We start from the raw sequence: 56159 nt of genomic DNA, 5'->3' as shown, positions 1-56159 counted from the left end.
GCAAACTATCGCCGCCCCATGAGGTCGAGGCGCCCCCCACATACCCGGAAGTCGAGAAGTTCACGCATGGCCACCGATTACGACGCCCCCCGCAAGACCGAGGATGACAGCGAATCGATCGAGGCTCTGAAGGAGCGCGTTCCCGACAAGCTCTCAGGCTCGGTCGACGTCGAAGACGCCGACAACCCGACCGGATTCGAACTGCCCGGCGCGGACCTGTCCGACCTCGAGCTCGACGTCGTCGTGCTGCCTCCGCAGGAGGACGAGTTCACGTGCATGAGCTGCTTCCTCGTGAAGCACCGCTCTCAGGTCGACCACGAGTCCTCCGACGGACCCATCTGTCTCGAGTGCGCGGCCTGAACCGCATCCGCTGACATCCCGAAGGCGAGCGCTGCTACGAAGCGCTCGCCTTCGCCGTGTCCCGGCGCAGCGCCGCCCGCAGGCGATCGGGCGTACGAGTCGAGATGACCCAGTTCGGAGCCGGGTCGTCGATGTCGAGGATCGGCACGACGACGACGCCGTCGATGCCCCCTCGGATGACGTGCCACGCACGGGGATCCAACCCCGAGCCGCGCGCATGGCGAGCAGCCTCGCCCGCGTAGGCGACCGGTTCGCCCGTGAAGCCGATCTCGATCCGCGCGCGCCCGGCGCGCAGCATCCCGTCACGAACCTCGATGACGGGGGATGCCACCACGAGCAGTGCGACCAGGAGCACCGCCACGGCGATCCCGATCGCCAGTGCGAGCGTCGTGTCGACGGGCGAGAAGATGAGCGCGGCCATCGGCCCGCACAGTGCTGCGGCGACGAGCAGCCACAGCGAGGGACTAAGTCTTTCGCGGTAGACAGGCGCGCTGGCCGCTCCGCCGTGCGTGGATGCCATCTGCATTACCCTCGATGAGTGACCGAAACCGTGGACGTCCCCATTATCGCGCCCGTCCTGCCGGTGTACGCCCACCCCGGCGACGCCGGGGCGGATCTCGTCGCGAACGAGAGCGTGCGACTCGAGCCGGGGCGGCGCGCGCTCGTCGGCACCGGCGTGCGGATCGCGCTGCCCGACGGGTACGCCGCGTTCGTCGTGCCGCGCTCGGGTCTCGCCGCCAAACACGGCATCACGATCGTCAATGCACCGGGTACGGTCGACGCGGGATACCGCGGCGAGATCAAGGTCGCGCTGCTGAACACCGACATCGATAACGCCTACGACATCGCCATCGGCGACCGGATCGCCCAGCTGATCCTGATGCCGGTGCCGCGGGCGCGCTTCCTTCCGGTCGACGACCTGCCCGACAGCCCTCGCGGCGACGCCGGCTTCGGCTCGACCGGCTACCAGAACGGAGTCACGTCATGACTGACGCCACACCCACACCCACCCCCGCGGGCAAAGTCGCCCCCGACAATCGCTCCACGACCGGACCGTTCGACGAGTCCGAGGCCAACCCCGTGCGCCCGTACATCGACCTCGGCGGCATCAAGGTGCTTCCGCGCGAGGGACTCAACCTGCGTCTCGAGGTGGAGGAGCAGACGAAGCGCATCGTCGCCGTGGGCCTCGACTACGCCGGTTCGACCCTGCAGGTGCAGCCGTTCGCCGCACCGAGAACGGCCGGGCTGTGGGAAGAGACACGGGAGCAGATCCGCGAACAGGTGAGGCAGCAGGGCGGCCGCGTCGAAGAGCGCGAGGGTCCGCTCGGCCCCGAGCTGCTCGCTGAGGTCCCCGTGGCGACGGCCGAGGGCGAGCCGGGCAAGCGTTTGGCACGATTCGTCGGCGTCGACGGCCCGCGCTGGTTCCTGCGCGGCGTGATCGGCGGCGCCGCGACCGCCGATGTCGAGGCCGCCGAGAGCATCGAAGACCTCTTCCGCTCCATCGTCGTCGTGCGCGGGGGCACGCCCATGCCGCCGCGTGACCTGATCCCGCTGCGGATGCCGGCGACCCCGGGCACCGCGTGAACGACCGCCCCGACCTGACGCCGCCCGACCCCGGAGCGCCGGCGTCCGCCGATGCGGCACCCTCGGCGTCCGAGATCTTCGGGGCGGCACTCGGCGGCGCGGCGCGCCGGGCGGGCCTGGACCCTTCCGAGGGCAAGAGCACGGGACACGTCGTGTGGGGTGCGATGGGCGGCTGGCGCGGCGTGCTCGAATCCGTGCTTCCGGGCCTCATCTTCGTCGCGGTCTACACGGTCACGATCGACCCCGCGACCGGTGACGGCAACCTGTGGCTGTCGCTCGGACTCTCGGTAGGGATCGCCGCCGTCTTCACGATCGCGCGGCTCATCGCCCGCCAGCCCGTCACCGCAGCCGTCGGCGGGCTCGTCGCCGCCGGCGTCGCGGCCGCCTTCGCCGCGTTCACGGGTGAAGCCAACAACAACTTCATTCCCGGGTTCATCACGAACGTCGTCTACGGCTCGGCGCTGCTGATATCGGCGCTCATCGGATGGTCGATCATCGGCCTCGCGGTGGGGTTCCTGATGGGGGAGGGCACCGCCTGGCGCCGGGACAAGCGCAAGCGCCGCGTCTTCTTCTGGCTCACGATCGCGTGGGCCTCCCTGTTCGCCGCCCGGCTGATCGTTCAGGTTCCCCTCTACCTCGCCGACAACGTCACGGCCCTCGGAACCCTCAAGCTCGTCATGGGTCTGCCGCTGTTCGCACCGCTCGTCGCCGTCACCTGGCTCGTCGTGAGGGCCGTGTATCCCCGCAGCGAGGCAACGCCGGATCCCGCCGCCGAGTGATACATTTATCTTGACATCAAGATAAAACGTTCCTCTCCGCGTTAGGTGAACCTCACTAGCCACAGGGCTCTCGCGGGGGAAAGATGGGGGAGCGCGCTGTGCGTCGCGCTCCGCCGCCGATGAAGGAGACCCACGTGTCCACGGTTGACAGCTTCGGTGCGAAAAGCACCCTGACGGTCGGCAGCACCGACTACGAGATCTTCCGCCTCGACACCGTTCCCGGTTACGAGAAGCTCCCGTTCAGCCTGAAGGTGCTGCTCGAAAACCTTCTGCGCACCGAAGACGGTGCGAACGTGACGAAGGCCCAGATCGAGGCGCTCGGCGCCTGGAACCCGGGCGCTGAGCCTGACACCGAGATCCAGTTCACGCCGGCGCGCGTCGTCATGCAGGACTTCACGGGAGTGCCCTGCATCGTCGACCTCGCCACGATGCGCGAAGCTGTGGCCGGCCTGGGCGGCGACGCCGACAAGATCAACCCGCTCTCGCCGGCCGAACTCGTCATCGACCACTCCGTCATCGCCGACCTGTTCGGCTCGGAGAACGCGCTCGAGCGCAACGTCGAGATCGAGTACGAGCGCAATGGCGAGCGTTACCAGTTCCTGCGCTGGGGCCAGACGGCGTTCGACGACTTCAAGGTCGTCCCCCCGGGCACCGGAATCGTTCATCAGGTCAACATCGAGCACCTCGCCAAGGTCATCTACGACCGTGCTTCGACGAGCTCGGCAACCGGCGAAGCGGTGCTCCGCGCTTACCCCGACACGTGTGTCGGCACCGACTCGCACACCACGATGGTCAACGGCCTCGGCGTGCTCGGCTGGGGCGTCGGTGGCATCGAGGCCGAGGCCGCCATGCTCGGCCAGCCGGTGTCGATGCTCATCCCGCGCGTCGTGGGGTTCAAGCTCACCGGCGACATCCCCGCCGGCGTCACCGCGACCGATGTCGTACTCACGATCACCGAGATGCTGCGCCATCACGGCGTCGTCGGAAAGTTCGTGGAGTTCTACGGCGCCGGTGTCGCGTCCGTTCCGCTGGCCAACCGCGCCACGATCGGCAACATGAGCCCCGAGTTCGGCTCGACCGCCGCGATGTTCCCCATCGACGATGTGACGCTGGACTACCTGCGCCTCACGGGCCGCAGCGAGGATTCCGTCGCGCTCGTCGAGGCGTACTCGAAGCTGCAGGGCCTGTGGCACGACCCCTCGGTCGAGCCGGTCTTCAGCGAGTACATCGAGCTCGACCTCTCGACGGTCGTGCCGTCGATCGCCGGACCGAAGCGACCGCAGGACCGCATCCTGCTCTCCGAGGCCAAGACCCAGTTCGAGAAGGACATCGTCAACTACGCCGACCCGTGCGTGACGGACGACATCGTCGACCTCGAGTCGAAGCACTCCTTCCCCGCGTCGGACCCGGGCGCCGTGCCCGGCGAAGAAGACGTCGACACGCGCGACGTGCACATCTCCAGCGGCGGGCCCGCCGCGGCATCCAATCCTGTCAAGGTCACGACGCCCGAGGGCCTGAAGTACACGCTCGACCACGGCGCGGTCACCCTCGCCGCGATCACCTCGTGCACCAACACGTCGAACCCGTCCGTCATGCTCGCGGCCGGCCTCCTGGCGCGAAACGCGCTGCAGAAGGGCCTCAAGCAGAAGCCGTGGGTCAAGACGACACTCGGCCCCGGCTCGAAGGTCGTCACCGACTACTACGAGAAGTCCGGCCTCGACAAGGCGCTCGAAGGTCTCGGCTTCTTCACGGTCGGCTACGGCTGCACGATCTGCATCGGCAACTCCGGCCCGCTCATCGACGAGGTCTCGCACGCCGTCAACGAGCACGACCTCGCGGTGACGGCCGTGCTGTCGGGTAACCGCAACTTCGAGGGCCGGATCAGCCCCGACGTGAAGATGAACTACCTGGCGTCGCCGCCGCTCGTCGTCGCCTACGCCCTCGCCGGATCGATGCACTTCGACTTCGAGACCGACCCGCTCGGGCAGGACCCCGACGGCAACGACGTCTTCCTGAAGGACATCTGGCCCTCGCCCGAAGAGGTGCAGGCCACGATCAACTCCTCGATCTCGCGCGAGCAGTTCATCAAGCAGTACGCCACGGTGTTCGAGGGCGACGAGCGGTGGAAGAGCCTGCCGACCCCGGATGACTCGGTCTTCCAGTGGGATGAGAACTCGACCTACGTGCGCAAGGCGCCCTACTTCGACGGCATGACGATGGAGCTGACCCCCGTCACCGACATCACGGGCGCCCGCGTCATGGCGACGCTGGGTGACTCCGTCACGACCGACCACATCAGCCCCGCGGGCAACATCAAGATCGGCACGCCCGCCGCGAAGTACCTCGAGGAGCACGGCGTCCGCCAGAAGGACTTCAACTCCTTCGGCTCGCGTCGCGGCAACCACGAGGTCATGATCCGCGGCACGTTCGCCAACATCCGTCTGAAGAACCTGCTCGTGAGCGCCGTCAACGACGGTGCGGTCGTCGAGGGCGGCTACACGCGCGACTTCACGCAGGAGGGCGGCCCGCAGTCGTTCATCTACGACGCGTGCATGAACTACCAGGAGCAGGGCACTCCGCTCGTCGTGTTCGGCGGCAAGGAGTACGGCTCCGGCTCGTCGCGCGACTGGGCGGCCAAGGGCACGAGCCTGCTCGGGATCAAGGCCGTCATCACCGAGAGCTTCGAGCGCATCCACCGCTCCAACCTCATCGGAATGGGCGTCGTCCCGCTGCAGTTCCCCGAGGGTCAGAGCTGGGAGTCGCTGGGTCTGGACGGCACCGAGATCGTCTCGATCACGGGCCTCGAGCAGCTGAACGAGGGTGTCACGCCCAAGACGGTCAAGGTCACGGCCACTCCGAGCGAATTCTCGCCCGAGGGCAAGCAGACCGTCGAGTTCGACGCGGTCGTTCGTATCGACACGCCCGGCGAGGCGGACTACTACCGCAACGGAGGCATCCTGCAGTACGTGCTGCGCTCGCTCGTCTGACATCTCGCACAGAAGGTCCCGTGCCCGCAAGGGTGCGGGGCCTTCTGCTCTTCTTCAGCCGGTCGGCGTAGAATCGAGGGATGCCGCGCGAGCGGCGGCATCCGCTGACGAAGGGCATACGGAATGGGTCTTCTCCAGGCGATCCGCGGGCCTCGCGACCTCGACGCCCTCTCCACGGAACAGCTGGAAGAGCTCGCCGGCGAGGTTCGCGCGTTCCTGATCGAGAACGTCGCCCGCACCGGGGGGCACCTCGGTCCGAACCTCGGCGTCGTCGAGCTCACGATCGCGTTGCACCGCGTCTTCGATTCGCCGAACGACCCCGTCATCTTCGACACAGGCCACCAGTCGTACGTCCACAAGCTGCTCACGGGCCGCCAGGACTTCTCACAGCTGCGCACGCGGGGCGGACTCGCGGGCTATCCGCAGCGCTCGGAGAGCCCGCACGACGTCGTGGAGTCCTCGCACGCGTCGAGCTCTCTCAGCTGGGCCGACGGCCTGTCCCGAGCCTTGACCCGCACGGGCCACGACGATCGCCATGTCATCGCCGTGGTCGGAGACGGCGCTCTCACGGGCGGCATGACGTGGGAAGCGCTCAACAACATCTCCGACGACAACGAGCGCAATCTCGTCATCATCGTCAACGACAACGGCCGGTCGTACGCCCCCACGATCGGCGGCATGGCGAGGTACCTCAACCGCGTGCGCACCGCGGAGCCCTACCGTCAGCTGCACGAGGGATCGGCGACGCTGTTCCGCAAGCTCGGACCCGCTGCCCGCGCACTGTATCGGGGTGTGCGCGGCGGAACGCACGGCTTCCTCTCCCGCTTCACGAACAACACCGAGCTGTACTCGAACCTGGACATCAAGTACCTGGGACCCGTCGACGGACACAACCTCGAGACGCTCATCGAGACCCTCGAGCTCGCCAAGTCGTACGGTGCCCCGGTCATCGTGCACGCCATCACGGAGAAGGGTCGCGGCTATCAGCCCGCGCGCGACGACGAAGCCGATCAGTTCCACGCGGTCGGTCGCATCGATCCCGTCTCGGGCCGGCCGGTCGGCTCGTCATCGACCCTCGGCTGGACGGATGTCTTCGCCGACGAACTCGTCGCGCTCGGCGAAGCCCACGACGACATCATCGGCATCACGGCGGCGATGCTGCGGCCCACGGGCCTGCTGCGCTTCGCGCAGCGCTTCCCCGACCGCGTCTACGACGTCGGCATCGCCGAGCAGCACGCCGTCACCTCGGCGGCGGGTCTCGCCTACGGCGGATTGCATCCCGTCGTCGCCGTCTACGCCACCTTCATGAACCGCGCGTTCGACCAGGTGCTGATGGATGTCGCGCTGCACAAGGCCGGCGTGACCTTCGTGCTCGATCGGGCCGGCGTCACGGGCCCTGACGGACCGAGCCATCACGGCATGTGGGATCTCGCGATGCTGCAGATCGTGCCGAACATCCGCATCGCCGCCCCGCGCGACGAGACGACGCTTCGCGAAGAGCTGCGCGAAGCGGTCGCCGTCGATGACGCGCCCACCGTCATCCGCTACCCCAAGGGCTCGGTGAGCCCCGATCTGCCCGCTCTCGAGCGGCTCTCCGACGGTGTCGACGTGCTCGCCCGCGACGACGCGGAAGACGTGCTGATCGTGGGCATCGGCACCATGGCGCACCTCGCCGTCGACGTGGCCGAGCGCCTGCGGGCGCAGGGGATCGGCGCGACCGTCGTCGACCCGCGATGGGTCGTGCCGGTGCAGCCGTCGCTGGTCGAACTCGCGGCATCCCATCGCCTCGTCATCACGATCGAGGACGGCGTCCGCGTCGGCGGCATCGGCACGCGCGTGCGACAGGTGCTGCGCGAGGCCGGAGTCGACACGGCCGTCGACGAGCTGGGGCTTCCGACCGAGTTCATCGACCACGCATCACGCGAGCAGATCCTCGAGGATGCCGGGCTGACGCCCGCGAAGATCGCGCAGGACGTCGTGGCGCAGGTGCTCGGCACCCGCATCCCCATCGCGCGCGCCGCGACGACGGAGATCCCGACGCTCACCGACTGGGAGCGTTCGCCCCGCGCCTGACCGGGAGCCTGTCCCGGGCGGGGCCGGGAACGGGAGCGGCCCCGAGCCGAAGCCCAGGGCCGCCGTCCGTCTCAGGCGTGGATCCCGCGGATCGGCGGGTGATGGAACGTGTCGCCGAAGACCCGCTCCGACGCCCCCTCGCGATCGAGGTACGGCGACGCGCCGCCATCGATGAAAGGCCAGCCGGCGCCGAGGATGAGGCACAGATCGATGTCTTCGACCTCGGGCACGACGCCCTCGTCGAGCATGATCTTCATCTCCTGCGCAAGACCGTCCTGCACGCGCCGGAGGATGGTGTCGGCCGACGCGGGCGAGGACCCGACGTGGCCCTTGATCGTCTTCTCGGCGGCCTTCGTGAATCCCGTGACGCGGCCGCCCTTGTCCTTCTCGACGACGGCGGACAGCTCAGCCAGCGCGTGGAAGTTGTCGTTGGCGTAGAACCGGTCGGGGAAGGCGCGCACCATCGTGTCCTGCACGTGGGCCGCGACCTTCCAGCCGACGAGGTCGATGAGCTGGAAGGGCCCCATCGGCAGGCCGAGCGGGCCGAACGCCTTCTCGACATCGGCGATGGGCGTTCCCTCGTAGACGGCGCGTGCCGCTTCGCCCATGACCTTCGCGAGGAGCCGGTTGACGACGAAGCCCGGTGCGTCGGCGGTGAGCACGGCGTTCTTACCGAGCCCCTTCGCCACGACGAACGCGGTCGACAGCGCGGCATCCGCGGTCTGGGGGGTCTTCACGATCTCGATGAGCGGCATGACCGCGACGGGGTTGAAGAAGTGGAAGCCGACGAGACGCTCGGGGTGCTTCAGCTTCGCGCCGATCTCCTCGACCGACAGCGACGACGTGTTGGTGGCGAGGATCGCGTCTTCGGCGATGATGCCCTCCAGCTCGGCGAAGACGGCCTGCTTGACGCCGACCTCTTCGAACACGGCCTCGATGACGAAGTCGCAGTCGGCGTACTGGCTCTTGTCGACGGTTCCCGTCACGAGCGCCCGCAGCCGGTTCGCGGTGTCTCCGTCCAGGCGCCCCTTGGCCTCGAGCTTCGCGATCTCGTCGTGGATGTAGGCGATGCCCTTGTCGACGCGCGCCTGGTCGAGGTCGGTGATGAGCACCGGCACCTGCAGTCTGCGCACGAAGAGCAGCGCGAACTGGCTGGCCATGAGACCCGCGCCGACGATGCCGACCTTCGTGACCTTCTTGGCGAGCGCCTTGTCCGGTGCTCCGACGGGACGCTTCGCTCGCTTCTGCACGAGATCGAAGGCATACATGGATGCCGCGAACTGGTCGCCCGTCGCCAGTTCCGCCAGCGCGTCCTCTTCGCGCGCGAAGCCCTCGGCCTTCGTGCCGCTCTTGGCCTTGTCGAGAAGGTCCAGCGCGACGTAGGGGGAGCGGGGGACCGTGCCGATCTTGGACTCGAGCATGCCGCGGGCCATCTTGATCGCGATGGGCCACTTCGTCAGTCGTTCGATCTTGCCGGGTTCGTTCTTGCGGTCGACCTTGATGGTGCCGGCGAGCACACCGTCGGCCCAGCGGAGGGAGTCCTCGAGGTAGTTGCCCGCGGGGAAGATGGCGTCCATGATCCCCAGGTCGAAGGCCTGCTTCGGCTTGAGCATCCGGTTCTGCTTCAGGGGGTTCGAGATGACGACCTCGAGCGCGTTCTCGATGCCGATGAGGTTCGGCAGCAGGTACGCCCCGCCCCAGCCCGGGATGATCCCGAGGAACACTTCGGGCAGGGCGATCGCGGCCGCGGACGCGTCGACCGTGCGATAGGTCGAGTTGAGCGCGATCTCGAGCCCGCCCCCGAGCGCGAGCCCGTTGACGAACGTGAACGACGGCACGCCGAGGTCACCCAGCATCCCGAACACCTTGTGCCCGAGCTGAGCGACCAGACGCGCGTTGTCTTTCGATCCGACCCGCGAGATGTCCGACAGGTCGGCGCCCGCCGCGAGGATGTACTGCTTGCCCGTGATCGCGACAGCGTGGATCTCGCCCGCCGCAGCACGGGCTCTGAGGCCCACGAGGGTCTCACCGAGCTCGGTCAGCGTCGCGGGGCCGAGCGTGTTGGGCCGGGTGTGGTCGCGCCCGTTGTCGAGGGTGACCAGGGCCAGCGTCTTGCCCGAGGGCAGGGTGATGTCGCGGACGAGGGAGTGGGTGACCACCTCGTCGCCGGCGAGGGCCACGAGGGGAGAGAAGTCGATGTCGTCGTAGTTCGTCATTGGTCCGCGTCCCTTACTTGCGCTTCTTGCCGTCGTAGTGGGGGTTCTCCCAGATGACCGAACCGCCCTGGCCGAGACCGACGCACATCGCGGTCAGGCCGTAGCGCACGTCGGGTCGCTCGGCGAACTGCGCCGCGAGCTGGATCATGAGACGGACACCGGATGCCGCGAGCGGATGGCCGAACGCGATCGCGCCGCCCCACTGGTTGACGCGCGGGTCGTCGTCGGCGATGCCGAAGTGGTCGAGCAGCGAGATGACCTGGACGGCGAACGCCTCGTTCAGTTCGAACAGCCCGATGTCGCCGATCGTGAGCCCGGCCTTCTTGAGGGCCTTCTCGGTCGAGGGGATGGGTCCGATGCCCATGATCTCGGGCTGTACGCCGGCGAAGGCGAAGGACACGAGTCGCATCTTGGGAGCGAGGCCGAGCTCCTTGACGGCGCCGCCTCCGGCCAGCAGCGACATCGTCGCGCCGTCCGTGAGCGGCGACGACGTGCCGGCCGTCACGCGCCCGTGCGGGCGGAACGGCGTCTTGAGGGCCGCGAGGTCGTCCATCGTGGTCTGCGGACGGCGTCCCTCGTCTTCGGTCGCGAGCGCCCAGGCTCCGTCGGCGTCCTTGACGGCCACCGACACGAGGTCGGGCTGGATCTTGCCGGCATCGTAAGCCGCCTGCACCTTGTGCTGGCTGAGCATGCCGAACCGATCGGAACGCTCCTTCGTCAGCTGCGGGAACCGATCGAAGATGCGCTCGGCCGTGACACCCATGTTGAGCGCGCCCGGGTCGACCATCTTCTCGGCGACGAATCGCGGGTTGGGGTCGGCGTTCGTGCCGATCGGGTGGTGCCCCATGTGCTCGACACCGCCCGCGAGGGCGATGTCGTACATGCCGACGCCGATCGAGCCGGCCATCGTCGTGACGCTCGTCATGGCGCCCGCGCACATGCGGTCGATCGCGAAGCCGGGGACGGTCTGCGGCAGTCCCGCGAGGATCGCGACCGAACGACCGAGCGTGAGCCCCTGATCGCCCGTCTGCGACGTCGCCGCGATGGCGACGTCATCGACGCGGTCGGCGGGAACGCCCGGGTTGCGTTCCATGAGTCCGATCGTCGCCTTGACGGCGAGGTCATCCGAGCGTGTGTTCCAGTACATGCCCTTCTCGCCGGCGCGCCCGAACGGGGTGCGCATTCCATCGACGAAGAAGACGTCTGAGATTTCGGCCACTGAAGCCTCCAAGAGAGTGTGGGATGAGTTCAGCCTACGAACCGGCCCGCTCCCGCGGGCAAACGGGTGGGGAGAATCTACGAAGCCGCTTCCGAGCCCGACGAGCTCGATTGCACGGAACCGACAAAAGCATCGGTGATCCGCTGTGCGGTTTCCTCAATTTGCCAGCGGCGTGCGCCGAGGGCCTCGAGCGCGGTGGAGATGGATGCCGCATCCCATGACTCCGGCGGCGCCCACGCGATCCGGCGCAGCGTATCCGGCGTCAGCAGATTCTCCATCGGCATGTTCAGCTCTCCGGCGCGCGCTTCGAGAGTCGGGCGCACCGCCTTGAGCCGTGCATCCGCTTCGGGATTGCGGTCGGACCACGCGCGCGGCGGCGGCAGCGAGTCGCCGCCACGAGCGCGTTCGAGGGGCAGCTCGGTCGCCGCGCGGCCCTCTTCGATCGCGGCCCACCAGCGGTCGAGCTGCGACCGGCTCGCGCGACCGGTGAACTCCTTGATGGCGGCCAGGGCCTGCTTGCTGTCGGGCTCGGCGAGAACAGCGGCCACGAGCGCTCGATCCGGCACGAGCCGACCCGGGGAGACGTCCTCGGCGCGGGCGAAGTCCTCACGCGCGGTCCACAGTGCGCGCGCGACGGCGAGGTTGCGGCGCCCGCGCACCGTGTGCAGGCCGCTGAGCCGACGCCACGGCTCTTCGCGCGGCGGCTTCGGCAGGCGTTCGAGCGTCGCCTGGAACTCCTCGGCGGCGATCGCGGTCTTGTCCTGGGCGATGAGCTCTTCAACGAGGACGTCACGCACATCGACGAGGTGCTCGACGTCGAGGGCGGCGTATTCGAGCCAGGACTGGGGGAGCGGCCGTGTCGACCAGTCGGCGGCGGAATGCGCCTTCGCGAGCGCGATTCCGAGCGTGTCTTCGACGAGGGCCCCGAGACCGACCCGTTCGTGACCGAGCAAGCGGGCAGCCAGTTCGGTGTCGAACAGCTGCGCGGGCTCGAGCGCCGCTTCACGCAGGGACGGCAGGTCCTGACTCGCGGCGTGCAGAATCCACTCCTCGCCGCCGATGAGCTCCTGCAGTGGCGTGAGGTCGCCGATCGCCGGCGGGTCGAAGAGGAACACCCCCGCTTCACGACGGAACACCTGCACGAGGTAGGCGCGCTGCGAGTATCGGAACCCGGAGGCGCGTTCGACATCGACCGCGACCGGACCGGACCCCCCGGCGAGTGTGTCAAGGGCACGGGACAAGCCGGCGGCATCCTCGATCACGACGTACTCAGTCACGTGTCGACCTGCGATTTGCGAGCATCGCAATCCCTTCCGATCCAGGTGGCAGCCCGGCGAGCATGCAGACGAGCTCAGCCCACGCTTCGATGTGCGGGCCGAGAGGTCCTTCCGGCGACCACGAGGCACGCAGTTCGATCTGCGCGCCCTCTCCCTCGGCGGCGAGCGAACCGAAACCCTTCGAGATGATCTTGGTCGCCGTGCCCGACTCGGAGTGGAAGCCGGCGCGCCGGGATGCAAGCGCATCGGTGAGCCACGCCCACGTGACATCGGCGAGCAGCGGATCGACGCCGATGTCGCGCTCGAGCGGGGCCTGCGCGAAGCACACGATCCGCCACGGGCCCTTCCACGGATCGGGTTCGTCGGGGTCGTGGAGCAGGATGAACCGCCCCGTCCCGAAGGGCGATTCCTCCGCGCCGGGCTCGGGTCGCACATCGCCCGCAAAGGCGATCGCGTCGGGAGCGAGACCTGTCGGCGCGGGAATCTCACGCACCGCCAGGTCGTCCCGGAATCGGGTCTCGCGCACCTCGTCGGCCGCACGGGCGAACGACGATGTGGACGCGGGAGAACGCTGGTCTGCCACGCGGACAGACTAGAGTGAGGCCTCGATGCACGCTCCCAGGCGCGCCGCGATCCGCGGCGCCTCACCTCGCTACATCCCCGGCATCCGCATCGGTCTGCTGCTGTTGACGGGCGCCGTCGCCGCGGCCGCGGCGATGCTGGGCGCCGTCGCCGCGCGCGTGGCACGCCTGGTCGTGACCCCCGCACCGCGCGTGGCGGACACGCGGATCCTGTCGCTGGACACGGCGGCGCAGACCATCACGCTCGAGCGCACGCCCGACACGGCGCTGCCCGGGCGCTACGGTCTGTTCACCGCCGACCCTGCCGGCTACGTCAAGCTCGGCTCGGTGCTCTCCGAGGATGCGACGAGTGTCACCCGCAAGCTCCTCACCCATGTCGGCGCCGGGGCGACGCCGGCTGCCGAGGCCGCCTTCAGCGGCTGGTACTTCGAGCGACCCGATGAGCTTCATGTGCCGTTCACTCCCGAACTCATCGGCTCGACGATCGGTCCCTGCCCCGCATGGCTGTTCCCCGGCGGCGACGGCGACGTCTGGGTCATCCAGATCCACGGTCGCGGCACGACCCGGTCGGAGTGCCTGCGGGCGGTTCCCGTCTTCCACGCGCTCGGCATCACGAGCCTCGTCGTGTCGTATCGCAACGACGGCGAAGCACCCCGCAGCCGCAGCGGCACGTATGCGCTTGGCGCGACCGAGTGGCGCGACATCGACGTCGCGATCGGCTTCGCGCGGCGCCGCGGCGCGAAACGGGTCATCCTCATGGGCTGGTCGATGGGCGGTGCCGTCGCACTGCAGGCGTCGCTCACCTCGGCGCATCGCGACATCATCGCGGGCCTGGTCCTGGAATCGCCCGTCATCGACTGGCGGGTCGTGCTGGCCTATCAGGCGAAGCTGCAGCGGATCCCCTCAGCGGTGGCGGGGCTCGCCCTGGAAGCCCTGGGACACGAGTGGGCGACGCCGGTGACGCGGACGGGCTCGGCCATCCCGTTCGATCGGCTGGATATCGTCGCCCGCGCGGCCGAGCTGCGGCATCCGATCCTCATCCTGCATTCGGACGATGACGGTTTCGTGCCCTCGGATGCCTCGCACGACCTGCTCGTCGCGCGGCCCGATCTGGTGGAACTCGAGGTCTTCGACGTCGCGCGGCACGCGAAGCTGTGGAACTACGACCAGGAGCGCTGGAGCACGCGTATCCGCGCCTGGCTCGCCGCGCGAGGCCTGTCGTCCGAGAGCGCGGACTGACGAAGGCTCACTGCGCCGCGCGCTTGGCCCGAACCTGGCGCTTCGCGCGCAGCAGCATGCCCGTCATGCCGGCGATGCGCAGCGGCGAGACGGCGCGCGTGAGTCCGATGCTCTGCGGGTAGTCCTCGGGGATCGCGAGCACGTCGTCGGCGCTCAGACCCGTGATGCCCTGCGCCAGGATGCTCGCGAAGCCGCGCGTCGTGGGAGCCTCGGGGGGCGCCGTCGCATGCATCGCGACGATGTCGTCCTCGTCGACGTCGACGACGATGTACACGGGGGACTGGCACTCCGCGACGCGCTCCTGCAGCTCGGGGTGGCCTTCGTACTTCGCAGGCACGGCGGGCAGCTCGTGCGAGAACTCCAGCAGCAGCTGCAGCCGGTCGGCTTCGGGCAGCTCGAGGAACTCGTCGCGGATCTCGGCGAGGGCGGCGGGCAGCATCGCGTCGCTCATCGTCGGACGGGAGCCTCACCCGGCTCGGCGCCGGTCACGATCGGCACGCGCACGGCGCTGCCCCACTCGGTCCACGACCCGTCGTAGTTGCGCACGTCGTCGAAGCCCAGCAGATGCTTGAGCACGAACCACGTGTGGCTCGAGCGTTCGCCGATCCGGCAGTACGCCACGATCGGCTCGTCGTCGGTGAGGCCTGCCTCGCCCCGGTAGATCGCGTCGAGTTCGGCGCGCGAGCGGAAGCCGCCATCCTCGGCGACGGCGCGGCCCCACGGCACGCTCTGCGCCGATGGGATGTGGCCGGCGCGGAGGGCCCCCTCTTCGGGGTAGGCGGGCGCCGTCGTGCGCGTGCCGTCGTATTCCTCGGGGGAGCGCACGTCGATGAGGGGGTAGCCGAAGTGCGCCAGGACGTCGTCCTTGTATGCGCGAAGCGCGGTGTCGTCGCGCATAACGACGGGGTAGTCGGTGACCGCGGGCGCGGGCGCGTCGGTCGTGAGCGGGCGGCCCTCGGCGATCCAGCGGTCGCGCCCGCCGTCGAGCAGTCGCACATCCTCGTGTCCGAAGAGCGAGAAGACCCACAGCGTGTACGCGGCCCACCAGTTGCTCTTGTCGCCGTAGATGACCACGGTGTCATCGCGCGAGATCCCCTTGCGGCTGAGCAGTTCGGCGAAGCCCGCCCCGTCGACGTAGTCGCGCACGACCGGGTCGTTGAGCTCGGTGTGCCAATCGATCTTGACGGCACCCGGGATGTGGCCCGTCTCATAGAGCAGCACGTCTTCGTCGGATTCGACGACGACGAGCCCGGGACGGCCCAGGCGCTCCTCGAGCCAATCGCCGCTCACCAGCCGTCCGGGCTCGGCGTACTCGGCGAACTTGGGGGATGACGTGTCGAATTCGACGGCCACGGAGTCTCCTCGGGTCGGGGATCGCGGAAGGGACGGCGTAGGGTTGAACCGCCCTTCGACCCTATAGATTCCCGGGCGAGGGAGCGCATCCGTCCGTCACACTCCCACGAGGACCCGCATGACCGCGCCCGCCACCGGGATCGTCCGCCTCACCGAACGTTCGCCGCAGCTGACCGGCGCCGAGATGGTCGCGGCGCTCGTGCCGCCACCTCAGTTCGCCGACGCGACCTTCGAGACGTATCGCACGGATGCCGCCTACCCCTCGCAGCAGGAGGCCAAGGAGCGTCTCATGTCGTTCTCGGGCGTCGGCGCCCCCGCGGCGAAGGGCGGCCTGTTCCGCCGCGCGAAGCGGGCGCCCGCGCTCAAGCCGGGCGTCTACCTCGACGGCGGCTTCGGTGTCGGCAAGACCCACCTGCTGGCATCCGTCTTCCACGCTCTCCCGGCCCGCCGCAAGTACTTCGGGTCCTTCATCGAGTACACGGCGCTGGTCGGCGCGATCGGCTACCAGAACACCGTCGAGCTCTTCCGCGGCGCCGATCTGCTGTGCATCGACGAGTTCGAGCTCGACGATCCGGGCGACACGATGGTCATGACGCGTCTGCTCGGCGAGCTCGTGTCCTCGGGCACGCGTCTCGCGGCCACCTCGAACACGCCCCCCAACGCGCTCGGCGAGGGGCGCTTCGCGGCGCAGGACTTCCTGCGCGAGATCCACGCGATGGCATCGAGCTTCGACACGCTGCGGATCGACGGCGTCGACTACCGCCACCGCGCGCTCGACGGGCATGCCGCTGTACTGGATGAGGCGCAGTACACCGCGGCGATCGCGGATGCCGCGACGCAGAGTGTCGCCGCCGACGACGGCTTCGATGAGCTCGTCTCGCACCTGGCTCGCGTGCATCCGTCTCGCTACATCCGCCTCATCGACGGCGTCTCGGTGATCGGGCTGCGCGATGTCGCGCCGTTCACCGACCAGTCCTCGGCGCTGCGCTTCGTCGCCTTCATCGACCGCGTATATGACGCGCAGCTGCCGATCAGGGCGACGGGCGTGTCGCTCGACCTCGTCTTTCCCGACGAGATGCTCGCGGGCGGCTACCGCAAGAAGTACCTGCGGGCGATCTCGCGCCTCGTCGCCTCGACGCTCGCCTGACGCGAAACGTGATGTTCACACCCGCACCGACGGTGTAACCAGCCCGAAACGCGCGACGCACGTCGCCCGAAACGCGCACTGGTCACACTGACGTCAGTGCGAGGCGATCTCGACGTCGCGATCGCCTCGCCTCTTCGTCACCCGATCGATGCGAGGTAACACCATGGATGCACCCGGCAACATCGCGTGGGCGGTCACAGCGACCGCCTTCGTCCTTCTCATGACGCCGGGAGTGGCGTTCTTCTACGGGGGACTCGTCAAAGCCAAGAGCGTCGTCAGCATGATGATGATGAGCTTCGGCGCCATCGGCCTCGTGGGCGTGCTGTGGATCCTGTTCGGGTTCAACATGAGCGCCGTCGACTCGCCCACCGCGTTCGCGGGCAACCCGTTCAGCGATTTCGCGCTGTCGGGGCTCGCGTCGGGGGAGGACGCGAACGTGGGCCTGCTGGGCGTCGCGTACAGCGCGACATTCGCCATCATCACGGTCGCGCTCATCTCGGGTGCGATCGCCGACCGGGCCAAGTTCGGATCGTGGATGATCTTCGCGGGCCTGTTCGCAACGCTCGTGTACTTTCCCGTCGCGGCGTGGGTGTGGGGTGGCGGCTGGGTGTACGAGCTCGGCACGACGCTCTTCGGTGAAGACAGCGGCATCGCCGTGATCGACTACGCCGGCGGCACGGCGGTGCACATCAACGCGGGCGCCGCGGCGCTGGCCTTGGCGCTCGTGCTCGGCAAGCGGATCGGGTTCCAGAAGGGAATCCTCAAGCCCCACAACGTTCCGCTCACGCTGCTGGGCGCCGCGCTGCTGTGGTTCGGCTGGTTCGGCTTCAACGCCGGTGCCGAGTGGATGTCCGAGGACATGGGCGGCGTCGGGCTCATCGCGATCAACACGCTCGGTGCGACGGCGGCATCGGTCATCGGCTGGATCGTCGTCGAGAAGCTCAAGGACGGCAAGCCCACCTCGGTCGGCGCCGCGTCGGGTGCCGTCGCTGGACTCGTCGCGATCACTCCGGCCTGCGCGAACCTGACGCCCGGCTGGGCGCTGCTGCTCGGCGCGATCACCGGTGTCGTGTGCGCCTTCGCGATCGAGCTCAAGTTCCGCCTCGGCTTCGACGACTCGCTCGACGTCGTCGGCATCCACCTCGCCGGCGGACTTCTCGGCACGGTGTTCCTCGGCTTCTTCGCGACGGAGACGGGCCTGCTCGTCGGAGGAGGGTTCGAGCAGCTGATCGTGCAGGTCATCGCCGTCGTCGGCGTGCTGCTGTACTCGCTCGTCGTCGCCTTCGTGCTGGGCTTCGCGATCGAGAAGACGATCGGCTTCCGAGTGAAGGACGAAGACGAGATCGCCGGTGTCGACACGGTCGTGCACGGTGAGGAGGGCTACCTGCTCGAAGAGCGGGTGTGACGCACACGCAGAAGTAGGGTGGGCGGATGGCACCGCGCTCCGGCATCCTCGGCACCCTGTCGCGACTTCTGCGCACGGTCACCTCGACGAAGACCCCGACACGCGTCGCCGCGTCGGGGTCTTCGTCGTCGAGGGGCACGCAGTCGCGGGGCCACGGCGGTTCGACCGCAACGATCGAGATCGTGCCGCCTCCGGCTTCGAAGCTGCGCATCACGTATGCGCCCGAGATGGACGGCGACCCCGACGCCGGCGAGATCGTCTGGACGTGGGTGCCGTACGCCGAGAACGACGGTCGCGGCAAGGACCGCCCCGTGCTGGTCATCGGCCGCCAGAATGCCGAGCGCGTCTATGCCGTGCGTCTGACGAGCAAGGCTCGTGACGGCGACCGCGACTACCTGCCGATCGGCTCGGGCCCGTGGGACTCGAAGGGACGCCCGTCCTGGGTCGACATCGACCAGTTGTACAGCGTGCACACGACGGGCATGCGCCGCGAGGCATCCGCTCTCGATCTGGACCGATTCGCCCGCATCGCGCAGGCACTGCAGCACCGCTACGGCTGGAGCGTCGGGGACTGACGCGAGGCGGTGGACGCGCCGCCGGGGACGTTCAGGTGATCCACTCCGCGGGGTCGCTGCCCCAGGTTCCTCCCACGCGCCCGTAGTCCGACGCCGCACCCGAGAACGCGAGCGTCGGGGGCGCGTAGGTCAGCGAGATCGGCCGCGGTTCGATGAGGTCCCGCTTCACGACGGGCAGCACGGGCATGTCGGCCACGGTGAGAACGGAGTCGGTGGATTCGAGCAGTGCCTGCCCGGTTCCTGCGATCGAGATCCGCACGTCGGGCGACCCGCCCCAGCGACGCTGTTCGATGAGGGCGAGCACGATCGCCGCGGCCAGGAGATGACCGGTGGCGTGGTCCAAGGCCTGCACGGGCAGCACCCCCGGCGTGACGCCGTCTGCGCTCTCGGCGATGGATATGCCGCTCACGGCCTGCACGATGCTGTCGAAGCCTCGTCGCAGCGCCCACGGGCCTCTGGATCCCCAGGCCGACACGGATGCGGTCACAAGTCCCGGATGCCGCTGCGCCAGGGTGTCGGCGTCGATGCCGAACCGGCTCAGCGCCTCGGGGCGGTACCCGGTGAGCACCACGTCAGCGCGGGACAGGAGCGCGTCGAACGTCGCGCGATCTCGGGAATCGCCGAGGTCGAGGAGCGTCGAGCGCTTGTCCTGACCGGTGTCGAGATACGTCCATCCGGCCTCCGCGAGCGCGGGCGGGTCCACTCGCAGCACATCGGCGCCGGCGAATGCCAGATCTCGGCTGGCCACCGGTCCCGCGAGAACCCGCGTGATGTCGAGGATCCGAACCCCTGCCAGCGGCGCATCACCCGGCCCCCACTCGCGGGGCCGTGCACCCTCTGTGCGGCGCCGCTCGATGAGGGGCGAGGTGCGCACCGTCAGTCCTTGCGGATGCTGCGCCCAGGCCTGCGGCGTCCGTGCGGCGCCGACGACGGCGCCGCACTGGGCCGCGCGGTCTTCGAGCTCGATGGCGGTCCAGCTGAGGAGCGCGGCCGAGACCTCTGCCGTGCTCGCGTCTGCGGTCGCGCCCAGCAGGCTGCGCAGCGCCCGCTCGTGGTGAGGGTAGTTCGCGTGGGTCCGCACCCACCCGTCCTCGACCATCCAGAAGCCGGACAACGGTGACCATACCGACGGCGCCTGCCCGTTGATCCGGAGAAGCCGGTCGCTCCCGAAAGAAGCGGCGACGCGGACGCGCTCCACCTGCACGGGCGCCGCGTCCCGACCGGATCGCGCCGCCAGAGCGAGGTTCAGCGCGAGCGACGCCAACGCGACACTGTCGACGGCGAGCGCGGCGATCGGAAGCGACGAGGGCCACGACGGCGCCCCCGTGGGCGGCAGCACCAGGTCGGTGGCCGCGGCGGTGAGCCCGAGCGCGTCAGCTGCCCGTCGCCCGACCGCCCCGAGGCTCATCTCCGGTCCGCGACGAGCGCGCGTCGGCCCACTGCGATCCAGCTGAGCGACCCCAGAACCGGGACGAACAGGATCACCGCTGTCCAGACGACCGCTTGAGTCGTCGAGAGGCGCGAGGCGGCGCGGGCCAGGAGGACCAGCCCGACGATGGTGAAGATGATCACCGCGGCGACGGTCGCCGACCAGGCGATGTCGTACCACGCGGGGATCAACGGGTTGTGCTCGGAGCCCATGAACTGAATCTACTGGGCCGGTGGCCGGCAGCGGGCAAGAGATTTCGGTCGCCCGTGGTGACGGTCACTCGCAGGCGAGCCCGTCGCCGTCGCCATCCCCACGATGTCCGGTGCCGTTCTGGAACCAGTCGTACAGCGCAGCCTCGTCCGGGTTGTCGACGTTGAACGGGCCGACCGGATGACCGTTGGCGTTCTTCTTCAGTTGTGAGCAGGACCGGTACTGCCGCCACCACTCATCGACCACAGGTGTCGCGGCATCCTCTGCGGCGCGCTGCTCAGCAGCGATCCGCTCTTGCTCCGCGGCGTCTGCCGCGGCCTTGCAATCGACCGTCACCACGGATCCGTCCGCGCCCGACGTCGCCGTCTGCGCGGCACGATAGGCGGACTCGCGGGGGTGCGCGGGGTACCCGTCGGTCGAGTCGTAGCGGGCGACGGCGAGACCCGCCTCAACCAACGAGAGCCCCACGTCGACGCTCGCGGCCGTGTCGACGTATCGGATGAGCCGCCCATGCTGGTCGGTGTCGTTCTGACCATCGGGAAGACCAAGATCGACGGGATCACCCGCTGTGAGGAGCGACGAGACGAGCGCGGAGGCTTCCTGGTACCCGCAGGCACCGCTCTCAGGCGCATCGATGCCGATCAGCCGAACCCTGCCCTCGCTCGTCTCGATCGTGTCTCCATCCACGACAGAGGCGAAGGTGACGGCGGCCGTCGGCGTCGGCGTCGGCGTGGCCGACGACTCCGGCGTGCACCCCACGAGAGCCGCCATCACGACGACGCCGAGCGCTGCAGCCAGAAACCTACCCATGCCCCGAGCCTAGGGGCGGCGAACACTGCCGCCGATCGCGCGAACGCCCGATATCGTCGGGCCATGAGCGACGTCCTTCCCCTGAGCCCCGACGAGCTGCTGACCACTACCCGCTCCGTGCGGCGGCGGCTGGATCTCGAACGCTCCGTGCCGCTCGATGTCATCCGAGAAGCGCTCGAGGTCGCGCTCCAGGCGCCGACGGGAAGCAACGCCCAGACATGGCACTGGATCGTCGTCACCGACCCCGAGAAGCGCGCGGCGATCGCCGGGCTGTACGCGCGATCGTTCGCCCGATATCGCGCGTCCGGTGCCCGAACCTACGCCGACCCGACGCGCGAAGCGGTGCAGCAGCGGGTCTCGTCGAGCGCTGACTACCTCGCCGAGCACATGGCCGAGGTCCCGGTCCTCCTGATCGGCGCGATCTTCACGGGCGCCGAGGAGTTCGACCCCGGAAGTCAGGCCGGTCTGTGGGGGTCGCTGCTCCCCGCCGCATGGAGTGTGCAGCTCGCGCTACGGGCGCGCGGTCTCGGCAGCGCCTGGACGACCCTGCACCTCGCGTACGAGCGCGAGATCGCGCAGCTCCTCGGCATCCCCCCGACGGTTCACCAGGGCGTGCTCCTGCCCGTCGCCTACACCGTGGGAACGGACTTCCGACCCGCGCACCGCGCGCCGCTCGACGACGTACTCCACATCGACGGCTGGTGAGAGCCCGGTGCCGTATAGCTCGACAGCTGGGGGACACGGACCTGTCGTTCGCCGAGTGAGGGGAAGAGCCGATGCTGACGTTCGATGACGCGCGAGAGATCGCTGCTGCGCACTACGGCGAGCCTTTCGCGGGCGAGGGCATGCAGGACGACGGCGTGTGTCTCGTGACGCCGCAGCGTGTGCGCGATGAGGAGGCTCGCGGACTCATCGGGGTCGGCGGCGCGTGGATCGTGGTCGACAGGGAGACGGGTCAGGTCGCCGAATGGCCGCATCTCGATCATCTCGATCGCGTGCAGCAGATGGATCGCGCGAGCGCTCGACGGTTGGAGGGTGGGGGCTGAGCTCCACCGTCGTGTTTCCGGTTAGAATCGTCCGGTGCATTTGTACTTCCTGTGACGGCTGAGTAGGCGCGTCGTGCTCGTTGAGTCATCCGAGTTCGCGACGGCCGCTCATTCCTGACCCCGCACGGGGTCGCCGTCATCTGTGTGCCTCCGGCCCTCGCGGGCTCCGTTGAGGTGCGCCGCCTCGAAGGAAGCGAATGCTCACGCCCACGAACCCTCAACCCGCGCGCCATAACGCGCAGCTCATCGCGTCTGACGTCTCGGTCATGCGCGGGACGACACCCGTCCTCAACCACGTCGACCTCACCGTCACGCCCACGTCGCGGATCGCGATCGTGGGCGAGAACGGGCGCGGAAAGTCGACGTTGCTTCATGTCTTGGAAGGGTCGCTCGAGCCCGACGCCGGCACGGTGCAGCGAATCGGAACCCTCAGCATCGCGGAACAGGAACTGCCCGCCGATGACGGTCGAACCGTCGGGCAGGCGGTGGCCGACACGATCGCAGTGCCCCTGGCGACACTTGCCACGCTCGACGCAGCCGCGCTTGCGCTGTCGACCGGCGACGCCGGAGGTGCAGACAGGTATGCCGCGGCGCTGGAACACGCAGAGACCCTCGACGCCTGGAACGCGGAACGGCGCGTGCACATCGCGTTGGAAGCCCTCGATGCCGAGACCGATCCCGACCGTCGCCTCGCCGATCTGTCGGTGGGACAGCGGTATCGCGTCCGGTTGGCCTGCCTGTTGGGGGCCGACGACGACTTCCTGCTGCTCGACGAACCCACCAACCACCTTGACCGCGGCAGCCTCGACTTTCTGACCGCGCAGCTGCGCGACCGCAAGGGCGGCGTCGTCGTCGTCACGCATGATCGGGCGTTGTTGTCCGACGTGGCGGAGACGATCGTCGATCTCGATCCGACGCCCGATGATCGCGTGCGCGTGTACCGCAACGGGTACGCGGGCTACCGGGAGAGCCGGGAAGCCGAACGGGAACGGTGGCAACAGGATTATGACCGTCAGCAGGGGGAGCTCGCGCGGCTGCAGGACAGCCTCAGCGCGGCGCAGAACCGGCTCGTCTCGGGGTGGCGCCCCGAGAAGGGCACGAACAAGCACGGCCGCGCGACCAGGGCGGGCGGCCTCGTGCAGAGCGTGCACCGTCGCCGGGAGCAGCTCGATGCCCACGCGGTCACGGTGCCCGAACCCCCGCAGCGCTTCCGTTTCCCGGATTTGTCGACGCGTACGGGGGCGACGCTCCTTTCCGTCGACGACGTGAGTGTCGTGGGACGGTTGCCGCATCCGGTGTCGTTCTCCCTCTCGCACCGGAGCCGGCTCGTCGTGACCGGACCGAACGGCGTCGGCAAGTCGACGCTGCTGAGCGTCGTCGCGGGAGAGCTGGATCCGGACACGGGTTCAGTACGCCGACCGCAGAACGTCCGTCTCGGGTTCCTCCGTCAGGAATCTGCCCTGCCCATGCAGCGACGCGTGAGCGACGTCTATGCCGCCCGCGTGGAAGCACTCATCGCCACCGGCGCCGTCCAGCCGACGGCGGCGGTCGGCCTGTCCGAGCTCGGGCTCCTGCGCCCTCGAGAATCGAGCAAACGGGTCGGCGAGCTCTCGATGGGGCAGCAGCGCCGCCTCGACCTGGCGCTGGTGCTCGCGGCGAAACCGCACGTGCTGCTTCTGGACGAACCGACCAACCACCTCTCGATCGCGCTCGTCGACGAGCTCACCGATGCCCTCGGCACGACCCGGGCCGCGGTGGTTCTGTCGAGCCACGACCGGCAGCTGCTCCGTGACGTCGATGACTGGCCGTCCTTGCGCCTGTCATGAGGTGAAATCGCGAAACCCCCGGGATTCCGGGGGTTTCGCGAGTACTTCGGTGGGCGATACCAGACTCGAACTGATGACCTCTTCCGTGTGAAGGAAGCGCGCTACCAACTGCGCCAATCGCCCATGGCCCACTCGGGACCGAGACTCGATGTTACCGGATGCCGGGGGCGCGAGCGAACACTCGGGCGCGACACGCTCGGCATGTCACTGGTTTGGCGAGTCCGAATTCTTCGGCTAAAGTTGCTCAAGTGCCCGGGGCAGCCCGGAAACGCGGATGTAGCGCAGTTGGTAGCGCACAACCTTGCCAAGGTTGGGGTCGCGAGTTCGAGTCTCGTCATCCGCTCGAGTGCAGGGGTTCCTTCCGGGGAACCACGGCACGTGGGGTCAAACCACACGGTGGCGTGGCCGAGCGGCTAGGCACCGGCCTGCAAAGCCGTTTACACGGGTTCGAATCCCGTCGCCACCTCGCCTGCATAACTTAATAGCCCAAACGGGCGCGATTGGCGCAGCGGTAGCGCGCTTCCCTGACACGGAAGAGGTCACTGGTTCGATCCCAGTATCGCGCACCACGATAAAACCCCTGATTTATCAGGGGTTTTTCTGGTTCTTGCGACCTTGCCCGCTTTCGGGGCGGGAATAGTTCCACCTCCACCAGTGTATTCACATGCATACGCATTTTCGCTGAGACACATGGAGGTCTACATCATGACCAATCACGTTGACGGTCGCGTCATCATCATCACCGGGGCAGGGAGCGGCTTCGGCAAGCTCGTGGCCGGCATGACTGCAGAGCTCGGTGCACACGTCGTGGCATCCGACATCAATGAGGACAGCCTGAAGGAGGTCGTCGACGAGATTCGCGCCAAAGGCCAGAGCGCAGAGTACAAAGTCGCCGACGTGACCGACAAGGATCAGATGGATGCCGTCGCCGCGTTCGCCGTCGAGAAGTTCGGCCGCATCGATGTCATGCTCAACAACGCCGGCATCATGCCTCTCGCGTTCTGGTCCGACCACAAGGCTGCGTGGAGGGCCTGGGACAAGTCGATCGACATCAACATCAAGGGTGTCGTCAACGGCATCGCCGCCGTCTACGACCAGATGATCGAGCAGGGCCGCGGACAGGTCGTCAACATCTCCTCGATCTACGGCAACGCCGGTATGCCCGGATCAGGTGTGTACAGCGCGACCAAGGCAGCAGTGAAGATCATCTCCGACTCGCTGCGCATCGAAGCACACGGCAAGATCAAGGTCACGACGCTCAAGCCGACCGGCGTTCCCGGCACCAACCTCGCCAGCGCCGTCGTCAACGACACCGCGATCTCCGGGCTTGCGGGACAGAATGCGGCCGACTACTTCGAGAGCACCGAGAAGTTCATGAAGGGCGAGCTTCCTGCGGACAAGACTGACTCCGACAGCATCGAATACTGGGCCATCACTCCGGAAGAACTCGCCGAGAACGTCGTCTACGTCATCAACCAGCCGTGGGGCGTGAACATCAGCGACATCACCGTCCGCGCGAGCGGTGACGTGTTCATCCACTGACCCACCCCGCGTCCCGCGTCCGGCGCCCGACCGGTTAGGCTCTCACAGCGGCTGCGCCAACGGCCGCCGTCACGACACCGAGCCCGCCGGCCCCAAGCGGCGGCACAGGGGGTAGCCATTTTCCGGACCATCACGAAGCGGTCCGCCGCCGCCGCAGCGGTGGCACTCGGACTCGTCGCCGTCGCGGGCTGCTCAGGCGTCCCGGGAGGGCCGGACGACCAGTCGGTCGCGGATGCCTGCTCGCAGGCATCCGCATCCGTCTCGGCCGCGCAATCCGATCTGTCCGATATCACCACCGATGTCACGGAGGGCAACTTCTCGGTCGTCGCCGAGCAGCTCGGCGCGCTGCATACGAACCTCGCCGAGACCGCCGAATCGCTCGGCAATGCCGATGTCAGGCGAACCCTGAATGCGCTCGCGAACAAGGTGGGCGACTTCGCCCGCATCTTCGACGGCGCCCCCGACGGAGACCTCACGGCGATCGCCGACAGGGTCACCGAGCTGCAGAGCGTCTCCCGGGATGTCGCGGCCGCCGGCCAGGCGATGAGCGATCTCTGCAACTGATCACAGCGGCTCATCTGCCGGGCTGCGCGGAATCACTTCGCGCAGCCCGGTAGCCTTTACGCACGCCCTCTTCTGGAGTTTCTGTGACTGACGCTGCCGCACCGTCCGACGTGGTCTATCCCGCCGACGGTTTCGCCCTGTTCCCCGACCGTTCCGTCGTCGCGCTTCGCGTCAACGGCGAGCTGAAAGACCTCGCCACTGTCGTGCACGACAGTGACGAGGTCGAGCCCGTCACGATCGACAGCCCCGACGGCCTCGCGATCCTGCGCCACTCGACGGCCCACGTGCTCGCACAAGCGGTGCAGCGCCTTCACCCGCAGGCCAACCTGGGCATCGGTCCGCCCATCACCGACGGGTTCTACTACGACTTCGGCGTCGACGAGCCGTTCACGCCCGAAGACGTCAAGGCGATCAGCAAAGAGATGCAGCGCATCGTGCGCGAGGGCCAGCGGTTCGTCCGCCGCGTCGTCACCGATGACGAAGCGCGCGCCGAACTCGCCGACGAACCGTTCAAACTCGAACTGATCGGCCTCAAGGGCAGTCCTTCGACCGGCTCCGGAGCCGGTGCGGTCGAGGGCGCCTCGGTCGAGGTCGGCGCGGGCGAAATGACGATCTACGACAACGTCACCCGCGACGGTGAGGTCGCATGGAAGGACCTCTGCCGCGGGCCGCACCTGCCGAGCACCCGCATGATCGGCAACGGCTGGGACCTCACCCGCATCGCGGCGGCGTACTGGCGGGGGAGCGAGAAGAACCCGCAGCTGCAGCGCATCTACGGCACCGCGTGGCCCACCAAGGACGAACTGCGCGCCTACCAGCACCGCCTCGAAGAGGCCGCCAAACGCGACCACCGCCGCCTCGGCAGGGAACTCGACCTGTTCTCGTTCCCGGATGAGATCGGATCGGGCCTGTCGGTGTGGCACCCGCGGGGTGGGATCGTGCGCGGCGAGATGGAGCAGCACGCTCGCCGCCGGCACATCGAGGGCGGTTACACCTACGTCTACACGCCGCACATCTCGAAGCAGGACCTGTTCCTGCAGTCCAACCACCTCGTCACCTACCGCGAGGGCATGTTCCCGCCCATCCACCTCGACGAGGAACGGGATGCCGCGGGCGAGATCACCAAAGCAGGGGTCGACTACTACCTGAAGCCGATGAACTGCCCCATGCACATCCTGATCTTCAAGGAGCGTGCGCGCAGCTACCGCGACCTGCCGATGCGGCTCGCCGAGAACGGCACCGTCTACCGCAACGAGCTCTCGGGAGCCCTGCACGGTCTCACGCGGGTGCGCGGCTTCACGCAGGACGACTCCCACCTCTTCGTGACGCCGGAGCAGCTGGAAGCCGAGACGACCCGCGTCCTCGAGTTCGTCATCACGATGCTGCGCGATTTCGGTCTCGACGACTTCGAGCTCGAACTGTCGATGCGCGACGACGAGAAGGAGAAGTGGATCGGCACCGACGAGTTCTGGGAGTACTCGACGAACGCCCTGCGCAACGTCGCCCTCGCCAGCGGACTGAAGCTGACCGAGGTTCCCGGCGAAGCCGCCTTCTACGGCCCCAAGATCGACCTCAAGACGAAGGACGCCATCGGCCGCACCTGGCAGCTGTCGACCGTGCAGGTCGACCCGAACCTGCCCGAGCGCTTCGAGCTCGAGTACACCGACCGCGACGGCCAGAAGAAGCGTCCGATCATGATCCACCGTGCGCTCTTCGGATCGATCGAGCGCTTCTTCGCGATCCTGCTCGAGCACTACGCGGGAGCTTTCCCCGTGTGGCTCGCACCCGTGCAGGTGGTCGGCATCCCCGTCGCCGAGGATTACGCCGACTATCTCGAGGATGTCATCGCCGCACTCGCCGTCGCGGGTGTGCGCGCGGAACTCGACCGCAGCGACGACCGCATGCAGAAGAAGATCCGCAACCACACCACGGGGAAGGTGCCGATCATGCTGATCGCGGGGGAGCAGGACCGCTCCGCCGGCACCGTGTCGTTCCGATTCCGCGACGGATCGCAGGAGAACGGCGTTCCCATCGCCGACGCCGTGCGACGCATCCGCGACGCCGTCGACACGCACGCCCTGGTCAACACGGCGGAAGATCTGGCGTGATCGACCCTTCGGCGAGCTCAGGGACCGGGGGCGAGCCCGGGACCGGGGGCGACCCTTCGGCGGGCTCAGGGGCCGCCGGGGCGGAGCCACGGGGCGCGGCGGAGGGCGTGGACGGACTCGCCGACGCCGCGGCGCTGCCGGGTACGCCGGACGGGTTCCAGCGGCTGTGGACGCCGCACCGCATGGCGTACATCAACGCCGGACCCGAGCCGCTGCGCGAAGTGTGCCCCTTCTGCGCGGCACCCGACAAGACCGACGAAGACGGCCTGATCGTCGCGCGCGGCCGCACCGCCTACGTGCTGCTGAACCTCTTCCCGTACAACTCGGGGCACCTTCTCGTGTGTCCCTACCGTCACGTGTCGACCTACGACGAGGCGACGCCCGAAGAGGTCGCCGAGATCGGCGCGCTCACCCAGCGCGGCATGCGGGTGCTGCGCTCGGTCTCCCGCTGCGACGGCTTCAACCTCGGCATGAACCAGGGACACGTCGCGGGAGCCGGCGTCGAACGCCACCTGCATCAGCACATCGTGCCGCGCTGGCGCTCCGACGCGAACTTCTTCCCCATCATCGCCCAGACCAAAGCCCTGCCGCAGCTGCTGGGCGACGTGCGGCGCACCGTCGCCGAGGCGTGGGACGCCTGAGCTCGCCGCGACGCGGAGCGCGCGGCATCCGCTGAGAACAGCCGTTCCTGCCGACGCAGGCCGATCCGTTGGCAGAAACCACCTGCTCCCGCCAGCTCACCTGACCGCCGGCGCAGCAGCCGGCGCGCCGCTCAGCGCACCTGGCGTGCCGCGAACTGCATGCGCGGGTGCGCGTAGAACTCCTGGGCTTCGACGAGCCGCAGTTCGCGGTCCTGCGCCTCGAGCGTGAGGGAGAGCAGGTCGAAGACGCTCGATGCTGTGCGCTCGAGCGCGAGGGCAGCGTTCTGTTCGCGCCGGTAGTGGGCCGTGAACAGAGCCGCCGTCACGTCGCCGGATCCGTTCGCCTTCAGGGGGAGCAGCGGCGTCTGCACGATCCAGGCTCCCGAGTCGTCCGCGACGAGCATCTCGATCGTGTCGGGTTCGCGGTCGGGGCGCTCCACGCTCGTCACGAGCACGGTCGACGGCCCCATTGCGCGCGCAGCGTCGACCGCGTCGAGGGTCGACTCGATCGTGTCGGGCTCGGACTCGGTGAGGAACCCGAGCTCGAACTGGTTGGGCGTGATGATGTCGGCCACGGGAACGACCCGCTCGCGCAGCAGCACCGGGATGGCCGGTGCCACGAAGCATCCGGATTTCGCGTTGCCCATGACGGGGTCGCACGCGTATACGGCGGCGGGGTTGGCCGCCTTCACACGTGCGACGGCGTCGATGATGACGTCGGCGATGCCCTCGCTGCCCTGATATCCCGACAGGACGGCGTCGATCCCCGAGAACACGCCGCGCTCCTCGATGCCGGTGATGACATCGCGCACGTCGTCGGGCGAGATGAGCGGCCCGCGCCAGGCGCCGTAGCCGGTGTGGTTCGAGAAGTTGACCGTGTAGACCGGCAGCACATCGACGCCGATGCGCTGCAAGGGGAACACGGCAGCCGAATTGCCGACGTGACCGTGGGCGACGGCGGATTGAATCGAGAGCACCTTCACGGGACGATCATGCCACCTCTCGCGCACCCGCTCCCACGCGCACGGCCTCGATCGCCGCCGCGACATCTCGCGCGAGAGCGTCGGCGGACGTCTCGTCGAGATCATGGACCGTGAGGCGCAGCCGTCGCGACGGGCCCGTCGACGCGAGCGCGAACTCGTCGCCCGCGCGGGCGAGCCAGCCCCGACGCATGAGCTGCTCGACGACCACTCGTGCGGCGACGGGCAGCTCGACCCACAGGTTGAGTCCGTCACCCGGTTCTGTCACGACGCCGTGCTCTGCCAGCCGCCGGGCGAAGTCGATGTTGCGCTCGGCGTAATGCGCTCCGGCACGGTCGATCGCCGCACCGACGTCCGGATCGCTCACGAGCGCATGCGTCAGGCGCTGCAGCAGGTGGCTCACCCATGTCGTGCCGGGTGTGAGACGCATCGCGAGGCGCTCGGCCGTCTCCGGGTCGGACGCCGTCACGGCCAGACACATATCGGGCCCGAGGAACTTCGACACCGAGCGGATGAGCGCCCACCGACGATGCTCCCCGCCGATGACCGAGTGATACCGCGACCGCGACAGCATCGAGAAGTGGTCGTCTTCGATCACGAGGACATACGGATGCCGCGCCAGCACGTCGCGCAGCTGGGCGGCGCGCTGCGCCGACAGACTCGCACCCGTCGGGTTCTGCGCCCGCGGGGTGCAGACGATGGCCCGCACACCGTCGTCGAGGGCCGCCCGGAGCCCGTCGACCGTCATGCCCTCATCGTCGACGGGGATCGGAACGGGGCGGTAGCCGCCCAGGCGCACCGTGTGGATGCTCGTCAGGAAGCACGGATCCTCGAGCCCCACCGCGTCGTCGCGCGTGAGCGCCTGGGCGAGCAGCCGTTCCACGGCGTCGGCGGCGCCGCTCGTGATCGTGATGCGGATGTCGTCCTCGCGCACGAGGCCGTCACGCATCCAGCCGCGCGCCCACGTCTCGAGGCCGGGATCGACGACGGGCTCACCGTAGAGCACCGGGCGCCCGGTGACCCGCGCGAGCGCGGACGACACGTCGGGGATGAGGTCGGGGTCGGGGTTTCCCGTCGCGACATCGCGCAGCACACTGTCGGCGGCGAAGCCCTCCTGCGCAACGGGGGAGCCCCCCGCGACACGCGTGCCGGCACGGCCGCGCGTCACGATGGCCCCCGCCTGAGTGAGCTGGCGGTAGGCGGCGACAGCGGTGTTCCGGTTCACGCCGAGTCGTTCGGCGAGGGTGCGCACCGGGGGGAGCGGATCGCCCGGACGGAGGCTCCCTCGTTCGACGAGGGCGCGCACGCTCTCGGCGATCTCGGTCGCGGTGCCGCCGCTGATGGCGAGGTCCATGCCGCTCCTTCCGACGTCTCGATCCTACGAGGTGGATCATGCTACGTTTTGGCATAGGCCAATCAACGGATTGGCTGTGCCCATTCCAGGAGGACCAGATGTCGACCGCCGCCACCGGGACCAACCGCGTCAAGCGCGGACTCGCCGACATGCTCAAGGGCGGCGTCATCATGGACGTCGTCACCGTCGAGCAGGCTCGTATCGCCGAGGACGCCGGCGCCGTGGCCGTCATGGCCCTCGAGCGCGTGCCCGCCGACATCCGGGCGCAGGGCGGCGTGTCGCGCATGAGCGACCCCGACATGATCGACGGCATAAAGGCGGCCGTCTCGATCCCGGTCATGGCCAAGGCCCGCATCGGGCACTTCGTCGAAGCGCAGGTGCTGCAGCAGCTCGGCGTCGATTACATCGACGAGTCCGAAGTGCTCTCGCCCGCCGACTACGTCAACCACATCGACAAGTGGGGCTTCGACGTGCCGTTCGTGTGCGGTGCGACCAACCTGGGAGAGGCCCTCCGCCGCATCAACGAGGGTGCCGCGATGATCCGATCGAAGGGCGAGGCCGGAACCGGCGACGTGTCCGAGGCGACGAAGCACATCCGCACCATCTCCGGCGAGATCAATGTCCTGCGCTCCATGACGAAGGACGAGCTCTACGTCGCGGCGAAGGAGCTGCAGGCGCCCTACGATCTCGTGGCCGAGATCGCCGAGACGGGTCAGCTGCCCGTCGTGCTGTTCGTCGCCGGTGGTGTCGCAACCCCCGCGGATGCCGCCATGATGATGCAGCTCGGCGCGGACGGCGTCTTCGTGGGTTCGGGCATCTTCAAGAGCGGCAATCCCGCTGAGCGCGCCGCCGCGATCGTGAAGGCCACGACGTTCTTCGACGACGCGAAGGTCGTCGCGGACGTGTCGCGCGGCCTGGGCGAGGCCATGGTCGGCATCAACGTCACCGACCTGCCGGCCCCGCACCGCCTCGCCGAGCGGGGCTGGTGATCTCGATACGGTCGCTGCGCGACCTACTCGATCCACGGGGGCACGCGTGAGGGTCGGCGTCCTCGCGCTGCAGGGTGACGTGCGCGAGCACGTCAGCGTCCTGACGGATCTCGGGGCCGACGTCGTGCGCGTGCGCCGGCCCGACGAGCTCGCCGCCGTTCGCGGGCTCGTGATCCCCGGCGGCGAGTCCAGCGTCATGGACAAGCTCGCCCGCGCGTTCGGGCTGCACGAGCCGCTGCGCGACGCGATCGCGAGCGGCATGCCCGTGTACGGCACGTGCGCGGGCCTCATCATGCTCGCCGACCGCATCACGGGTGCGATCGACGGTCAGCAGAGCCTCGGCGGTCTCGACATCACGGTGGCCCGCAACGCCTTCGGCAGTCAGGTCGACTCGTTCGAGACCGAACTCGATGTCGACGGATTCGCCGGGCCGCCCGTGCATGCGACGTTCATCCGCGCACCGCTCGTGACCGACGTGGGTGATCGCGTGCGCGTGCTCGCGTCGCTGCCCGATGGGGGAGTCGTCGCCGTCGAGCAGGGCGCATTGCTCGGCACCTCGTTCCACCCCGAGATGAACGGCGAGACGCGCTTGCACGCCCGCTTCCTCGAGCACGTGCGCGCGAGCTGACATCACGCCCGGGTCGGCACCGCTTCGATGAGCCGTTCGATCGCCTCGAGCGTGCGGTCGATGTCGTCGTCGGTCGTCACCCACGACGACATCGAGCAGCGCAGCGTCGCCCGCCCGTCCCACTCCGCGCCGGTGAGCGCCGCCGTGCCGTCGGTGAGGATCGCCGCGCCGAGCTGCCGCGTCGCGTCGTCGTGCTCGAGGCGGAACATCACCTGGGTGTACGACACCTCGTTGACGACTGTGACCCGCGGCATCCGTCGTAGCCCCGCCTCGAGACGCACGGCGTTGCGGTGCAGCCGCTCGACGAGCTCGGCGACGCCGCGACGGCCGAGACTGCGCAACGCGGCCCACGCGGGCACGCCCCGGGCACGGCGCGACAGCTCGGGGTTGACGTCCCAAGGGTCGAGGCTCGTGTACATGAGGTAGTCGCCGCCCGTGCGGAACATCGCTATCGCGTCGGCGGGGTCGCGGATGATCGCCATGCCGCAGTCGTACGGCACATTGAGTGTCTTGTGCGCGTCGGTCGTCCAGGAGTCCGCGCCGTCGACGCCCTCGGTGAGCGATCGCAGGGCGGGAGAGGCGGCGGCCCACAGACCGAACGCGCCGTCGATGTGCACCCACGCCCCGTGGGCGCGGGCGAGCGGAACGAGCTGCGCGAACGGGTCGAACGCCCCCGTATGCACCTCGCCGGCCTGCAGGCACACGATCGTGGGGATGCCGCGCCCACTCGCCAGCGCCGCGGCGAGGCCGTTCGGCAGCATCCGCCCCTCGTGATCGGCGGGCACGACGACGAGCTCGTCGGCGCCGATGCCGCAGAATCGCGCAGCCCGGTCGACCGATCCGTGGCGCTGCGCTCCGACGACGAGCCGGACCGGCGGCGCACCCCGCAGGCCCTGGCGGGTCAGGTCCCACCCGGCGCGGCGCAGCACGGCGTGCTGAGCGGTGGCGAGGCAGACGAAGTTCGACATCTGCGCTCCCGTGACGAAGCCGACGGCCGCATCGGCCGGCAGCCCGAGGAGCTCGCATGTCCAGCGGCCCGCGATGCGTTCGAGCGCGACGGTCGCGGTCGTCATCGTGCTCGACCCGGCGTTCTGGTCCCACGCCGAGACGAGCCAGTCGGTCGCGAGGGCGGCGGGAAGGGTCCCACCGATCACGAAGCCGAAGAACCGGCCGCCCGGGATGGCGACGAGTCCGGGGTCGGCCCGCTCGGCGAGATCGGCGACGAGCTCGGCGGCATCCTGCCCCTCGTCCGCGAGCGGTCCGCCGAATACACCGAGCATGTCGTCGAGACTCGCGCGCGGCCACACGGGCCGCTCAGCGAGCGAGTCGAGGAATCGGGATGCCGCGTCATGAGCCGCCTCGAGGGCATGCGCCCGGTCGTCCATGCCTCGAGTGTCCTCCCCCTTCGGGCCGTGGGCAACGGGACCCGTAGAATCATCTGCATGTCCGGCCACTCCAAGTGGGCGACGACCAAGCACAAGAAGGCCGTCATCGACGCGCGTCGTGCCAAGTCGTTCGCCAAGCTCATCAAGAACATCGAGGTCGCCGCCAAACTCGGCGGCGCTGACCTCGCAGGCAACCCGACCCTGTACGACGCGGTGCAGAAGGCGAAGAAGACCTCCGTCCCCAACGACAACATCGACCGCGCCATCAAGCGCGGTGCGGGCATCGGCGGCGAGTCCATCGAGTACCTGTCGATCATGTACGAGGGCTACGGGCCCAACGGCGTCGCGCTCATGATCGAGTGTCTGACCGACAACAAGAACCGCGCCGCCGCCGAGGTGCGCACGGCGCTGAGCCGCAACGGCGGCAACCTGGCCGACCCCGGCAGCGTCGCGTACAACTTCACGCGCAAGGGCGTCATCGTGGTGTCCGGTGAAGGCACGTCCGAAGACGACGTCATGCTCGCCGTGCTCGAGGCGGGAGCCGAAGAGGTCGAGCCGCACCCGCAGGGATTCGAGGTCGTCACCGAGCCGACCGACCTCGTGACCGTGCGCACGGCGCTGCAGGACGCGGGCATCGACTACGAGTCCGCCGACATCGAGTTCGTTCCGAACCTCAAGGTCGAGATCGACGCCGACACGGCGCGCAAGGTGTTCCGGCTGATCGACGCGCTCGAAGACAGCGACGACGTGCAGAACGTCTTCAGCAACTTCGATCTGAGCCCCGAGGTGCAAGCCGAGCTCGAATCCGACGACTGATCGGGCGGATGACGCCGCTCGGGCGCGCCTGGGCGGTGCAGGTCGCGCGCTCGCTTAGCGTGGGGCCGTGACCTCTTCTTCCGCGCGCGGCGTGCTGCGTGTGCTCGGGATCGACCCGGGCCTCACGCGGTGCGGCATCGGTGTCGTCGACGTCGCGCGCGACCGATCGGCGACGCTCGTGCACGTCGGGGTCGTGCGGTCCCAGCCGGGCGACCCGATCGAGACGCGGCTCGCGGCGATCGCCGCCGGCATCCGCGGCGTCGTCGATCGGCATTCCCCGGCGGTCATCGCGGTCGAGCGCGTCTTCGCGCAGCAGAACCTGCACACCGTGATGGGAACGGCCCAGGCGAGCGGCATCGCGCTGCTCGTGGCGGGGGAGCGAGGCCTTCCCGCCGCGACGCACACCCCGAGCGAAGTGAAGGCCGCCATCACCGGCTACGGCAGCGCCGACAAGCGCCAGGTGCAGACGATGGTGGCCCGCATCCTGCGGCTCGACGAGCTGCCCAAGCCCGCAGACGCCGCCGATGCCCTCGCGCTCGCCCTCTGTCACGCCTGGCGCGGAGGCCCTGCCTCGGCCCCGTCGGCACCGCTCACGCCCGCGCAGCGCGCCTGGGCCGATGCGGAGCGTCTCACGCGGCGGTAGCGTGTCGGTCGAACATAGCTCCGAATACCCGCGTAGGCTCGCCTCATGATCTCCTCGCTCCGCGGCACAGCCGTGCACGTCGACACCGATGCCGTCGTCGTCGAGGTCGGCGGAGTCGGCCTCGCCGTCGCCGTGACGCCTCAGATCGCGCGGAGCACGCCGGTCGGCGCCGAGATCACGCTGCACACGACGCTCATCGTGCGCGAAGACGCCCTGTCGCTCTTCGGGTTCGAGACCCGCGACGACCTGGCCGTCTTCGGACTGCTGCTGGGTGTCACCGGCGTCGGGCCGAAGTCCGCGCTCGGGGTGCTCTCGACGCTCACCGTCGCGCAGATCGCCGATGCCGTCGCCGCCGAAGACGACGCCCCGTTCCGGCGCGTGTCGGGCATCGGCCCGAAGACGGCGAAGCTCATGGTCGTGCAGCTGGCCGGCAAGATCGACGCGCTCGCCGCCACGACCCCGACGACGGATGCTGCGGCCACAGCCGGCATCCCCGCTCAGGTCGTGCAGGCCCTCGTCGGGCTGGGCTGGTCCGAGCGCATCGCGACCGAGTCGGTCACGACCGTCGCCGAGCGCGCGAACGACGCCGACCGTGCTTCGGTGCCGGCTCTGCTGAGACTCACGCTGTCCGCGCTCGGCCCGGCGCGGAAGGAGCCCGTCGGTGGATGAGCTGAGAGACACCGGCGAACCGGTCGACGAGGGAGAGCTGGCGATCGAGGGCGCCCTGCGGCCGGCGTCGCTGGCCGAGTTCGTCGGCCAGCAGAAGGTGCGCGGTCAGCTGCAGCTGCTGCTCGATGCCGCCCGAATGCAGCAGCGGCCCGCCGATCACATCCTGCTCTCGGGACCCCCGGGACTGGGCAAGACGACGCTCGCCATGATCGTCGCGCACGAGAGTGCGCGACCCCTGCGCTTGTCGAGCGGGCCGGCCATCCAGCACGCGGGCGACCTCGCGGCGCTGCTGTCGAGCCTCACGCCCGGCGAAGTCCTCTTCATCGATGAGATCCACCGCATGGCGCGCTCGGCCGAAGAGATGCTGTACCTCGCGATGGAGGACTTCCGCATCGACATCATGGTCGGCAAAGGCGCCGGTGCCACGAGCATCCCCCTCGATCTCGCCCCCTTCACGCTCGTCGGCGCGACGACCCGGTCGGGCCTCCTGCCCAATCCGCTGCGCGACCGGTTCGGCTTCACGGCCCACCTCGAGTTCTACGAGCCCCACGAACTCGAGCGTGTGCTCGAGAGGTCCGCTCCGATGCTCGGCATCGTCCTGCCCACCGGGCCACGCGCCGAGATCGCGCGCCGTTCGCGAGGCACCCCGCGCATCGCCAACCGCCTGCTGCGACGGGTGCGCGACTACACGATCGTGCACGGCGACGGCGCCGCAGCCGACGCTGCGACCGTAGACGCGGCGCTCGAGCTCTACGACGTCGACGCCTTGGGACTGGACCGGCTCGATCGCGCGGTCCTCGACGCCGTCGTGCACCGGTTCGGAGGGGGTCCCGTCGGGCTGAGCACACTGGCGGTCGCCGTCGGCGAAGAACCCGACACGATCGAGTCCGTCGTCGAGCCGTATCTGGTGCGCATCGGCTTCATGGGGCGCACTCCGCGCGGGCGCATCGCGACTCCTGCCGCCTATCAACACCTCGGCGCACCGCGTGACTCCGCGGTCCTGGGATTCGATGGCCTATAATCACTGAAGGCCTCTCGCCTATACCCTCCCTGCAAGGCATCGCCGCCGTGGCGCACGCCTGACCCGAAAGGCACCCCGCCCCATGGAATTCGGTCTCTTCTTCCAGCAGTACGGTCTCATCGTCCTGCTCATCCTGCTGCTCGTCTTCATGTTCTGGAGCTCGCGCCGCCGCATGCAGAAGCAGAAGACGGAGCAGGCAGAGAAGGCCCGCCAGACCGTCCCCGGCGCCGAGGTGCTGCTGCAAGGCGGCCTGTACGGCACCGTCGTCGAGTACGACGGTGAGAACCTCGACCAGCCCGCGATCGTGTCGATCGCCCCCGGCGTCGAGATCAAGGTGCACAGCCAGGCGATCCTGCGCGTCGTGAACCCCACCGAAGGCTTCGTCACCGAAGACGACTTCATCGAAGCTGAGGAGTCCGAGGCCGAGTACGACGCGGCCGTCACCGACGGAGACATCTCCTCGATCAGCGACGACCGCGCCCGTTGGGCCGGCGACGAGTCGCAGCCGGGCAGCGACGACAAAAAGCCCGAGGCCTGACCGGTCCTTCGCGGCCATCCCCCCGAGAGAAGCGAATCACCGTGGCGACATCCACCCCTGTCCGGCACGCCTGGCGCGCCCTCATCGCGCTTGTCGTGACGACGGCCGTCCTGTTCGGCATCAACGCGCTGGGCGTATACGTCTTCACCGACGAAGACGGCAACGGTCAGAGCTCCTGGAGCCCTGACCTGGCGCTCGACCTTCAAGGTGGCACGCAGATCGTCCTGCAGGCGCAGACGCCTGACGGCTCTGCGCCCAACGAAGAGCAGATGAACCAGGCGGTCACGATCATCCGCCAGCGCGTCGACGCGTCCGGCGTCGGCGAGGCCGAGGTCGGCACGCAGGCCGGCAACCAGATCGTCGTGCAGATCCCGGGCGAGGCCGACGACGAGACGCGTGCACGCATCGAGGCATCCGCCCAGCTTCAGCTGCGCGCCGTCCTCGTCGCCGGCGCACCCGTCAACACGTTCGTCGGCGAAGACGGCCAATCGACGCCGTACCCGACCCCGGATCCGACGCTCGGTGCGACGCCGACGGTGGAGCCGACCAACGGCAGCGACCTGAACTGGATCACGCCCAAGCTCGAGGCCGAGTTCATGGCGTACGACTGCGCGAATCCGACCAACGACCCGGCCAACGCGCCCAAGGACGAGCCGCTCATCACGTGCGACCCGTCAGGCTCGGCGAAGTACCTGCTCGGCCCCGTCGAGCTCGACGGCTCGTCGATCTCGGATGCGACGTTCGGCCTGCAGCAGACCGACGGCCGCTGGGCCGTCAACCTCGTCTTCAACGGCGAGGGCACCAAGACCTTCGGTCAGATCAGCCAGCGCCTTTACGGTGCGCAGCCGCCTCTGGACCAGTTCGCGTTCGTGCTCGACGGCTACATCCTCTCGGCGCCGTCGATGAACGGCGTCATCATGGACGGCAAGCCCAGCATCACGGGCAGCTTCACGCAGGAGACGTCCAAGACGCTCGCCGACCAACTCAAGTACGGTGCACTGCCGCTGAGCTTCGAGGTCGTCAGCTCGAACACGATCTCGGCGACGCTCGGTACGCAGCAGCTCGAGATCGGTCTCATCACGGGTCTCATCGGCCTCATCCTCGTGGCGCTGTACTCGCTCATCGTCTACCGGACGCTCGGCACCGTGATCATCGCATCCCTGCTGGTCATGGGTGTCCTGACGTACGTCATGCTCTGCATCCTGGCGTGGCGCATGGGCTTCCGTCTGTCGCTGGCCGGTGTCGCGGGTGTGATCGTCTCGATCGGCTTCACGGCGGACTCGTTCATCATCTACTTCGAACGAATACGAGATGAGCTGCGAGACGGCAAGTCGATCACGAGCGCCGTCGAGGACGGCTGGGCGCGCGCGAAGCGCACGATCTACATCTCGAAGTCGATCAACATCCTGGCCGCCGTCGTGCTGTACATCCTGGCGGACGCGACCGTGAAGGGCTTCGCGTTCACGCTGGGGCTCACGACGATCATCGACGTCTTCATCTTCATCCTCTTCACGCACCCCGTCATGCAGCTGCTGGCGCGCACGAAGTTCTTCGGTCAAGGGCACCCTCTCTCGGGCATGGATCCGAATGCACTCGGCGCGGTCTACCGCGGACGCGCGCAGTTCCGCGCGCCTGTTGCGGCAACGAGCACGACCCCCGCGGGAAGACGAGCCGTCAAGTCGCGAAGCGAGGCCGTGCGCCGCCAGACCATCGCAGAACGCAGACAAGCCGCAGAACTCGCCGCCGCCGACTCCTCGAAACCCGGCCCGAACGTCAAGGAAGCAGGCGACTGATGCGCACCATGAGCCAGCTCGGCAACGACCTCTACACCGGCAAGACGTCCTTCCCGTTCGTCGGGCGACGCAAGCTGTGGTTCATCATCGCGGCGGTCCTCGTGATCGGATCCGTGCTCGTGCCGTTCATCCGGCCCGTGCAGTTCTCGATCGAGTTCACGGGTGGATCGCAGTTCACCGTGTCGGGCCTGTCCAGCCCGGAACAGTCTCTGGCCACCGACGCGGTGCACTCGGTCGTACCCGGAGCGACGACCAAGGTCACCACGATCGGCGACACCGCGGTGCGCGTGCAGACCGACCAGATGACCGAGGCGGAGACGCGCGCGGTCACCGATGCTCTGGCCGACGAGTTCGGCGTGCCCGAGAGCGAAGTGACGGCGTCGTTCATCGGCCCCACATGGGGCGCCGATGTGACGCGGCAGTCCCTGTGGGGACTCGCGATCTTCCTCGCGCTGACCTTCATCATCCTCGCGCTGTACTTCCGCACGTGGAAGATGTCCGTCGCGGCGATCATCGGTGTCGTGGACGTGCTCGTCGTCACGGTCGGCATCTACGCCGCCTTCGGGTTCGAGATCTCGCCCGCCGCCGTCATCGGCTTCCTGACGATCCTCTCCTATGCGCTGTACGACACCGCCGTGGTGTTCGACAAGATCAAGGAGAATACGAACGAAGACGGGGAAGTGTCCGGTCGAACATTCGGCGAATCGGTCAACCTCGCCGTCAACCAGACCCTGGTGCGCTCGATCAACACGACGGTGGTCGCGATCCTGCCCACCGGTGCGATCCTGTTCATCGGTTCGCTGTGGCTCGGCGCTCAGACCCTCACCGACATCTCGCTGTCGATCTTCGTCGGAACCATCGTCGCGGCCTACTCGACGATCTTCGTCGCCTCGCCGCTGTACTCGTTCATGCGCGAAAAGGAGCCGGCGATCCAGGCGCGCGACGAGCGCGTCCTGGCGGCGCGCGAATTGGCGGGCGCTCCGGCCTGACCCTTCGACCCGCTCCGCGGGTTTAGGATGGCAGGCTCGGGGGAGGGAGGTCTATCGCATGGCGGAGACACTCCCTCCTGCCCACCCGTCGTCGCTGCGCCGGCTCGTTCCGCGCATCTTCTCGCGCGCCGCGCGACGCGATGACGTCGAGAAGCTGCTGCGGACGGTGCGCACGCACCACCCCAAGGGCGACCTCTCGATCATCGAGCGGGCCTACGGCGTCGCCGCAGACGCGCACCGCGACCAGAAGCGCCAGAGCGGCGAGCCGTACATCACCCATCCGCTAGCCGTCGCGCAGATCCTCGCCGACATGGGACTCGGGCCCAAGGCGATCGCCGCCGCGCTGCTGCACGACACGGTCGAAGACACCGGCTATGCGCTGGACACCCTGAGCGCGGAGTTCGGCGACGAGGTCGCGATGCTCGTCGACGGCGTGACGAAGCTCGACAAGGTGAAGTACGGCGACAGCGCGCAGGCAGAGACGGTCCGGAAGATGATCGTCGCGATGTCCAAGGACATCAGGGTGCTGCTCATCAAGCTCGCCGACCGGCTGCACAACGCCCGCACGTGGGGCTTCGTTCCGACGCACAAGGCCGCCAAGAAGGCGACCGAGACGCTCGAGATCTACTCACCGCTCGCGCACCGCCTCGGCATCCAGACGATCAAGTCCGAGCTCGAAGACCTCTCCTTCGCCGTCCTGCACCCCAAGATCTTCGCCGAGATCGACAGCCTCGTGCGACAGCGCACGCCCCAGCGCGAGCAGTACGTGCAGAACGTGATCGACGCCGTCGACGCGGATCTGCGCGACCTGCGCATCCGCGGCCGGGTCATGGGACGCCCCAAGCAGCTGTACTCGGTCTACCAGAAGATGATCGTCCGCGGTCGCGAGTTCGACGACATCTACGACCTCATCGGCATCCGCGTCCTGGTCGGCAGCGTGCGCGACTGCTACGCCGTCCTCGGCGCGATCCATGCGCGTTGGACTCCGCTGCCCGGCAGATTCAAGGACTACATCGCGACGCCGAAGTTCAACCTGTACCAATCGCTGCACACGACCGTGATCGGCCCCGGCGGACGAACGGTCGAGATCCAGATCCGCACCAACGAGATGCACCAGCAGGCCGAGTTCGGCGTCGCGGCGCATTGGAAGTACAAGGAGCGGATGAACGGCGGCAAGGCCGACGCGAAGTCGCTCGACACCGATATGGCCTGGCTCGCGCACATCTCGGATTGGCAGGCCGAGACCGCCGACCCGGGCGAGTTCCTGGACTCGCTGCGGTTCGAGATCGGCGCGAAGGAGGTCTACGTCTTCACGCCGAAGGGCCGCGTCATCGGACTGCCGGCCGGCGCCACACCCGTCGACTTCGCGTATGCCGTGCACACCGAGATCGGTCACCGCACGATGGGTGCGAAGGTGAACGGGCGTCTCGTGCCGCTGGAGACGACGCTGAAGAGCGGCGATGTCGTCGAGGCGTTCACGTCGAAGAACCCCGACGCCGGCCCCAGTCAGGACTGGCTCGGATTCGTCACGAGCACACGCGCGCGCAGCAAGATCCGGGGCTGGTTCACGAAGGAGCGGCGCGAAGAGGCGATCGAGCAGGGCAAGGAGTCGATCGCGCGCGCGATGCGGCGACAGAACCTGCCGCTGCAGCGCCTCATGAGCCAGGACTCCTTCACCGAAGTCGCCCAGCAGCTGCACTACGAAGACGTCTCCGCACTGTATGCGGCCGTCGGCGAAGGCCACGTGTCGACGCAATCGGTGATCGAGAAGGTCACGGCGCTCATCAATGCCAACGACACGGCGACCGGTCCCATCGACCTGCCGCAGCTCGGACGCTCCCGCGCGCCGCGCGGGGGAGACTCCGGCATCCTCGTCCGCGGTGCGCCCGACATCCTGGTGAAGCTCGCGAAGTGCTGCACGCCCGTGCCGGGGGACGACATCATGGGCTTCGTCACGCGGGGTACGGGCGTGTCTGTGCACCGCACCGACTGCACGAACGTCGTCTCGCTCCAGCAGGACACCGAGCGCCTGATCGACGTCGAATGGGCTCCGACCTCCAAGAGCGTCTTCCTCGTGCAGATCCAGGTCGAGGCGCTCGACCGCGCGGGTCTCCTCAGCGACGTCACGCGCGTCCTCAGCGAACACCACGTCAACATCCTGTCGGCGACCGTGACCACCTCGAACAACCGCCTCGCCCTGAGCAAGTTCGTGTTCGAGATGGGCGACATCGTGCACCTCGATCGCGTGCTCAACGCCGTGCGCCGCATCGATGCGGTCTATGACGTCTATCGCGTCACATCGTCCTGACCGAGCACGCGCAACCGCTGGAGCCCGACCTTCTTGTGCGGCACCCCCGAGTGCTCCACGAGCCATGTCTCGGCATCGCGGACGATGTCGGGCCGTGCGACGGCGAGGGCGCGGGCAGCATCCGCATGATCTTCGTCATCGACCCGAACCAGATCGGCGAGCGTGCGCGTGAGCGTCGTCACCCACACGCCACCGAGCAGCTGCAGGTCGTCCACGTCGATCGTCGTGTCGCGATAGACGAGCCGCACATCGAGGACGGCATGCAGCCGTCGCCGGATCGCGCGTTGCACGGTGTGCCGCCCCGGTGGGTCGAGCGTGACCCCGTGCACCCACGCCGCGCTCACGTGGGTCGCCGCGAGACTCTCGCCGAGGATGCCGCGCAGCGAGCCCGCCCGCAGAGCCGCGGTCTCGACGGCGTCGGCCGGAACGAAGGCGTCGCCCAGCTCCACGACATGCCCGTCGAGCCGCGCAGCGCACAGCTCGGCTTCGGACAGGCGTCCGCCGGGGAAGTACAGGAACGGCGTGCTCATGAGGGAAGTGTGCCCGAGCGGAGTCGTCCGCGAACGCAGATCGGACCGGTTGTGGAGAACCGGGCCGATCTGAAGACGGTGTGAACTCTAGCCGCCGAGCGCCTTGAGCCATCCGCGACGCGCTTCGAGCGCTTCGCTCGCCTGCGCGATCGAACGCTTGTCGCCCGATGCCTTCGCGGCGTCGAGCTCTTGCTCGAGCTTCTCGATCGCGTCGGTGAGCTGGCGCGTCATGTCGTTCGCGCGCGCCTTGGTCTCGGGGTTGTTGCGCTTCCAATCGGTCTCTTCGCGGGTGCGCAGCGCCTGCTCGATCTTCCGCAGGTCGTCGTCGAGGCCACGCTCCGCGTCGCGGGGGAACACACGACCGATGTCGTCCCAGCGCCGCTGGATACCGGTGAGAGCCGCACGAGCCTTCGCGAGCTCCGGCTCGTCGGCGATGGTCTTGGCTTCGACGAGCAGTTCGCGCTTCGCCTCGATCTTCTCGCGCGATGCTTCGATGTCAGCGGCTTCGCGCTCGACGCGCGCCGAATAGAGCGCATCTCCGGCCGCCTTGAACCGCGCCCACAGTGCGTCGTCGGTCTTCTTGCCGGCGCGGCCGGCGCCCTTCCACTGGTCGAGCAGGTCGCGGTAGGCCGGAATGCCGTCCTCACCCTTCGGCGCGAGGGCCTCGGCGCGTTCGACGAGCTTCGACTTGCGCTCGCGCACCTCTTTATGGGCGCCGTCCAGCTGGGCATAGAACTCGCGGCGGTGCTTGTCGACCGTCGAGCGCGCATCGCGGAAACGCTTCCACAGCTGCTGCGCCGTCGACTTCGGCAGACGCGGGCCGTTCTGCTGCTGCGACTGCCACTGATCGAACAGGTCGGCCATGTCGGCGGAAGCCTGCTTCCACTGCACCGTCTTGGGGTCGCGGGCCGCGAGCGTCTCGGCCTGCTCGACGAGGGTCGTGCGTGCGCGCACGGCCTCATCGACCGCCTCGCGCGCAGCGGCGGCTTCGGTCGCGGATGCCGCCGAGAGAGCTTCGGTGAGCGCGCCGAGGCGCGCCTCGAGGCCGGCGAGATCGCCGACGGCGGCCGCGTCGGTGGTGCGGCTCAGCAGCGCACGGGCGGCCGAACGCAGGTCGGAGGCTGATGCGCCGCCACGACGGTGGCGCGCTTCGAGCAGCGACACCTCGCCGGCGAGGTCGGAATACTTGCGCTCGAAGTACGCGAGTGCTTCGGCGGGCGTGCCGTCGGGGTACTGACCGACGACGCGCCATCCCGCGGCTTCTCGCACCGAGACGGTGCCGTCGTCGTCGACGCGCCCCCACGGCTCGCCGTCGGAGGCGGGCGTCGCGTCGTCTGCCTGCGACGACGAGGAGTCGGCAACGGGCTTGGGGCGGGCTGCCGCGGACGGCGGCGCCGGCACGGCGCGAGGGCGCGGCGTGGGCACGGGTGACGGGGCCGGCGTGGTGATTTCGGCCGCGGGCTCCGCGGTGGCGTCGGCGCCGGCGCCGGCGACCGGAGCGGTCTCGGCGACGGCGTCCGGCGCAGGAGCGGCCTCGGCGTCAGCGACCGGTGCGGCATCCGCGTCCGGGGCAGGAGCGGCCTCGGGGTCGGAGGCAGGAGTGGCCTCGGCGTCAGCGACGGGAGTCGCCTCGACGTCGGGGGTCGGAGTCGCCTCGACGTCGGAGACCGGCGTGGTGTCGTCTTCGGGGGACGGGGGAGTGGGCTCTGCGTCGGCAGTCACGGGTTGCACCTCATCGCGGCCTCGCCGCCTGTGGGGGATGGACGCGTCAAGCCTAGTACGCGAGCTTCATCGCACGACGTCTCGACAGCGGTGTTCTCGGGTCAGGGAGTGGAGGTCGGCTCGGGCTCGGGGAGCTCGGTGTCGACGGGCTCGGGGACGGGGCTCTCGGAGTCCACGGGATCGGGCACGGAGCTCGGCAGCGCCGGCGGCGTCGTGATCGATGTCGGCTCGGGTTCGGGCACCGGGGTGCCCGGTCCGACGGTGAAGTAGAGCGTCTGAACGACGACGATCGCGACGATGACGAGTCCGCCGCCGATGCCGGCGATCAGATTGTCGCGTGTGCGGCGACGCGTCTGACCCTGGTGAAACGCCTGACGCGCCTGGTATACCCGCGACCGTTCGCGCGTCTCACGCGCACCACGGTCCTTTCCCACGCTGGACACGGGACCTCCTTTTCCGGGTGAGCCCCGGGCCGGGACGATCCTATTCAGAACGCAGGCTCGCGGCAAAGGCGGCTGCATCGAACGGGCCCGGTGTCGGCCGACGCGATTAGCCTGGACGGGTGACTGCACCCACTCCCACCGCGCTCTTCCAGGGGCAGACGCCCCTCGCGGTGCGGATGCGGCCGACCTCGCTCGATGAGGTCGCCGGTCAAGGGCATCTGCTCGCACCGGGGTCGCCCTTGGTCACACTCGCCGATTCCGAGGCTTCGACGCGCGCCGCGACCTCGGTGATCCTCTGGGGCCCGCCCGGAACGGGCAAGACCACTCTCGCCCAGGCGATCGCCCGTTCTTCGGGTCGGCGGTTCGTCGAGCTCTCGGCCGTGACGGCGGGGGTCAAGGACGTCCGCGAGGTCATGCAGGATGCGCTCACGCAGCGCGATCTCTACGGCCAATCGACGATCCTCTTCCTCGATGAGATCCATCGATTCACGAAGGCCCAGCAGGACGCCCTGCTTCCGGGCGTCGAGAACGGCTGGGTCGTCCTGATCGCCGCGACGACCGAGAACCCGTCGTTCTCGGTGATCTCGCCGCTGCTGTCGCGGTCGCTTCTGTTGACGCTGCGCCCTCTCACCGACGACGACCTGAGGATGCTGCTGACCCGTGCGACGACCGACGCCCGAGGCCTCCACGACTCGATCGTGCTGCCCGACGAGGCGCGCGACGCCATCGTGCGACTCGCGTCGGGCGACGCGCGCCGCGCTCTCACGACGCTCGAGGCTGCGGCATCCCTCGCGATCGAGACGAATGCCGACGAGACGGCGCCGTCCGTCACGCCCGACCACATCGCGCAGGCCGTCGACCGCGCGCTGCTGCGCTACGACCGCCAGGGCGACGAGCACTACGACGTCATCAGCGCCTTCATCAAGTCGATCCGCGGCTCCGACGTCGACGCCGCGCTGCATTACCTCGCGCGCATGATCGAGGCGGGCGAAGACCCGCGCTTCATCGCCCGGCGCCTCATCATCTCGGCCGCCGAAGACATCGGCCTGGCCGACCCGCACGCACTGCCGCTCGCTGTCGCCGCCGCCGACGCCGTGCAGTTCATCGGGATGCCCGAGGGGCGCATCCCGCTCGCCGAGGCGACGGCGTACCTCGCGACGACAGCGAAGTCCAACGCGGCTTACCTCGCGATCGACAAGGCGATCGCCGATGTGCGTTCCGGAGGTTTCGGACGCGTCCCGACGCACCTGCGCGATGCGCACTATCCCGGCGCGAAGCGGCTCGGGCACGGCAAGGGCTACCGCTATCCCCATGACGCCGACATCGGGGTCGTGGCGCAGCAGTACCTGCCCGATGAGCTGCGCGGTCGCCGCTACTACGAGCCCAAGGCGCTCGGGACCGAACGCGACGTGCAGGCGCGTCTCGAGAAGATCCGCCGCATCCTCGACGGCGACTGACCCGCCTGAGCAGGCGGCACAGCCGCCGTGCATCCGCGGTCCCTGAGCAGGCGGCACAGCCGCCGTGCATCCGCGGTCCCTGAGCAGGCGGCACAGCCGCCGTGTATCCCCGGTCCCTGAGCAGGCGGCACAGCCGCCGTGTCGAAGGGCTGTTAGACTTGACCGGCTTGAAACCGAGTTTTCGGGCATCCCCACCCTCTTTACCGACCTTCCGGTGTGCCCCGACGTGCACACAGCCAGGGCGAGGAGCGGGAGATACGTCCGTGAGCCGTGAAAGACACGGCCACGTCTTCGGAAGGCAATCATGGCTTCGAAAGCCCAGGACCGCCGCAAGGTCCGCCTCTCGCGCGCTCTCGGCATCGCGCTGACCCCCAAGGCCGCCAAGTACCTCGAGAAGCGTCCGTACGCTCCGGGTGAGCACGGCCGCACCAAGCGCAAGCAGGACAGCGACTACGCCGTCCGCCTGCGTGAGAAGCAGCGTCTGCGCGAGCAGTACAACATCCGCGAGGCACAGCTGCGCATCCAGTTCGAAGAGGCTCGCCGCAAGGACGGCCTGACGGGTGAGAACCTCGTCGAGCAGCTCGAGATGCGTCTGGACGCGCTCGTCGTTCGTGCGGGCTTCGCCCGCACGATGGCCCAGGCCCGCCAGCTCGTCGTGCACCGCCACATCCTCGTCGACGGCCAGCTCGTCGACCGCCCGTCCTTCCGCGTGAAGCCGGGTCAGCTCATCCACGTCAAGCCGAAGAGCGAGGCGCTCGAGCCGTTCCAGGTCGCCGCCGCCGGTGGTCACGCCGAGGTTCTGCCTCCTGTCCCGCCGTACCTCCAGGTCGAGCTCGACAAGCTGCAGGCCCGTCTCGAGCGTCGCCCCAAGCGCGCTGAGGTTCCCGTCGTCTGCGACGTCCAGCTCGTCGTCGAGTACTACGCGGCGCGCTGACGTCAACGCGCGCTGACGTTCCGTCGTCAGTGCCGCAGGAAGGGCGTCGGGGAAACCCGGCGCCCTTCGTCGTTTCCGCCTACGATGGACCAAGCCGCGGCTCGCGGCATTCGCGAGGAAGTGGTGACATGAAGAACCTGCTGTGGTTTCTGCTCGGCATCGTGAGCGGCTTCGTCGCCGCGCACCTCGTCAACAAAGACCCCCGCGGCCACGAACTGCTCGCTGAGGTCGACACGCGCATCACGGAGTTCACCGAGCGCATGGGCGATGCCTACCGCGAGCAGGAGTCGCGCATGGCGGGACTCGTCGCCGACGCCGCATCGGCCGTCGCGGACTCCACCCGTTCGTCCTCCGACTGACCACCCACCACGATTCGTCGGCGGTCGCCCGGCCGCCGACGTGTCCGAGGAGCCATCACGCATGAAGACCGCCGAGATCGCCCAGCGCTTCCTCGACTATTTCGAGAAGCAGGACCACGTCATCGTGCCGTCCGCCTCTCTCGTCACCGACGACCCCGCCCTGCTGTTCACGGTCGCCGGAATGGTGCCGTTCATCCCGTACCTCTCCGGTGACGTGCCGGCTCCGTACAAGCGCGCCGCCGACGTGCAGAAGTGCCTGCGCACCCTCGACATCGAAGAGGTGGGGCACACGCCGCGACACGGCACGTTCTTCCAGATGCTCGGCAACTGGTCGTTCGGCGACTACTTCAAAGAGGGCGCCATCCGCTTCGCGTGGGAGCTTCTCACGACCCCCGACGCCGACGGCGGTCTCGGATTCGATCCGAAGGACCTCTGGGTCACGGTCTACGAAGAAGACGACGAGGCACACGACCTCTGGCTGCGGCTGACCGACCTGCCCGAAGAGCGCATCCAGCGCCTCGGCAAGGACACGAACTACTGGTCGACGGGTCTGCCCGGACCAGCGGGCCCCTGTTCCGAGATCTTCTTCGATCGCGGTCCCGCGTACGGAATCGACGGCGGACCCGCGACCGACGACGACCGCTACGTCGAGATCTGGAATCTCGTCTTCATGCAGTACGAGATCACCAACGTGCAGTCCAAGTACGTCTTCGACATCGTCGGCGAGCTGCCGAACAAGAACATCGACACCGGCATGGGGCTCGAACGCGTCGCGTTCATCAAGCAGGGCGTCGACAACATGTACGAGACCGACCAGGTGCGTCCCGTGCTCGACAAGGCCGTCGAACTGTCAGGGCGCGAGTACGGTGCCGTGCACGAAGACGACGTGCGGTTCCGTGTCGTCGCCGACCACGTGCGCTCCTCGCTCATGCTGCTCTCCGACGGCGTGACGCCCTCGAACGACGGCCGCGGATACATCCTGCGTCGTCTCATGCGCCGCGCCATCCGTTCCATGCGCCTGCTGGGCGTGGACGGACCGACGTTCCGCGACCTCTTCGCCGTCTCGCGTGACGCCATGAAGACGACCTATCCCGTCGTCGAGGCGGACTATCCGCGCATCGAGCAGTACGCGCTGGCCGAAGAGGCGACGTTCCTGCGCACCCTCGCCGCGGGCGAGGCGATCCTCGACGAGTCTCTCGTCGCGACGAAGGATGCCGGGGGCACGACGATCCCCGGTGCCGAGGCGTTCCTGCTGCACGACACGTACGGCTTCCCGATCGATCTGACGCTCGAGGTCGCCCAAGAGGCGGGCCTCACTGTCGACCGCGACGCGTTCGACGCGCTCATGCTCGAGCAGCGCACGCGTGCCAAGGCGGATGCGCGTTCGCGCAAACGCCAGCTCGCCGACACGAGCGTGTACCGCGATCTGCGCGCGCAGGGCGAGACGGTCTTCACGGGCTTCACCGATCTCGAGACCGAGTCGACCGTGCTCGGCATTCTCGTCGACGGCGTCTCGGTCGACCGCGCTCCGAGCGGGCAGATCGCCGAGGTCATCCTCGCCGAGACGGCGCTCTACGCCGAGTCGGGCGGTCAGGTCGCCGACAAGGGCATCATCGTCGGGCCCGGCTACGAGCTCGAGGTGCTCGACGTGCAGCGCCCGGTCGCGGGGCTGGTCAGCCACACCGTGCAGGTCACGACCGGTGAGGTGGGCGTCGGCCAGCCGGCGACGACCATCGTCGATGCGGCGAACCGCCGCTCGGCGCAGCAGGCGCACTCGGCGACGCACCTCATCCACGCCGCCCTGCGCGACACGCTCGGCTCGTCCGCGACGCAGTCGGGGTCGCTCAACCGCGCCGGCTACATGCGGTTCGACTTCTCGTGGGGCCAGGCGCTGTCTGACGCGACGAAGAGCGAGATCGAAGAGATCGCCAACAACGCCGTGCGCGACAACCTCGACGTCACGACGCGGGTGCTCCCGCTCGACGAGGCGAAGGCGCTCGGCGCGCAGGCGCTGTTCGGCGAGAAGTACGGCGATGTCGTGCGCATGGTCGACATCGGCGGCCCCTGGTCGCGTGAGCTCTGCGGCGGCACCCACGTCGGACGCAGTGCCGAGATCGGACTCATCAGCGTCGTGGGCGAATCCTCCGTGGGCGCGTCCAACCGCCGGGTCGAAGCCCTCGTGGGCCTCGACGCGTTCCGGTCCCTGGCCGCCGAGCGCGCGCTCGTCTCGCAGCTGACGACATCGCTCAAGACGCCCCGCGAGCAGCTTCCCGCGCGAATCGCCGAACTCACGGCGAGCCTCAAGTCCGCCGAGAAGAAGATCGCGGCGTACGAAGCCAAGGCCCTCGCCGAACGTGCCCCCGCGCTGGCGAACGACGCGGTCCGTGTCGGGGCGTACCGAGTCGTCGCGCACGCCGTCGGCACGGCGGCATCCGGTGATGACCTCCGCACCCTCGCCCTGCAGGTGCGCGACCGGCTCGGCTCAGAGCCCGCTGTCGTCGCGCTCGGCGCGACGGTGGGCGAGCGCCCCGTCGTCATCGTCGCGACGAACGACGCCGCGCGCACGGCCGGCGGCAAGGCGGGCGTGCTCGCCAAGCTCGCAGCCGGCGTCCTCGGCGGCGGCGGCGGCGGACGCGACGATGTCGCGCAGGGCGGCGGTGCGGATGCCGCGGCTCTGCCGGCGGCTCTGTCTGCCATCACGACGGCGCTCGAGGCCTGATGACCTTCCGTCGCGGAGTGCGACTCGGCGTCGACGTCGGCCGTGCCCGAGTGGGCGTCGCGCGGTGCGATCCGGACGGGCTGCTCGCAACGCCCGTCGAGACCGTGCCCCGCGACGATGCCGCCGTGGCGCGCATCGTCACCCTCGCGCAGGAGTACGACGCGGTCGAGGTGCTCGTCGGTCTGCCGCTCAACATGCGGGGCGAGGACACGCCCTCGACGACCGACGCGCGAGAGTTCGCGGCGGCCGTCGCGGCGGCCGCCGACCGGGCTGTGCGCCTCGTGGACGAACGCCTCTCGACGGTCTCGGCCCACGCCGCTCTGCGCGATTCCGGGCGTTCTCAGCGTTCTTCTCGTAACATTGTGGATCAGGTCGCGGCGGTCGTCCTTCTGCAGCAGGCTCTCGACGTTGAGAAGAGCACGGGACGCCCGGCCGGTACCCCCGTCGTCCAGGAGCCCGCCTGAATGCCCGATCCCACACCCGATGACCCCTTCGCGGACCTCTTCGGCAAACTTCCCGATCCCAATTCCCGCGTGCTCCGGGACGATGGCGCTGAGCGCCCCGCGCCCCCGGCGCCGGCGCCGGCAGATCCCGCGACGGGTGCGCCGCCGATGAGCCGCCGCGAAGCACGAGAGGCCGCGCTCCGCGCCGCCGCCGCGAAGGACCCCGGAGCTGCGCCTGACCCGGTCGAGCCTGGCACGGGCGAGTCCACGCCTGTCCGGACCACGCCCGCTTCCGACCGCCCTGCGCCCTCGCCGTCCGCGCCGACTCCCGCCGAGCCCACGCCGTCCGCGCCGACTCCGGCCGCACCCGCCCCGGCTCCCGCCGAGCCCACGCCTGCCGCCCCGGCTCCCGCCGAGCCCACGCCTGCCGCACCCGCTCCGTCGCTTCCCGCGCCGCGTGCCGCCGAGCAGCCCTCGCCCGTGCGTGCGACGGCTGGGCAGCCGAGCGACCCCGTCCCGGCGGCATCGGCCAGCGAGGTCCGCGCGCCCGCGTATGCGCGCGCGAGCGCGGCGTCGACGTCGGTGCTCGACGACGATCCGCCGACGCGCGCTCCGCGTTCGACGTCACCGGGGCTCGAGGACCTCTTCTCGGGCGAGAGCACGACCGACGACATCGGGACGCACCCGCGTCCTCGGGACAAGCGCCGCCGGCGCGTCGCGGGCTGGGTCGCCCTCGGGGTCATCGTCGCGATCCTCGGCGGGCTCTCGGCAGGTGGTTGGTACGTCTGGTCGACCTACGAGGACCGCATCCGCGCGTTCATGGGCTGGGAGGAGCCGAAGGACTACGAAGCAGGGCTCGCCAACGGCGAAGCGCTGCTCACGATCGTCTCGGGCGACACGGGCTACTCCATCTCACCGAAGCTGCACGAAGCCGGCATCACGAAGACGCCGGAGGCCTTCTACGACTACCTGATCGCCGAAGGGCTCAACCCTCCCTTCCAGCCGGGCGTGTTCCAGATGCAGCAGCAGATGACCTCGGCCGCGGCGCTCGAGGCGATCCTCGATCCCGCGAACAAGCTCGAGAACATGGCACAGCTGCGCGAAGGGCTCACGGTCGAGCAGTCGCTGCCGATCCTCGCCGACGTCATCGGGATCCCGCTCGAGGAGTTCCAGGCCGCCGTGGCCACCCCCGCCGACTACGGCGTGAGCGCATCGTCGCTGGAAGGCTGGCTCTTCCCCGCGACGTACCAGTTCGACCCCGGCGTGACGGCGACCGACGTCATCTCCACCCTCGTGGGCCGCACCGTACAGGCGCTCGACGGAGCAGGCGTCCCCGTCGACGACCGCCAGCGCGTGCTCACGGTCGCCTCGATCATCCAGCGCGAGGCCCGCTTCGAAGACGACATGCAGAAGGTCGCGACGGTCATCGACAACCGTATGGACCCGAACAATCAAGAGACGTTCGGCTACCTGCAGATGGACTCGACCGCGCAGTTCGGTTACGGCGAGATGCACTCCGGCTCGGCGAGCTCCAGCGCCGAAGCGCTCGCCGACGACAACCCCTGGAACACGTACACGCGCCAGGGGCTTCCGGCGGGGCCGATCTCGAACCCCGGCGACGCGGCGATCAACGCCGTCATGAACCCGGCACCCGGTGACTGGCTGTACTTCGTGACGGTGAACCTCGACACCGGTGAAACGGTGTTCACGTCGAACCTGAACGATCACAACCGCGCGGTCGAGCAGTGGATCTCGTGGTGCCGCGACAATCCCGATTCGGGATGCTGAACGCCCCTCGGCGCCTCGCGGTCTGGGGGGACCCGGTGTCTCAGAGCCGGTCCCCGCAGCTTCACGCGGCGGCGTACGCAGAGCTCGGCCGCGATTGGTCGTACGGGCGGCAGCAGGTCGACGCCGCGTCGTTCGACAGCGCTCTGGCCGCGCTGGACTCGACGTGGCACGGACTGTCGGTCACCTACCCCCTCAAGGGGGCCGCGTTCGCAGCATCCGTCGTGCGCGATGCGCGCGCCGAAGCGACCGGAGCCGTGAACACGCTGCTGCTGACCTCGGACGGCCCGCACGGGTTCAACACCGACATCGGCGGTCTGGTCGGCGCGCTGCGCGAAGAAGGGATCTCCGCGGTCACGCACGGACGGATCGTGGGTGCGGGCGCCACCGCGACGTCTGCCCTCGTCGCCCTGGCCGAGCTCGGCGCGACCTCGGTCGATGTCGTCGCCCGGCGTCCGGACGCAGTGCAGCCGCTGGTCGGGCTCGGCGAGCGGCTCGCCGTGACCGTCAGGCCCGCGGCGTTCGATGCCCCCTCGCACGCGCACGCCGACGTCACGATCGCGACGCTGCCCGGCGAGGCCGTGCTCGACGCCGACGCCGCTGATCGCCTCGCCTCCGCCGGAGGGCTCCTGCTCGACGTCGTCTACGGCCACTGGCCGACCGATCTCGCAGCCGCCTGGGAGCGGGCGGGCACTCCGGCGATCTCGGGACTCGGGATGCTGCTGCACCAAGCTCTCCTGCAGGTGCGGATCTTCGTCGCGGGCGACCCGGAAACCCCTCTCGCGGGGGAGTCCGACGTGCTGGCCGCAATGCGCCGGGCGGTCGTGGGAGACTAGAGCAATGCTCCGCGTGCTCACGGCCGGCGAATCCCACGGTCCCGAACTCGTCGCCATCATGGAGGGCCTGCCCTCCGGCATCCCGGTTTCGCGTGCCGCGATCCAGGCCGATCTGGCCCGTCGCAAGCTCGGCTACGGCCGCGGCTCGCGCATGAAGTTCGAAGAGGACGAGCTCTCGATCTCGTCGGGTGTCGTGCACGGGCTCACGCTCGGCAGCCCCATCGCGCTGCGCATCGGGAACACCGAGTGGCCCAAGTGGAGCGAGGTCATGAGCGCCGAGCCGGTCGAACTGACCGACCGCTCACGCGGACGCGGCGCCACCCTGACCCGCCCGCGCCCCGGCCACGCCGACCTCGTCGGCATGCAGAAGTACGGCTTCGACGAGGCCCGGCCCATTCTCGAGCGCGCGAGCGCCCGCGAGACGGCGGCACGCGTCGCGCTCGGCGCGCTCGCCCGCGCGTTCCTGTCCGAGCTCGGCATCCGGCTCGTCTCGCACACGCTGTCGATCGGCCCCGTGCAGGCGCCGGCGGATGCGGCACTGCCGACCCCCGACGACCTCGAGGCGCTCGACGCCGATCCGCTGCGCTGCTTCCACGCTGCGACGAGCGCCGCGATGGTCGCCGAAGTCGACGCCGCACGCAAGGACGGCGACACGCTCGGCGGAATCGTCGAGGTGCTCGCATACGGGCTTCCGCCCGGGCTCGGCTCGCACGTGCACTGGGACCGCCGCCTCGATGCGAAGCTCGCCGAGGCGCTCATGTCGATCCAGGCGATCAAGGGCGTCGAGATCGGCGACGGCTTCGAGACGACGCGGCGCCGCGGCTCGGCCGCGCACGATGAGCTCTTCGTGACCGACGACGGCATCACCCGCTCGTCCGACAAGGCCGGCGGCACCGAGGGCGGGATGTCGACGGGCACCGTGCTGCGCGTACGCGCCGGCATGAAGCCCATCGCGACGGTTCCGCGTGCCTTGCGCACGGTCGACATCGCCTCGGGAGAGGCAGCGTCGGCGCACCACCAGCGCTCGGATGTCTGCGCCGTGCCGGCCGCGGGAGTCGTCGCCGAGGCGATGACCGCGATCGTGCTCGCCGGTGTCGTGCTCGAGAAGTTCGGCGGCGACAGCGTCGCCGAGACCAGGCGCAATCTCGAGGGGTACCTCGCGGCGCTTCCGACGACGCTGCGCACGACCGACGCGAGCGACGCCGGCCTCGCTCAGCATGACCTCGCGCTCTGACGCGATCGTCTTGATCGGCCCGATGGGCGCCGGCAAGACGAGCATCGGACGCAAGGTGGCCAAGGCGACGGGGCGCGCGTTCTTCGACAGCGACATCGCCGTCGTGCGCGACCACGGTCCGATCGAGCGGATCTTCGCCGAACACGGCGAGTCGCATTTCCGCGCTCTCGAGCGGGATGCGGTGCTCGAGGGACTCGCGACGGGGGGCGTCGTGTCACTCGGCGGGGGAGCGGTGCTGGACCCCGCGACGCACGACGCGGTCGCTGCGCACCGCGTCGTGCTGCTCACGGTCGCGCCCCACGTCGTGGCCGGGCGGGTCAAGGACTCGCAGCGGCCTCTCCTGCAGAACGGCGACGCGCTCGAGCGGTGGACGACGATCTACCGGGAACGTCGCCCCGTGTACGAACAACTCGCGGACGTCACCTTCGACACGTCGCACGGCCCGTTGCAGCAGGTCGTCGACGCCGTCGTCGAGTGGGTGCGCCGCACCGACGAGGAGACGCCATGACCGACACGACCCGCATCACCGTCACAGGCCAGCACGATTACGCGATCACCGTGGGGCGCGGCATCCTGCGCAGCCTCGGCGAGCAGCTGCCCGAAGCGGCGCGCA

Annotated in this window: 53 protein-coding genes and 4 tRNA genes (1 of these 57 running past the window's edge); 40 read left to right on the top strand and 17 right to left on the bottom strand. The window is 69.0% G+C overall.

What is annotated here, in order from left to right; all coding sequences use genetic code 11:
* Positions 1-66: 66 nt before the first annotated feature.
* Positions 67-360 (top strand): DUF4193 domain-containing protein, encoded by a 294-nt coding sequence (locus ACWIBS_RS06070; RefSeq protein WP_376125788.1) that lies wholly within the window; start codon positions 67-69, stop codon positions 358-360.
* A gap of 34 nt (positions 361-394) precedes the next feature.
* Here the strand turns inward: ACWIBS_RS06070 and ACWIBS_RS06065 are convergent, their stop codons facing one another.
* Positions 395-880 (bottom strand): DUF3093 domain-containing protein, encoded by a 486-nt coding sequence (locus ACWIBS_RS06065; protein WP_376125791.1) that lies wholly within the window; start codon positions 878-880, stop codon positions 395-397.
* A gap of 18 nt (positions 881-898) precedes the next feature.
* On the opposite strand from ACWIBS_RS06065, the gene dut reads away from it, so the two are divergent.
* From dut to dxs, 5 genes are all read left to right on the top strand, one after another.
* A complete protein-coding gene (gene dut / locus ACWIBS_RS06060; protein WP_376125793.1) occupies positions 899-1348 on the top strand; it encodes a dUTP diphosphatase in 450 nt (149 codons plus the stop codon).
* On the top strand, positions 1345-1944 hold the full coding sequence (locus tag ACWIBS_RS06055; protein ID WP_376125796.1) for a DUF3710 domain-containing protein: 600 nt from the start codon (positions 1345-1347) through the stop codon (positions 1942-1944). Before dut ends, ACWIBS_RS06055 begins: the two co-directional genes overlap by 4 nt.
* Positions 1941-2723: a DUF3159 domain-containing protein gene (locus tag ACWIBS_RS06050; protein WP_376125798.1), complete on the top strand. Its 783-nt coding sequence runs from the start codon at positions 1941-1943 to the stop codon at positions 2721-2723. The genes ACWIBS_RS06055 and ACWIBS_RS06050 overlap by 4 nt, the downstream gene beginning before the upstream one ends.
* Before the next feature lie 134 nt (positions 2724-2857).
* On the top strand, positions 2858-5710 hold the full coding sequence (locus ACWIBS_RS06045; protein WP_376125801.1) for an aconitate hydratase: 2853 nt from the start codon (positions 2858-2860) through the stop codon (positions 5708-5710).
* Between the two features lie 123 nt (positions 5711-5833).
* Positions 5834-7783, top strand: a complete 1950-nt coding sequence (gene dxs, locus ACWIBS_RS06040; RefSeq protein WP_376125804.1) for a 1-deoxy-D-xylulose-5-phosphate synthase — start codon at positions 5834-5836, stop codon at positions 7781-7783.
* A gap of 71 nt (positions 7784-7854) precedes the next feature.
* On the opposite strand, the gene ACWIBS_RS06035 is transcribed toward dxs, so the two are convergent.
* From ACWIBS_RS06035 to ACWIBS_RS06020, 4 genes are all read right to left on the bottom strand, one after another.
* Positions 7855-9999, bottom strand: a complete 2145-nt coding sequence (locus ACWIBS_RS06035) for a 3-hydroxyacyl-CoA dehydrogenase NAD-binding domain-containing protein (protein ID WP_376125806.1) — start codon at positions 9997-9999, stop codon at positions 7855-7857.
* Between the two features lie 13 nt (positions 10000-10012).
* Positions 10013-11218: a thiolase family protein gene (locus ACWIBS_RS06030; RefSeq protein ID WP_376125808.1), complete on the bottom strand. Its 1206-nt coding sequence runs from the start codon at positions 11216-11218 to the stop codon at positions 10013-10015.
* A gap of 77 nt (positions 11219-11295) precedes the next feature.
* Positions 11296-12495, bottom strand: a complete 1200-nt coding sequence (locus ACWIBS_RS06025; RefSeq protein ID WP_376125811.1) for a ribonuclease D — start codon at positions 12493-12495, stop codon at positions 11296-11298.
* Positions 12488-13078, bottom strand: a complete 591-nt coding sequence (locus ACWIBS_RS06020; RefSeq protein ID WP_376125814.1) for a DUF3000 domain-containing protein — start codon at positions 13076-13078, stop codon at positions 12488-12490. Before ACWIBS_RS06020 ends, ACWIBS_RS06025 begins: the two co-directional genes overlap by 8 nt.
* Positions 13079-13103: 25 nt before the next feature.
* Here ACWIBS_RS06020 and ACWIBS_RS06015 point away from each other — a divergent pair, with 25 nt between their 5' ends.
* Positions 13104-14315, top strand: a complete 1212-nt coding sequence (locus tag ACWIBS_RS06015; RefSeq protein WP_376125817.1) for an alpha/beta hydrolase family protein — start codon at positions 13104-13106, stop codon at positions 14313-14315.
* A 7-nt stretch (positions 14316-14322) separates the two neighbouring features.
* Here the strand turns inward: ACWIBS_RS06015 and ACWIBS_RS06010 are convergent, their stop codons facing one another.
* Both ACWIBS_RS06010 and ACWIBS_RS06005 read right to left on the bottom strand, forming a co-directional pair.
* Positions 14323-14766, bottom strand: a complete 444-nt coding sequence (locus ACWIBS_RS06010) for a SufE family protein (protein ID WP_376125820.1) — start codon at positions 14764-14766, stop codon at positions 14323-14325.
* Positions 14763-15668: a sulfurtransferase gene (locus ACWIBS_RS06005; RefSeq protein ID WP_376125822.1), complete on the bottom strand. Its 906-nt coding sequence runs from the start codon at positions 15666-15668 to the stop codon at positions 14763-14765. The genes ACWIBS_RS06010 and ACWIBS_RS06005 overlap by 4 nt, the downstream gene beginning before the upstream one ends.
* Before the next feature lie 118 nt (positions 15669-15786).
* Here ACWIBS_RS06005 and zapE point away from each other — a divergent pair, with 118 nt between their 5' ends.
* From zapE to ACWIBS_RS05990, 3 genes are all read left to right on the top strand, one after another.
* A complete protein-coding gene (gene zapE / locus ACWIBS_RS06000; RefSeq protein ID WP_376125825.1) occupies positions 15787-16815 on the top strand; it encodes a cell division protein ZapE in 1029 nt (342 codons plus the stop codon).
* Positions 16816-16978: 163 nt separating this feature from the next.
* Positions 16979-18220 (top strand): ammonium transporter, encoded by a 1242-nt coding sequence (locus tag ACWIBS_RS05995; protein WP_376125827.1) that lies wholly within the window; start codon positions 16979-16981, stop codon positions 18218-18220.
* A gap of 26 nt (positions 18221-18246) precedes the next feature.
* Entirely contained in the window at positions 18247-18795 is a 549-nt protein-coding gene (locus ACWIBS_RS05990) for a type II toxin-antitoxin system PemK/MazF family toxin (protein ID WP_376125830.1), read from the top strand.
* Positions 18796-18826: 31 nt separating this feature from the next.
* On the opposite strand, the gene ACWIBS_RS05985 is transcribed toward ACWIBS_RS05990, so the two are convergent.
* From ACWIBS_RS05985 to ACWIBS_RS05975, 3 genes are all read right to left on the bottom strand, one after another.
* A complete protein-coding gene (locus ACWIBS_RS05985) occupies positions 18827-20203 on the bottom strand; it encodes a CoA transferase (protein ID WP_376125831.1) in 1377 nt (458 codons plus the stop codon).
* On the bottom strand, positions 20200-20436 hold the full coding sequence (locus tag ACWIBS_RS05980) for a DUF5658 family protein (protein WP_376125832.1): 237 nt from the start codon (positions 20434-20436) through the stop codon (positions 20200-20202). Before ACWIBS_RS05980 ends, ACWIBS_RS05985 begins: the two co-directional genes overlap by 4 nt.
* Before the next feature lie 64 nt (positions 20437-20500).
* Entirely contained in the window at positions 20501-21244 is a 744-nt protein-coding gene (locus tag ACWIBS_RS05975; protein WP_376125835.1) for a thermonuclease family protein, read from the bottom strand.
* Between the two features lie 63 nt (positions 21245-21307).
* On the opposite strand from ACWIBS_RS05975, the gene ACWIBS_RS05970 reads away from it, so the two are divergent.
* The 3 genes from ACWIBS_RS05970 (at position 21308) to ACWIBS_RS05960 (ending at position 24116) form a co-directional block, all read left to right on the top strand.
* A complete protein-coding gene (locus ACWIBS_RS05970) occupies positions 21308-21949 on the top strand; it encodes a nitroreductase family protein (protein ID WP_376125838.1) in 642 nt (213 codons plus the stop codon).
* A 71-nt stretch (positions 21950-22020) separates the two neighbouring features.
* Positions 22021-22290 carry a hypothetical protein gene (locus ACWIBS_RS05965; protein ID WP_376125841.1) on the top strand — a complete coding sequence of 90 codons (270 nt, stop codon included), beginning with the start codon at positions 22021-22023 and terminating at the stop codon, positions 22288-22290.
* A 197-nt stretch (positions 22291-22487) separates the two neighbouring features.
* The gene (locus ACWIBS_RS05960) at positions 22488-24116 is read left to right on the top strand and encodes an ABC-F family ATP-binding cassette domain-containing protein (RefSeq protein WP_376125843.1); all 1629 of its coding nucleotides are present in this window, start codon (positions 22488-22490) and stop codon (positions 24114-24116) included.
* A 50-nt stretch (positions 24117-24166) separates the two neighbouring features.
* On the opposite strand, the gene ACWIBS_RS05955 is transcribed toward ACWIBS_RS05960, so the two are convergent.
* Positions 24167-24239, bottom strand: a tRNA-Val gene (locus tag ACWIBS_RS05955).
* A 147-nt stretch (positions 24240-24386) separates the two neighbouring features.
* Here ACWIBS_RS05955 and ACWIBS_RS05950 point away from each other — a divergent pair.
* The 7 genes from ACWIBS_RS05950 to ACWIBS_RS05920 all read left to right on the top strand — a co-directional run bounded on the left by ACWIBS_RS05950 (position 24387) and on the right by ACWIBS_RS05920 (position 28971).
* Positions 24387-24459, top strand: a tRNA-Gly gene (locus tag ACWIBS_RS05950).
* Positions 24460-24511: 52 nt separating this feature from the next.
* Positions 24512-24582, top strand: a tRNA-Cys gene (locus ACWIBS_RS05945).
* A gap of 28 nt (positions 24583-24610) precedes the next feature.
* Positions 24611-24685 (top strand) — tRNA-Val (locus ACWIBS_RS05940).
* Positions 24686-24821: 136 nt separating this feature from the next.
* On the top strand, positions 24822-25658 hold the full coding sequence (locus ACWIBS_RS05935) for an SDR family oxidoreductase (protein ID WP_376125846.1): 837 nt from the start codon (positions 24822-24824) through the stop codon (positions 25656-25658).
* Positions 25659-25817: 159 nt separating this feature from the next.
* On the top strand, positions 25818-26222 hold the full coding sequence (locus tag ACWIBS_RS05930) for a hypothetical protein (protein ID WP_376125849.1): 405 nt from the start codon (positions 25818-25820) through the stop codon (positions 26220-26222).
* An 83-nt stretch (positions 26223-26305) separates the two neighbouring features.
* On the top strand, positions 26306-28330 hold the full coding sequence (gene thrS, locus ACWIBS_RS05925; RefSeq protein WP_376125852.1) for a threonine--tRNA ligase: 2025 nt from the start codon (positions 26306-26308) through the stop codon (positions 28328-28330).
* A gap of 107 nt (positions 28331-28437) precedes the next feature.
* Entirely contained in the window at positions 28438-28971 is a 534-nt protein-coding gene (locus ACWIBS_RS05920; protein ID WP_376126120.1) for an HIT family protein, read from the top strand.
* A gap of 131 nt (positions 28972-29102) precedes the next feature.
* Here ACWIBS_RS05920 and pdxY read toward each other — a convergent pair whose 3' ends face one another.
* On the bottom strand, positions 29103-29954 hold the full coding sequence (pdxY, locus tag ACWIBS_RS05915) for a pyridoxal kinase PdxY (RefSeq protein WP_376125855.1): 852 nt from the start codon (positions 29952-29954) through the stop codon (positions 29103-29105).
* A gap of 7 nt (positions 29955-29961) precedes the next feature.
* Positions 29962-31305 carry an aminotransferase class I/II-fold pyridoxal phosphate-dependent enzyme gene (locus tag ACWIBS_RS05910; protein ID WP_376125857.1) on the bottom strand — a complete coding sequence of 448 codons (1344 nt, stop codon included), beginning with the start codon at positions 31303-31305 and terminating at the stop codon, positions 29962-29964.
* Between the two features lie 98 nt (positions 31306-31403).
* On the opposite strand from ACWIBS_RS05910, the gene pdxS reads away from it, so the two are divergent.
* Positions 31404-32294, top strand: a complete 891-nt coding sequence (pdxS, locus tag ACWIBS_RS05905; protein WP_376125860.1) for a pyridoxal 5'-phosphate synthase lyase subunit PdxS — start codon at positions 31404-31406, stop codon at positions 32292-32294.
* Positions 32295-32340: 46 nt separating this feature from the next.
* Positions 32341-32922, top strand: a complete 582-nt coding sequence (gene pdxT, locus ACWIBS_RS05900; protein WP_376125862.1) for a pyridoxal 5'-phosphate synthase glutaminase subunit PdxT — start codon at positions 32341-32343, stop codon at positions 32920-32922.
* Positions 32923-32924: 2 nt separating this feature from the next.
* Here the strand turns inward: pdxT and ACWIBS_RS05895 are convergent, their stop codons facing one another.
* The gene (locus ACWIBS_RS05895) at positions 32925-34307 is read right to left on the bottom strand and encodes a pyridoxal phosphate-dependent decarboxylase family protein (protein WP_376125865.1); all 1383 of its coding nucleotides are present in this window, start codon (positions 34305-34307) and stop codon (positions 32925-32927) included.
* Positions 34308-34364: 57 nt separating this feature from the next.
* Here ACWIBS_RS05895 and ACWIBS_RS05890 point away from each other — a divergent pair, with 57 nt between their 5' ends.
* The 8 genes from ACWIBS_RS05890 (at position 34365) to ACWIBS_RS05855 (ending at position 43084) form a co-directional block, all read left to right on the top strand.
* Positions 34365-35123: a YebC/PmpR family DNA-binding transcriptional regulator gene (locus tag ACWIBS_RS05890; RefSeq protein WP_376125868.1), complete on the top strand. Its 759-nt coding sequence runs from the start codon at positions 34365-34367 to the stop codon at positions 35121-35123.
* A 67-nt stretch (positions 35124-35190) separates the two neighbouring features.
* Positions 35191-35766, top strand: a complete 576-nt coding sequence (ruvC, locus tag ACWIBS_RS05885; RefSeq protein ID WP_376125870.1) for a crossover junction endodeoxyribonuclease RuvC — start codon at positions 35191-35193, stop codon at positions 35764-35766.
* 45 nt (positions 35767-35811) lie between these two features.
* The gene (ruvA, locus tag ACWIBS_RS05880; protein ID WP_376125873.1) at positions 35812-36435 is read left to right on the top strand and encodes a Holliday junction branch migration protein RuvA; all 624 of its coding nucleotides are present in this window, start codon (positions 35812-35814) and stop codon (positions 36433-36435) included.
* Positions 36428-37456 (top strand): Holliday junction branch migration DNA helicase RuvB, encoded by a 1029-nt coding sequence (ruvB, locus tag ACWIBS_RS05875; RefSeq protein ID WP_376125876.1) that lies wholly within the window; start codon positions 36428-36430, stop codon positions 37454-37456. The genes ruvA and ruvB overlap by 8 nt, the downstream gene beginning before the upstream one ends.
* Before the next feature lie 82 nt (positions 37457-37538).
* Positions 37539-37994 (top strand): preprotein translocase subunit YajC, encoded by a 456-nt coding sequence (locus tag ACWIBS_RS05870; RefSeq protein WP_376125879.1) that lies wholly within the window; start codon positions 37539-37541, stop codon positions 37992-37994.
* A 41-nt stretch (positions 37995-38035) separates the two neighbouring features.
* Positions 38036-39787 carry a protein translocase subunit SecD gene (gene secD, locus ACWIBS_RS05865; RefSeq protein ID WP_376125882.1) on the top strand — a complete coding sequence of 584 codons (1752 nt, stop codon included), beginning with the start codon at positions 38036-38038 and terminating at the stop codon, positions 39785-39787.
* Positions 39787-40776 carry a protein translocase subunit SecF gene (secF, locus tag ACWIBS_RS05860; RefSeq protein WP_376125885.1) on the top strand — a complete coding sequence of 330 codons (990 nt, stop codon included), beginning with the start codon at positions 39787-39789 and terminating at the stop codon, positions 40774-40776. The genes secD and secF overlap by 1 nt, the downstream gene beginning before the upstream one ends.
* A gap of 58 nt (positions 40777-40834) precedes the next feature.
* Positions 40835-43084 (top strand): RelA/SpoT family protein, encoded by a 2250-nt coding sequence (locus tag ACWIBS_RS05855; RefSeq protein WP_376125888.1) that lies wholly within the window; start codon positions 40835-40837, stop codon positions 43082-43084.
* On the opposite strand, the gene ACWIBS_RS05850 is transcribed toward ACWIBS_RS05855, so the two are convergent.
* The 3 genes from ACWIBS_RS05850 to ACWIBS_RS05840 all read right to left on the bottom strand — a co-directional run bounded on the left by ACWIBS_RS05850 (position 43063) and on the right by ACWIBS_RS05840 (position 45779).
* Complete coding sequence (locus ACWIBS_RS05850; RefSeq protein WP_376125891.1) at positions 43063-43614, bottom strand: hypothetical protein; 552 nt, start codon at positions 43612-43614, stop codon at positions 43063-43065. The genes ACWIBS_RS05855 and ACWIBS_RS05850 overlap by 22 nt on opposite strands.
* Positions 43615-43701: 87 nt before the next feature.
* Entirely contained in the window at positions 43702-44883 is a 1182-nt protein-coding gene (locus ACWIBS_RS05845) for a DUF349 domain-containing protein (protein ID WP_376126122.1), read from the bottom strand.
* A 554-nt stretch (positions 44884-45437) separates the two neighbouring features.
* Positions 45438-45779: a dioxygenase gene (locus ACWIBS_RS05840; RefSeq protein ID WP_376125893.1), complete on the bottom strand. Its 342-nt coding sequence runs from the start codon at positions 45777-45779 to the stop codon at positions 45438-45440.
* Positions 45780-45955: 176 nt separating this feature from the next.
* Between ACWIBS_RS05840 and ACWIBS_RS05835 the strand changes: the two genes are divergently transcribed.
* From ACWIBS_RS05835 to aroB, 10 genes are all read left to right on the top strand, one after another.
* Positions 45956-47236 (top strand): replication-associated recombination protein A, encoded by a 1281-nt coding sequence (locus tag ACWIBS_RS05835; protein ID WP_376126125.1) that lies wholly within the window; start codon positions 45956-45958, stop codon positions 47234-47236.
* Positions 47237-47540: 304 nt separating this feature from the next.
* A complete protein-coding gene (gene rpsD / locus ACWIBS_RS05830) occupies positions 47541-48170 on the top strand; it encodes a 30S ribosomal protein S4 (RefSeq protein ID WP_376125895.1) in 630 nt (209 codons plus the stop codon).
* A 128-nt stretch (positions 48171-48298) separates the two neighbouring features.
* Positions 48299-48529, top strand: coding sequence for an ATPase (locus ACWIBS_RS05825; protein ID WP_376125898.1), 231 nt, complete (start codon positions 48299-48301; stop codon positions 48527-48529).
* A 61-nt stretch (positions 48530-48590) separates the two neighbouring features.
* Entirely contained in the window at positions 48591-51248 is a 2658-nt protein-coding gene (alaS, locus tag ACWIBS_RS05820) for an alanine--tRNA ligase (RefSeq protein WP_376125900.1), read from the top strand.
* On the top strand, positions 51245-51712 hold the full coding sequence (gene ruvX / locus ACWIBS_RS05815) for a Holliday junction resolvase RuvX (protein ID WP_376126128.1): 468 nt from the start codon (positions 51245-51247) through the stop codon (positions 51710-51712). Before alaS ends, ruvX begins: the two co-directional genes overlap by 4 nt.
* Complete coding sequence (gene mltG, locus ACWIBS_RS05810; RefSeq protein WP_376125903.1) at positions 51713-53479, top strand: endolytic transglycosylase MltG; 1767 nt, start codon at positions 51713-51715, stop codon at positions 53477-53479.
* The gene (locus ACWIBS_RS05805) at positions 53473-54312 is read left to right on the top strand and encodes a shikimate dehydrogenase (RefSeq protein WP_376125905.1); all 840 of its coding nucleotides are present in this window, start codon (positions 53473-53475) and stop codon (positions 54310-54312) included. The genes mltG and ACWIBS_RS05805 overlap by 7 nt, the downstream gene beginning before the upstream one ends.
* 4 nt (positions 54313-54316) lie before the next feature.
* A complete protein-coding gene (gene aroC / locus ACWIBS_RS05800) occupies positions 54317-55546 on the top strand; it encodes a chorismate synthase (protein ID WP_376125907.1) in 1230 nt (409 codons plus the stop codon).
* A complete protein-coding gene (locus ACWIBS_RS05795) occupies positions 55530-56054 on the top strand; it encodes a shikimate kinase (RefSeq protein ID WP_376125910.1) in 525 nt (174 codons plus the stop codon). The genes aroC and ACWIBS_RS05795 overlap by 17 nt, the downstream gene beginning before the upstream one ends.
* Positions 56051-56159, top strand: the start of a protein-coding gene (gene aroB / locus ACWIBS_RS05790; RefSeq protein WP_376125913.1) for a 3-dehydroquinate synthase. Its footprint extends 968 nt past the window's final position; 109 of the gene's 1077 nt are visible here — the first part of the coding sequence; the start codon lies at positions 56051-56053; its stop codon lies beyond the right edge, outside the window. Before ACWIBS_RS05795 ends, aroB begins: the two co-directional genes overlap by 4 nt.

Source organism: Microbacterium sp. NPDC055442, assembly GCF_053644215.1.
This window is presented reverse-complemented; position numbering and strand designations above follow the sequence as displayed.

What these genes read in the sequence shown, in the direction of transcription:
- ACWIBS_RS05990 (WP_376125830.1), top strand. Translation starts at nt 18,247, where the DNA reads ATGGCACCGCGCTCCGGCATCCTCGGCACCCTGTCGCGACTTCTGCGC.
- ACWIBS_RS05935 (WP_376125846.1), top strand. Translation starts at nt 24,822, where the DNA reads ATGACCAATCACGTTGACGGTCGCGTCATCATCATCACCGGGGCAGGG.
- mltG (WP_376125903.1), top strand. Translation starts at nt 51,713, where the DNA reads ATGCCCGATCCCACACCCGATGACCCCTTCGCGGACCTCTTCGGCAAA.
- ACWIBS_RS05965 (WP_376125841.1), top strand. Translation starts at nt 22,021, where the DNA reads ATGCTGACGTTCGATGACGCGCGAGAGATCGCTGCTGCGCACTACGGC.
- ACWIBS_RS05870 (WP_376125879.1), top strand. Translation starts at nt 37,539, where the DNA reads ATGGAATTCGGTCTCTTCTTCCAGCAGTACGGTCTCATCGTCCTGCTC.
- ACWIBS_RS06010 (WP_376125820.1), bottom strand. Translation starts at nt 14,766, where the DNA reads ATGAGCGACGCGATGCTGCCCGCCGCCCTCGCCGAGATCCGCGACGAG.
- rpsD (WP_376125895.1), top strand. Translation starts at nt 47,541, where the DNA reads ATGGCTTCGAAAGCCCAGGACCGCCGCAAGGTCCGCCTCTCGCGCGCT.
- ACWIBS_RS06065 (WP_376125791.1), bottom strand. Translation starts at nt 880, where the DNA reads ATGGCATCCACGCACGGCGGAGCGGCCAGCGCGCCTGTCTACCGCGAA.
- ACWIBS_RS05855 (WP_376125888.1), top strand. Translation starts at nt 40,835, where the DNA reads ATGGCGGAGACACTCCCTCCTGCCCACCCGTCGTCGCTGCGCCGGCTC.
- ACWIBS_RS05805 (WP_376125905.1), top strand. Translation starts at nt 53,473, where the DNA reads ATGCTGAACGCCCCTCGGCGCCTCGCGGTCTGGGGGGACCCGGTGTCT.
- ACWIBS_RS05890 (WP_376125868.1), top strand. Translation starts at nt 34,365, where the DNA reads ATGTCCGGCCACTCCAAGTGGGCGACGACCAAGCACAAGAAGGCCGTC.
- pdxS (WP_376125860.1), top strand. Translation starts at nt 31,404, where the DNA reads ATGTCGACCGCCGCCACCGGGACCAACCGCGTCAAGCGCGGACTCGCC.
- ACWIBS_RS06035 (WP_376125806.1), bottom strand. Translation starts at nt 9,999, where the DNA reads ATGACGAACTACGACGACATCGACTTCTCTCCCCTCGTGGCCCTCGCC.
- ACWIBS_RS05895 (WP_376125865.1), bottom strand. Translation starts at nt 34,307, where the DNA reads ATGGACGACCGGGCGCATGCCCTCGAGGCGGCTCATGACGCGGCATCC.
- ruvA (WP_376125873.1), top strand. Translation starts at nt 35,812, where the DNA reads ATGATCTCCTCGCTCCGCGGCACAGCCGTGCACGTCGACACCGATGCC.
- zapE (WP_376125825.1), top strand. Translation starts at nt 15,787, where the DNA reads ATGACCGCGCCCGCCACCGGGATCGTCCGCCTCACCGAACGTTCGCCG.
- ACWIBS_RS06055 (WP_376125796.1), top strand. Translation starts at nt 1,345, where the DNA reads ATGACTGACGCCACACCCACACCCACCCCCGCGGGCAAAGTCGCCCCC.
- ACWIBS_RS06015 (WP_376125817.1), top strand. Translation starts at nt 13,104, where the DNA reads ATGCACGCTCCCAGGCGCGCCGCGATCCGCGGCGCCTCACCTCGCTAC.
- alaS (WP_376125900.1), top strand. Translation starts at nt 48,591, where the DNA reads ATGAAGACCGCCGAGATCGCCCAGCGCTTCCTCGACTATTTCGAGAAG.
- ACWIBS_RS06070 (WP_376125788.1), top strand. Translation starts at nt 67, where the DNA reads ATGGCCACCGATTACGACGCCCCCCGCAAGACCGAGGATGACAGCGAA.
- ACWIBS_RS05985 (WP_376125831.1), bottom strand. Translation starts at nt 20,203, where the DNA reads ATGAGCCTCGGGGCGGTCGGGCGACGGGCAGCTGACGCGCTCGGGCTC.
- ACWIBS_RS05835 (WP_376126125.1), top strand. Translation starts at nt 45,956, where the DNA reads ATGCGGCCGACCTCGCTCGATGAGGTCGCCGGTCAAGGGCATCTGCTC.
- ACWIBS_RS05975 (WP_376125835.1), bottom strand. Translation starts at nt 21,244, where the DNA reads ATGGGTAGGTTTCTGGCTGCAGCGCTCGGCGTCGTCGTGATGGCGGCT.
- dxs (WP_376125804.1), top strand. Translation starts at nt 5,834, where the DNA reads ATGGGTCTTCTCCAGGCGATCCGCGGGCCTCGCGACCTCGACGCCCTC.
- ACWIBS_RS05910 (WP_376125857.1), bottom strand. Translation starts at nt 31,305, where the DNA reads ATGGACCTCGCCATCAGCGGCGGCACCGCGACCGAGATCGCCGAGAGC.
- secF (WP_376125885.1), top strand. Translation starts at nt 39,787, where the DNA reads ATGCGCACCATGAGCCAGCTCGGCAACGACCTCTACACCGGCAAGACG.
- aroC (WP_376125907.1), top strand. Translation starts at nt 54,317, where the DNA reads ATGCTCCGCGTGCTCACGGCCGGCGAATCCCACGGTCCCGAACTCGTC.
- ACWIBS_RS05995 (WP_376125827.1), top strand. Translation starts at nt 16,979, where the DNA reads ATGGATGCACCCGGCAACATCGCGTGGGCGGTCACAGCGACCGCCTTC.
- ACWIBS_RS05850 (WP_376125891.1), bottom strand. Translation starts at nt 43,614, where the DNA reads ATGAGCACGCCGTTCCTGTACTTCCCCGGCGGACGCCTGTCCGAAGCC.
- ACWIBS_RS05795 (WP_376125910.1), top strand. Translation starts at nt 55,530, where the DNA reads ATGACCTCGCGCTCTGACGCGATCGTCTTGATCGGCCCGATGGGCGCC.
- ACWIBS_RS05825 (WP_376125898.1), top strand. Translation starts at nt 48,299, where the DNA reads ATGAAGAACCTGCTGTGGTTTCTGCTCGGCATCGTGAGCGGCTTCGTC.
- ACWIBS_RS05980 (WP_376125832.1), bottom strand. Translation starts at nt 20,436, where the DNA reads ATGGGCTCCGAGCACAACCCGTTGATCCCCGCGTGGTACGACATCGCC.
- ACWIBS_RS05970 (WP_376125838.1), top strand. Translation starts at nt 21,308, where the DNA reads ATGAGCGACGTCCTTCCCCTGAGCCCCGACGAGCTGCTGACCACTACC.
- ACWIBS_RS05960 (WP_376125843.1), top strand. Translation starts at nt 22,488, where the DNA reads ATGCTCACGCCCACGAACCCTCAACCCGCGCGCCATAACGCGCAGCTC.